56 protein-coding genes (2 of these 56 cut by a window edge) are annotated in these 57,671 nt (G+C 34.1%); 29 read left to right on the top strand and 27 right to left on the bottom strand.

Features of this window, described 5'->3' with window-relative positions; all coding sequences use genetic code 11:
* From thiC to ACWA1F_RS00275, 8 genes are all read left to right on the top strand, one after another.
* Positions 1-406, top strand: the end of a protein-coding gene (gene thiC / locus ACWA1F_RS00240) for a phosphomethylpyrimidine synthase ThiC (protein ID WP_456890687.1). The gene continues 1,415 nt to the left of window position 1, outside the view; 406 of the gene's 1,821 nt are visible here — the last part of the coding sequence; the start codon falls outside the window, past its left edge; the stop codon is at positions 404-406.
* 30 nt (positions 407-436) lie between these two features.
* Positions 437-1,042: a thiamine phosphate synthase gene (locus tag ACWA1F_RS00245; protein ID WP_456890688.1), complete on the top strand. Its 606-nt coding sequence runs from the start codon at positions 437-439 to the stop codon at positions 1,040-1,042.
* Entirely contained in the window at positions 1,000-1,740 is a 741-nt protein-coding gene (locus tag ACWA1F_RS00250) for a hydroxymethylpyrimidine/phosphomethylpyrimidine kinase (protein ID WP_456890690.1), read from the top strand. Before ACWA1F_RS00245 ends, ACWA1F_RS00250 begins: the two co-directional genes overlap by 43 nt.
* Positions 1,733-2,371: a thiamine phosphate synthase gene (locus tag ACWA1F_RS00255; protein ID WP_456890692.1), complete on the top strand. Its 639-nt coding sequence runs from the start codon at positions 1,733-1,735 to the stop codon at positions 2,369-2,371. Before ACWA1F_RS00250 ends, ACWA1F_RS00255 begins: the two co-directional genes overlap by 8 nt.
* Positions 2,352-3,128 (top strand): thiazole synthase, encoded by a 777-nt coding sequence (locus ACWA1F_RS00260; protein ID WP_456890693.1) that lies wholly within the window; start codon positions 2,352-2,354, stop codon positions 3,126-3,128. Before ACWA1F_RS00255 ends, ACWA1F_RS00260 begins: the two co-directional genes overlap by 20 nt.
* Positions 3,129-3,279: 151 nt before the next feature.
* Entirely contained in the window at positions 3,280-3,657 is a 378-nt protein-coding gene (locus tag ACWA1F_RS00265; protein ID WP_456890695.1) for a GxxExxY protein, read from the top strand.
* A 67-nt stretch (positions 3,658-3,724) separates the two neighbouring features.
* Positions 3,725-4,837: a 2-iminoacetate synthase ThiH gene (thiH, locus tag ACWA1F_RS00270; RefSeq protein WP_456890696.1), complete on the top strand. Its 1,113-nt coding sequence runs from the start codon at positions 3,725-3,727 to the stop codon at positions 4,835-4,837.
* Between the two features lie 167 nt (positions 4,838-5,004).
* Entirely contained in the window at positions 5,005-5,715 is a 711-nt protein-coding gene (locus ACWA1F_RS00275) for a HesA/MoeB/ThiF family protein (RefSeq protein WP_456890697.1), read from the top strand.
* Here ACWA1F_RS00275 and ACWA1F_RS00280 read toward each other — a convergent pair.
* The 4 genes from ACWA1F_RS00280 to ACWA1F_RS00295 form a co-directional block, all read right to left on the bottom strand.
* The gene (locus tag ACWA1F_RS00280; protein WP_456890699.1) at positions 5,712-6,506 is read right to left on the bottom strand and encodes an MOSC domain-containing protein; all 795 of its coding nucleotides are present in this window, start codon (positions 6,504-6,506) and stop codon (positions 5,712-5,714) included. The genes ACWA1F_RS00275 and ACWA1F_RS00280 overlap by 4 nt on opposite strands.
* 2 nt (positions 6,507-6,508) lie before the next feature.
* Positions 6,509-7,153, bottom strand: coding sequence for a leucyl/phenylalanyl-tRNA--protein transferase (aat, locus tag ACWA1F_RS00285; RefSeq protein ID WP_456890701.1), 645 nt, complete (start codon positions 7,151-7,153; stop codon positions 6,509-6,511).
* A gap of 163 nt (positions 7,154-7,316) precedes the next feature.
* Positions 7,317-7,688: a DUF3127 domain-containing protein gene (locus ACWA1F_RS00290; RefSeq protein ID WP_306155903.1), complete on the bottom strand. Its 372-nt coding sequence runs from the start codon at positions 7,686-7,688 to the stop codon at positions 7,317-7,319.
* 34 nt (positions 7,689-7,722) lie between these two features.
* A complete protein-coding gene (locus ACWA1F_RS00295) occupies positions 7,723-8,598 on the bottom strand; it encodes a flavin reductase family protein (RefSeq protein WP_306155902.1) in 876 nt (291 codons plus the stop codon).
* A 160-nt stretch (positions 8,599-8,758) separates the two neighbouring features.
* Here ACWA1F_RS00295 and ACWA1F_RS00300 point away from each other — a divergent pair, with 160 nt between their 5' ends.
* Positions 8,759-9,910 carry a sensor histidine kinase gene (locus ACWA1F_RS00300; protein ID WP_306155901.1) on the top strand — a complete coding sequence of 384 codons (1,152 nt, stop codon included), beginning with the start codon at positions 8,759-8,761 and terminating at the stop codon, positions 9,908-9,910.
* A gap of 66 nt (positions 9,911-9,976) precedes the next feature.
* Here ACWA1F_RS00300 and ACWA1F_RS00305 read toward each other — a convergent pair whose 3' ends face one another.
* Both ACWA1F_RS00305 and greA read right to left on the bottom strand, forming a co-directional pair.
* Complete coding sequence (locus tag ACWA1F_RS00305; RefSeq protein WP_456890703.1) at positions 9,977-10,366, bottom strand: HIT family protein; 390 nt, start codon at positions 10,364-10,366, stop codon at positions 9,977-9,979.
* Positions 10,367-10,419: 53 nt separating this feature from the next.
* Entirely contained in the window at positions 10,420-10,896 is a 477-nt protein-coding gene (gene greA, locus ACWA1F_RS00310; RefSeq protein ID WP_111288069.1) for a transcription elongation factor GreA, read from the bottom strand.
* A 157-nt stretch (positions 10,897-11,053) separates the two neighbouring features.
* Between greA and ACWA1F_RS00315 the strand changes: the two genes are divergently transcribed.
* Positions 11,054-11,470, top strand: a complete 417-nt coding sequence (locus ACWA1F_RS00315) for a Rieske (2Fe-2S) protein (protein WP_456890705.1) — start codon at positions 11,054-11,056, stop codon at positions 11,468-11,470.
* 52 nt (positions 11,471-11,522) lie between these two features.
* On the opposite strand, the gene ACWA1F_RS00320 is transcribed toward ACWA1F_RS00315, so the two are convergent.
* The 5 genes from ACWA1F_RS00320 to ACWA1F_RS00340 all read right to left on the bottom strand — a co-directional run bounded on the left by ACWA1F_RS00320 (position 11,523) and on the right by ACWA1F_RS00340 (position 17,867).
* Positions 11,523-13,682 (bottom strand): TonB-dependent receptor, encoded by a 2,160-nt coding sequence (locus ACWA1F_RS00320; RefSeq protein ID WP_456890707.1) that lies wholly within the window; start codon positions 13,680-13,682, stop codon positions 11,523-11,525.
* A 331-nt stretch (positions 13,683-14,013) separates the two neighbouring features.
* Complete coding sequence (arfB, locus tag ACWA1F_RS00325; protein WP_456890709.1) at positions 14,014-14,418, bottom strand: alternative ribosome rescue aminoacyl-tRNA hydrolase ArfB; 405 nt, start codon at positions 14,416-14,418, stop codon at positions 14,014-14,016.
* Position 14,419: 1 nt separating this feature from the next.
* On the bottom strand, positions 14,420-16,534 hold the full coding sequence (locus tag ACWA1F_RS00330; protein ID WP_456890711.1) for a DUF4301 family protein: 2,115 nt from the start codon (positions 16,532-16,534) through the stop codon (positions 14,420-14,422).
* Positions 16,495-17,118, bottom strand: a complete 624-nt coding sequence (gene pnuC / locus ACWA1F_RS00335) for a nicotinamide riboside transporter PnuC (RefSeq protein ID WP_456890712.1) — start codon at positions 17,116-17,118, stop codon at positions 16,495-16,497. Before pnuC ends, ACWA1F_RS00330 begins: the two co-directional genes overlap by 40 nt.
* A gap of 20 nt (positions 17,119-17,138) precedes the next feature.
* Positions 17,139-17,867 (bottom strand): phosphoglycerol geranylgeranyltransferase, encoded by a 729-nt coding sequence (locus ACWA1F_RS00340; protein ID WP_456890713.1) that lies wholly within the window; start codon positions 17,865-17,867, stop codon positions 17,139-17,141.
* Between the two features lie 93 nt (positions 17,868-17,960).
* Between ACWA1F_RS00340 and ACWA1F_RS00345 the strand changes: the two genes are divergently transcribed.
* The 3 genes from ACWA1F_RS00345 to ACWA1F_RS00355 all read left to right on the top strand — a co-directional run bounded on the left by ACWA1F_RS00345 (position 17,961) and on the right by ACWA1F_RS00355 (position 19,321).
* On the top strand, positions 17,961-18,557 hold the full coding sequence (locus ACWA1F_RS00345) for a Crp/Fnr family transcriptional regulator (RefSeq protein ID WP_456890715.1): 597 nt from the start codon (positions 17,961-17,963) through the stop codon (positions 18,555-18,557).
* A gap of 81 nt (positions 18,558-18,638) precedes the next feature.
* A complete protein-coding gene (locus tag ACWA1F_RS00350) occupies positions 18,639-18,926 on the top strand; it encodes a hypothetical protein (RefSeq protein WP_306155892.1) in 288 nt (95 codons plus the stop codon).
* On the top strand, positions 18,923-19,321 hold the full coding sequence (locus ACWA1F_RS00355; protein WP_306155891.1) for a group III truncated hemoglobin: 399 nt from the start codon (positions 18,923-18,925) through the stop codon (positions 19,319-19,321). Before ACWA1F_RS00350 ends, ACWA1F_RS00355 begins: the two co-directional genes overlap by 4 nt.
* An 86-nt stretch (positions 19,322-19,407) precedes the next feature.
* Here ACWA1F_RS00355 and ACWA1F_RS00360 read toward each other — a convergent pair whose 3' ends face one another.
* On the bottom strand, positions 19,408-20,040 hold the full coding sequence (locus tag ACWA1F_RS00360) for a 4'-phosphopantetheinyl transferase family protein (protein WP_456890717.1): 633 nt from the start codon (positions 20,038-20,040) through the stop codon (positions 19,408-19,410).
* A 345-nt stretch (positions 20,041-20,385) separates the two neighbouring features.
* On the opposite strand from ACWA1F_RS00360, the gene ahcY reads away from it, so the two are divergent.
* The 14 genes from ahcY to ACWA1F_RS00430 all read left to right on the top strand — a co-directional run bounded on the left by ahcY (position 20,386) and on the right by ACWA1F_RS00430 (position 32,647).
* Complete coding sequence (gene ahcY, locus ACWA1F_RS00365) at positions 20,386-21,702, top strand: adenosylhomocysteinase (RefSeq protein WP_306155889.1); 1,317 nt, start codon at positions 20,386-20,388, stop codon at positions 21,700-21,702.
* A gap of 386 nt (positions 21,703-22,088) precedes the next feature.
* Complete coding sequence (locus ACWA1F_RS00370) at positions 22,089-24,407, top strand: patatin-like phospholipase family protein (RefSeq protein WP_456890719.1); 2,319 nt, start codon at positions 22,089-22,091, stop codon at positions 24,405-24,407.
* Positions 24,408-24,706: 299 nt separating this feature from the next.
* Positions 24,707-25,297 carry a hypothetical protein gene (locus ACWA1F_RS00375; RefSeq protein ID WP_456890720.1) on the top strand — a complete coding sequence of 197 codons (591 nt, stop codon included), beginning with the start codon at positions 24,707-24,709 and terminating at the stop codon, positions 25,295-25,297.
* Positions 25,298-25,315: 18 nt separating this feature from the next.
* The gene (locus ACWA1F_RS00380; RefSeq protein WP_456890722.1) at positions 25,316-25,654 is read left to right on the top strand and encodes a hypothetical protein; all 339 of its coding nucleotides are present in this window, start codon (positions 25,316-25,318) and stop codon (positions 25,652-25,654) included.
* Positions 25,655-25,685: 31 nt separating this feature from the next.
* A complete protein-coding gene (locus ACWA1F_RS00385; RefSeq protein WP_456890723.1) occupies positions 25,686-25,970 on the top strand; it encodes a hypothetical protein in 285 nt (94 codons plus the stop codon).
* 10 nt (positions 25,971-25,980) lie between these two features.
* Positions 25,981-27,060 carry a WG repeat-containing protein gene (locus tag ACWA1F_RS00390; protein ID WP_456890724.1) on the top strand — a complete coding sequence of 360 codons (1,080 nt, stop codon included), beginning with the start codon at positions 25,981-25,983 and terminating at the stop codon, positions 27,058-27,060.
* 39 nt (positions 27,061-27,099) lie between these two features.
* On the top strand, positions 27,100-27,432 hold the full coding sequence (locus ACWA1F_RS00395) for a DMT family transporter (RefSeq protein ID WP_306155883.1): 333 nt from the start codon (positions 27,100-27,102) through the stop codon (positions 27,430-27,432).
* 99 nt (positions 27,433-27,531) lie between these two features.
* Positions 27,532-28,491 (top strand): Fic family protein, encoded by a 960-nt coding sequence (locus tag ACWA1F_RS00400; protein ID WP_456890726.1) that lies wholly within the window; start codon positions 27,532-27,534, stop codon positions 28,489-28,491.
* 24 nt (positions 28,492-28,515) lie between these two features.
* Positions 28,516-28,980 (top strand): GNAT family N-acetyltransferase, encoded by a 465-nt coding sequence (locus ACWA1F_RS00405; protein ID WP_456890727.1) that lies wholly within the window; start codon positions 28,516-28,518, stop codon positions 28,978-28,980.
* A gap of 164 nt (positions 28,981-29,144) precedes the next feature.
* Complete coding sequence (locus ACWA1F_RS00410) at positions 29,145-29,987, top strand: bifunctional helix-turn-helix domain-containing protein/methylated-DNA--[protein]-cysteine S-methyltransferase (RefSeq protein ID WP_456890729.1); 843 nt, start codon at positions 29,145-29,147, stop codon at positions 29,985-29,987.
* Between the two features lie 227 nt (positions 29,988-30,214).
* Positions 30,215-30,970, top strand: a complete 756-nt coding sequence (locus tag ACWA1F_RS00415; RefSeq protein WP_456890731.1) for an SDR family oxidoreductase — start codon at positions 30,215-30,217, stop codon at positions 30,968-30,970.
* Positions 30,967-31,671 (top strand): 2OG-Fe(II) oxygenase, encoded by a 705-nt coding sequence (locus ACWA1F_RS00420; RefSeq protein WP_456890732.1) that lies wholly within the window; start codon positions 30,967-30,969, stop codon positions 31,669-31,671. Before ACWA1F_RS00415 ends, ACWA1F_RS00420 begins: the two co-directional genes overlap by 4 nt.
* A 135-nt stretch (positions 31,672-31,806) precedes the next feature.
* Positions 31,807-32,052 carry an Ada metal-binding domain-containing protein gene (locus ACWA1F_RS00425; RefSeq protein ID WP_456890734.1) on the top strand — a complete coding sequence of 82 codons (246 nt, stop codon included), beginning with the start codon at positions 31,807-31,809 and terminating at the stop codon, positions 32,050-32,052.
* Positions 32,039-32,647 (top strand): alpha-ketoglutarate-dependent dioxygenase AlkB family protein, encoded by a 609-nt coding sequence (locus tag ACWA1F_RS00430; protein ID WP_456890736.1) that lies wholly within the window; start codon positions 32,039-32,041, stop codon positions 32,645-32,647. The genes ACWA1F_RS00425 and ACWA1F_RS00430 overlap by 14 nt, the downstream gene beginning before the upstream one ends.
* 119 nt (positions 32,648-32,766) lie before the next feature.
* On the opposite strand, the gene ACWA1F_RS00435 is transcribed toward ACWA1F_RS00430, so the two are convergent.
* Together ACWA1F_RS00435 and ACWA1F_RS00440 are read right to left on the bottom strand one after the other, a co-directional pair.
* On the bottom strand, positions 32,767-33,087 hold the full coding sequence (locus ACWA1F_RS00435; protein WP_456890738.1) for an MmcQ/YjbR family DNA-binding protein: 321 nt from the start codon (positions 33,085-33,087) through the stop codon (positions 32,767-32,769).
* Positions 33,088-33,117: 30 nt separating this feature from the next.
* Positions 33,118-33,873, bottom strand: coding sequence for an NUDIX hydrolase (locus ACWA1F_RS00440; protein ID WP_306155874.1), 756 nt, complete (start codon positions 33,871-33,873; stop codon positions 33,118-33,120).
* Positions 33,874-34,145: 272 nt separating this feature from the next.
* Between ACWA1F_RS00440 and ACWA1F_RS00445 the strand changes: the two genes are divergently transcribed.
* A complete protein-coding gene (locus ACWA1F_RS00445; RefSeq protein WP_306155873.1) occupies positions 34,146-34,403 on the top strand; it encodes a hypothetical protein in 258 nt (85 codons plus the stop codon).
* A gap of 94 nt (positions 34,404-34,497) precedes the next feature.
* On the opposite strand, the gene ACWA1F_RS00450 is transcribed toward ACWA1F_RS00445, so the two are convergent.
* From ACWA1F_RS00450 to ACWA1F_RS00510, 13 genes are all read right to left on the bottom strand, one after another.
* Complete coding sequence (locus tag ACWA1F_RS00450; protein ID WP_456890740.1) at positions 34,498-36,726, bottom strand: glycoside hydrolase family 3 N-terminal domain-containing protein; 2,229 nt, start codon at positions 36,724-36,726, stop codon at positions 34,498-34,500.
* An 11-nt stretch (positions 36,727-36,737) separates the two neighbouring features.
* Entirely contained in the window at positions 36,738-38,162 is a 1,425-nt protein-coding gene (locus ACWA1F_RS00455) for a glycoside hydrolase family 30 protein (protein WP_456890742.1), read from the bottom strand.
* 1 nt (position 38,163) lies between these two features.
* Positions 38,164-39,003: an endonuclease/exonuclease/phosphatase family protein gene (locus ACWA1F_RS00460; RefSeq protein ID WP_456890744.1), complete on the bottom strand. Its 840-nt coding sequence runs from the start codon at positions 39,001-39,003 to the stop codon at positions 38,164-38,166.
* Between the two features lie 142 nt (positions 39,004-39,145).
* Positions 39,146-40,219 (bottom strand): glycoside hydrolase family 16 protein, encoded by a 1,074-nt coding sequence (locus ACWA1F_RS00465; protein WP_456890746.1) that lies wholly within the window; start codon positions 40,217-40,219, stop codon positions 39,146-39,148.
* 125 nt (positions 40,220-40,344) lie between these two features.
* Positions 40,345-41,817: a glycoside hydrolase family 30 protein gene (locus ACWA1F_RS00470; protein ID WP_456890747.1), complete on the bottom strand. Its 1,473-nt coding sequence runs from the start codon at positions 41,815-41,817 to the stop codon at positions 40,345-40,347.
* Positions 41,818-41,845: 28 nt separating this feature from the next.
* A complete protein-coding gene (locus ACWA1F_RS00475; RefSeq protein WP_456890749.1) occupies positions 41,846-43,276 on the bottom strand; it encodes a glycoside hydrolase family 30 protein in 1,431 nt (476 codons plus the stop codon).
* A 92-nt stretch (positions 43,277-43,368) separates the two neighbouring features.
* On the bottom strand, positions 43,369-44,823 hold the full coding sequence (locus ACWA1F_RS00480; protein ID WP_456890751.1) for a glycoside hydrolase family 30 protein: 1,455 nt from the start codon (positions 44,821-44,823) through the stop codon (positions 43,369-43,371).
* A gap of 149 nt (positions 44,824-44,972) precedes the next feature.
* Entirely contained in the window at positions 44,973-45,848 is an 876-nt protein-coding gene (locus ACWA1F_RS00485) for a hypothetical protein (RefSeq protein ID WP_456890753.1), read from the bottom strand.
* A gap of 30 nt (positions 45,849-45,878) precedes the next feature.
* A complete protein-coding gene (locus ACWA1F_RS00490) occupies positions 45,879-47,387 on the bottom strand; it encodes a RagB/SusD family nutrient uptake outer membrane protein (protein ID WP_306155864.1) in 1,509 nt (502 codons plus the stop codon).
* Between the two features lie 15 nt (positions 47,388-47,402).
* Complete coding sequence (locus ACWA1F_RS00495) at positions 47,403-50,513, bottom strand: SusC/RagA family TonB-linked outer membrane protein (RefSeq protein WP_306155863.1); 3,111 nt, start codon at positions 50,511-50,513, stop codon at positions 47,403-47,405.
* 1,002 nt (positions 50,514-51,515) lie between these two features.
* Complete coding sequence (locus ACWA1F_RS00500; protein WP_456890755.1) at positions 51,516-52,313, bottom strand: hypothetical protein; 798 nt, start codon at positions 52,311-52,313, stop codon at positions 51,516-51,518.
* 28 nt (positions 52,314-52,341) lie between these two features.
* Complete coding sequence (locus tag ACWA1F_RS00505) at positions 52,342-54,051, bottom strand: RagB/SusD family nutrient uptake outer membrane protein (RefSeq protein WP_456890757.1); 1,710 nt, start codon at positions 54,049-54,051, stop codon at positions 52,342-52,344.
* A 16-nt stretch (positions 54,052-54,067) separates the two neighbouring features.
* A complete protein-coding gene (locus ACWA1F_RS00510; protein WP_456890759.1) occupies positions 54,068-57,298 on the bottom strand; it encodes a SusC/RagA family TonB-linked outer membrane protein in 3,231 nt (1,076 codons plus the stop codon).
* A 344-nt stretch (positions 57,299-57,642) separates the two neighbouring features.
* On the opposite strand from ACWA1F_RS00510, the gene ACWA1F_RS00515 reads away from it, so the two are divergent.
* Positions 57,643-57,671: the beginning of a helix-turn-helix and ligand-binding sensor domain-containing protein gene (locus ACWA1F_RS00515; RefSeq protein WP_456890761.1), read on the top strand. It continues 2,851 nt past the right edge of the window; 29 of the gene's 2,880 nt are visible here — the first part of the coding sequence; the start codon lies at positions 57,643-57,645; its stop codon lies off the right edge, out of view.

Raw genomic sequence — 57,671 nt, forward strand, 5'->3', positions numbered from 1 at the left:
CTGTGCGATGCTGTGCTATGTAACCCCAAAAGAGCATTTGGGTTTACCGAACAAAAAAGACGTAAAAGACGGTGTAATCACGTATAAAATTTCTGCTCATGCTGCCGATTTGGCTAAAGGCCATCCGGGTGCACAATATCGCGATAATGCATTGAGCAAAGCCCGTTTTGAATTCCGTTGGGAAGATCAGTTTAATTTGGCTTTAGATCCAGATACAGCAAGAGAATTTCACGACGAAACGCTTCCAGCTGATGGTGCAAAAGTGGCGCATTTCTGTTCAATGTGTGGACCAAAATTCTGTTCTATGAAAATATCTCAGGAAATTAGAGATGTTGCTGCTGCAGAAAAGGGAATGCAAGAGAAATCAGAAGAATTTATTGAACAGGGGAAAGAGATTTACATCTAGAAAATAGAGATAAGAAGCTAGAAAAAAGATATGATTGTGATTACTGATCCCTTTTTTGTTGAAGATGAAATAGACATTCTTCATTCTTTGTTAGAAGAAGGATTGCCATTGCTTCATATTCGCAAACCTTATTTTTCATCTTTAGAAATGACTCAGTTCCTCCATCAGATGAAATTAGAATTTCGGGATAAAATGGTTCTGCATAATCATCATGAATTAGCTGAAGATTTTGGCATTGACAGCTTTCATTTTTCTGAAAAAGAAAGAAATCAATCTAGCAGCTCTCCTGCAAGGTTTTCAAAACCTTGTAGGTATTCAACATCAACGCATTCTATAGAAGATTTTAACTCTCTAGAAAATTTTGATTACGCCTTTTTAAGTCCCGTTTTTAAAAGCATTTCGAAAGAAAATTATTCTCCAGAGCAAGATCTTTTCGAAGAAATAAAATCAAGAACAAATCATGAAGCAAAAATGATTGCTTTAGGCGGAATTGATTCAGAAAACATTCAAGAAGTTTTAGAAAAAGGCTTTGATGATTTCGCTCTTTTAGGAAGTATTTGGAAAAATGAAAATCCATTAAAACAATTTAAATTATGTCAGCAAATCGCCCTTTCGTACTCACAATCGCAGGTTTAGATCCTTCAAGCGGTGCCGGAATTTTGGCTGATATCAAAACATTTGAACAGCATAAAGTCACTGGTTTTGCTATTTCAACTGCGAATACCATTCAGACTGAAAATCAATTTTATGAAATTCAATGGACCGATTTGAGTTTTGTAATCCGTTCGATTGAAACAATGTTTTTGAATTATAAAATCAGTGTTGTCAAAATTGGAATTGTTTCTTCTTTAAATGACTTAAACCAAATTGTTTCGACTGTAAAAAAGCTTTCTCCTTTGACTAAAATTGTCTGGGATCCTGTTCTTAAATCAACAACAAAATTTGAATTTATGACTATTGAAGATCGTTTAGATTTAAAAAAAATACTTTCAAAAATCGATTTGATTACGCCTAATTATCATGAAGCTGAAATATTATTTCCTGATTTTATTTCGAAAGAAAATGAATTCTCATCGAGCATTTTACTGAAAGGCGGACATAACGAAAAAGCTTTGGGAATAGATCGCTTATTTCTAAAAAATGAAGTTTTAGAATTACTTCCATCAGATAAAAAATGCTTTGAAAAACATGGTTCAGGCTGTGTGCTTTCGTCAGCAATTGCTTCGAATTTAGCTTTAGAACAAACCTTAACCGAAGCCTGTAAAAATGCTAAAATCTATATCGAAAATTACCTGACTTCAACATCAACTTTAATCGGATATCATTATGTATAGCAAACTTCAATATATCTCGCAGGGCGAAACTATAGAAAAACAATTGTATAATATTAATCAGGCACTTGATGCAGGCTGCAATTGGGTACAGATGCGATTTAAAAATCAAACAGCAGCAGATGCTTTTACTTTAGCGGAAGCGGTAAAACCTTTATGCGAAAAATATAATGCAAACTTTATTGTAAACGATGATCTTCACCTCGCCAAAGAAATTGATGCCGATGGCGTTCATTTGGGTTTAACGGATACTAAAATTAATGAAGCGAGAGCTTTTTTAGGAACTTCAAAAGTAATTGGAGGAACCGCAAACACCTTTGAAGATATTCAAAATCACGTTAAAGATGGCTGTGATTATATTGGTTTAGGACCTTTCCGTTTTACAGCTACGAAAGAAAAATTAAGTCCGATTCTGGGATTGTCGGGCTACTTTGACATTCTGCAAAAATTAAAAAAAAATAAAATCGAAATTCCTGTTTATGCCATTGGAGGCATCACATTACGTGATGTTAGTCCGTTAATGGAAACTGGGATTCACGGAATTGCCATTTCTGGAATCATTACGGAAAGTGATGAAAAAGAAAAATTAATTCAACAATTAAACGAAAAATTATATGCAAAAATCATTGTTTAATATAGGAGATAAAACCTTTAAGTCCCGTTTATTTCTCGGAACGGGAAAATTTGGTTCGAATGAAGAAATGGAAAATGCCATTTTAGCTTCAGAAAGCGAATTGGTTACCGTTGCTCTCAAACGCATTGATCTTGAAACGGATACTGATGCTATTTTATCGCATTTAAAACATCCAAATATCAATTTATTACCCAATACTTCAGGTGCAAGAAATGCTAAAGAAGCTGTTTTTGCTGCACAATTGGCACGTGAAGCTTTAGAAACGAATTGGGTAAAACTGGAAATTCATCCTGATCCAAAATATCTAATGCCCGATCCGATTGAAACGTTAAAAGCTACTGAAGAACTGGCTAAATTGGGTTTTATTGTTCTGCCGTATATTCACGCCGATCCTGTGTTATGCAAACATTTAGAAAGTGCTGGAACTGCTGCCGTAATGCCTTTAGGTTCGCCTATTGGCAGTAATAAAGGCTTAAAAACGATTGATTTCTTAGAAATTATAATCGAACAAAGCACTGTTCCTGTTATTGTCGATGCTGGAATTGGCGCACCTTCTGATGCCGCAAAAGCCATGGAAATTGGCGCCGACGCTGTTTTGGTGAATACTGCCATTGCGGTAGCAGGAAATCCAAAATTGATGGCGGAAGCTTTTAAGGAAGCTGTGATTGCGGGAAGAAAGGCGTTTGAAGCGAAAGTTGCCAATCAGCAGAATTATGCTTCGGCTTCTAGCCCATTGACTTCTTTTCTTTACGATTAGTTTTTTTGTTTCACGCAGATTTTACAGATTAAAGCAGATTTGATTTGATTTTTTTTTAATTTCTGCAGATACTCAAAAATGATTGTGAAACGAAATTTAACAATAAAGAAAGAAAATTCTTTAATTTTGTTTCGATTAAAAATTAGGAATTATGACCGAGAATGAATTATCGTATTTGATAAGGGGAGCCATTTTTAAAGTTTATAATAATCTAGGACCTGGATTATTTGAATCTGTGTATGAAAGCGCTTTGTTTTATGAATTAGAAAAATTAAATCTAAAAATTCAAAAGCAAGTTGAAGTAACACTTCCATATGAAGGGATAACATTAGACCCTGCTTTTAGAATTGACATTTTAGTAGAAGATAAAGTGATAATAGAATTAAAATCTATAGAAGATCTGGCTCCGATTCATTATAAACAAGTTGCAACATATTTAAGACTAACAAAGAAAAAATTAGGTTTGCTCGTAAATTTCAATACAACAAACATCCTTGATGATATAAAAAGAATAGCAAATAAAATCTAGTTAGATCAAAAAAAATAAAAATCTAAATAATCCGCTTAAATCTGCAAAATCTGCGTGAAACCAAAAAATGAAAACATTCAAATCTATTTTTGAGCAATATAACTGGGATGAAATCCAATCCAGAATATACAAAACAACTTCAAAAGAGGTCGAGCAGTCTTTGGCTAAAACGAAACGAAATCTCGATGATTTTTTGATTTTGATTTCTCCAAATGCTCAAAACTATCTGGAACAAATGGCACAGAAATGCCATGAAATCACCAAGAAGCGTTTTGGGAAAACGATTCAAATGTATGCGCCTCTTTATTTAAGCAACGAATGCCAAAATATCTGCACCTATTGCGGATTTAGTTTAGACAATAAAATCAAAAGAAAAACACTTTCTGATACCGAAATAAAACTTGAAGTTGAGGCACTAAAAAAAACAGGTTTCAACCATGTTTTACTTGTTACAGGCGAAGCAAATTATACCGTAAATATTAATTATTTCCTGAATGCGATTAATTTAATTAAAGAAGATTTTTCGATTATTTCGGTTGAAGTTCAGCCACTTTCTACAGAAGATTACGAGCGTCTGCACGAAGCTGGAGTTTATTCTGTCTTGGTCTATCAGGAAACCTATCATCAGGAAGTGTATAAAAAGTATCATACAAAAGGCAAAAAATCAAACTTCGTTTATCGGCTTGAAACTCCCGATAGAATTGGAACTGCTGGAATTCATAAAATAGGTTTAGGCGTTTTATTAGGTTTGGAAGACTGGCGAACAGACAGCTTTTTTAACGCGTTGCATCTCGATTATTTACAGAAGAAATATTGGCAGACTAAATATTCGGTTTCATTTCCGCGTCTTCGTCCCGCTGAAGGCATTATCGAACCCAATTTTATTATGGATGATAAAGATTTGACTCAGTTAATCTGCGCTTACAGATTGTTGAATGAAGATTTAGAAATCTCCATTTCAACTCGTGAAAACGAGAAATTCAGAAATAACATAATTCCGATTGGTGTTACGAGTATGAGTGCAGGTTCCAAAACCAATCCTGGCGGTTATGTGGTAGATCCGCAGTCTTTAGAGCAATTCGAAATCAGCGATGAACGTTCTGCTGAAGAAATTTCAAAAATTATAAAAAATAAAGGCTACGAACCGGTTTGGAAAGACTGGAGCAGAAGTTACTTTTAGGAGAAATTCCAATCTTTTAAATCCCAAATTCCAATAGAAAAATTCAAAATTCCAATTGGTACGTGAAACTTTGTCAAAGTTTACTTTGACAAAGTTGCTGTTGGAAGCTAAAATTGCGATTCCAAAAAAATCTAAAATCAACAATCTAAAATCTAAAATTCCCAAAAATGAGCATTATCCAAGAATTTCTTCGTTACAATAGACAAACCATTCTTCCTGAAATTGGTGATGAAGGTCAGGAAAAGTTTAAAAAAGCTAGAGTTTTAGTGATTGGTGCCGGTGGTTTAGGCTGTCCAATTTTACAATATATTGCGACTGCGGGAGTTGGTTTTATCGGAATTATGGATTTTGATACGATTGAAGTTCATAATCTTCACAGACAGATTTTATATACTGAGAATGAAATTGGACAACATAAAGCCATTATGGCGCAAAAAGTCGTTTCAAAACTAAATCCGCTTATTGAAGCTGTTTCAATTAATGAAAAACTAACAGCTGAAAATGCCTCAAAAATTATGGAACAATATGATATTATTGTGGATGGTTCTGATAATTTTTCGACTCGCTATTTGGTTAACGATACTTGTGTTGAGCTTGATAAACCTTTGGTTTACGGAAGTATTTTAAAATTTGAAGGACAAATTGCTGTTTTTAATCATAACGGAAGTAAAAATCTCCGTGATTTATTTCCAGAAATGCCGGATCCAAAAGATGTTCCAAATTGCAATTTAAATGGAGTTTTAGGAACGTTGCCTGGAATTATAGGAAATATGATGGCGCATGAAACTTTAAAATTGATTTTAGAATTACCAACTTTAAACAATGAATTAATCCTTTTTAATACTTTAAATTGGAATTTTACAAAATTGAATTTCTAGAAAATAACCTCATCGCCAACACTGATAATTCCCGAATTCAGACTTACAAGATTAGTTCCGAATAAAACTGAATTATCTACATTTCTGTATTTACTTAAGGTTTTTAAAGGCTCTTTTTTTACAATTCCTTTCTGCGGATCATTATTGACCATAATGCATCTCCCGCAAGGTTTTATATTTTTAAATTGAACTCCGCCAATTGCAAAAGTTTTAAAATTATCTTCTTCGTGAGCTTTTTTTGTACTTACCACAATATTCGGACGGAATCTTTTTATGGTAATTTTTTCTTCCAGTTTAGAATTCAAGAAATCTAGACTTTCTGTTCCGATTAACAAATAGGGATAGCCGTCTGCCAAACTCACATTGTACGTTTCCTGCGTTCTTGAACTTTCGTGTTTACGGGCACCTATTTTATTGATTTTAACCAATCTGCATTCAAAGCCGAGTTTATCGCTAAACCATTTTGAACTGTTTTTATTTACTTCGAAAACTTCACTTTTATCCTCCCAAACCTTTGATTGTATTGAAGTTTCTAAAGATTCATTTATTAAAAATTCATGAGTTTCTCCTTCAAAAGTAATTTGAATTTTATCTCCTGCAATCTGAGGATAAAACTGACTCATTATAGGATATTCCCTTTGGGTAACGTGAACGTTTTCTGAATTAATCAGCATCCATCTTCTATCATTTTCAAAGCCCATTTCTTCTGCATTGGCACTTTCTAAACTTATGCCTGCTAAACTTTTTATCGGATAGATATAAATTTCTTTTACGCTGTAAACTGCACTCATTTCTATTTACTTTTTAAAATGGACATAAACTCTTCACGATCAATTTCTCGACATCCTAAACTCTCCAAATGAGAATTATAAACCTGACAATCCAATAATTTGTATTTTTCTTTCTTCAAATATAAGGCTAAAGCAATAAAAGCTGTTTTTGAAGCATTGGACACTTTAGAAAACATACTTTCTCCGCAAAAGACGTTTCCTTTACCCAAATCAATTCCGTACAAACCGCCCACTAAAACATCATCCTGCCAAACCTCAACAGATTTTGCTATTCCTTCTTCATTTAATTTGCAGTAGGCGTCTATCATTTCATCAGAAATCCAAGTTCCGTTCTGGCCTTCACGCTTTATTTGCTGACAGTTGGAAATTACTTCTCTGAAATTTTTATTATACGTAACCTTAAATATTTTCTTATTGAGGATTTTTTTCATGCTTTTGGATATCACCAATTCATCAAAAAACAATACCATCCTTGGGTCTGGAGCCCACCAAAGAATTGGTTCCCCTTCATTAAACCAAGGAAAAATGCCACTTTTGTATGCCAATTGTAAGCGCTCTGAACTTAGATCGCCTCCAATGGCCAAAACCCCTTCTTCATCAGCTTCTGTTACTGGCGGAAAAAATAAATCGTTGAATAAGTAATACATCTTTAAAAAATTCCAAATAAAAAAAATCCAAATTCCAATCTTTCTTAAGAAGCTTTGTCAAAGTTCAAAACTTTGACAAAGCTATATTGAATATAAAAATTCCAAACTCCAAACACAGTAAAGCTTTGGAATTTGGAATTTATAATTTGAGATTTAAACTTTCTTAGAACGGTAAATCGTCTGGTTCGTCTTCGTTTAAGTTTGTTGCTGGAGCAAAAGTTTCTGCTGCTGGCATTGGTGGTGCTTGTGTAGCTCCTTCTGCAGCTAATCTTTCGATTCTCCAACCTTGAATACTATTGAAATATCTAGTTTCTCCTTGTGGATTAACCCATTCTCTTCCTCTTAAATTGATAGAAACTTTTACTGCATCTCCTTGTTTATAGCTACTCAATAAATCACATTTATCTTGTGTAAATTCGATTAAAATATGTTGTGGATACTGCTCCTCAGTAGTAACAACTAACTCTCTTTTTTTGAATGAGGCACTAACTTGCTGCTCTGGGTTTACCACTTTTACTTTTCCTGTAACTTCCATCTTCGTCTATTTAATTATTGTTTCTATTTCTTTTTTATTTTTTAGCTAAAAGCACTTTCCAAGCCGATTCTACATCGCCATTATCCAGATATTTTTTGGCTTCTAAATGCACTTTTTTCTGATCATCGGAGCTTAAAACTCCTTTGACTGCGAAATTTTCTTTCACAAATATACTAACTTCTTCTTTTGTAGGCAAGGCTTCTATATTTCCTAACTTACCTAAATCATTTCCGTCAAAAACAGCGCTTTCTTTTACAAAATCAGGAATTGCATCTACGCCTACTCCCAATGTTGTCAAGGGTTTTGCTACTTCAAAAAGCCCTTGGTTTGATCTTGAATACCAGTTATTTCCCAATCTCGAAACCAAATCAATTTTATGCTGGTCGATTGCTCCGTTTTCGTCCAAAATAGATTCAGCAATATGAATTTTTACTACTTCGCATAAAATTAAATTTCCAGCTCCGCCTTCAGTTCCTAACGGAATAATCTGCGTAATCTTGCATTCAAACTGAACTGGAGATTCTTTTACGCGAAATGGTTTTACTAAATCTGAAGGAATTTGCGTTAATCCCGCTTTAATGAATTCGTTGACACCATCTCCATATTCTGTACTTGCCAGTGAAGTCTGCTGTACGATATCGTAATTTACGACATTTATTACTACTTCGCGAGTGGCTTCGGCATTAATTAAAGTATGTTTTATTGTATTGTCTCGAACACGGCGTGATGGCGAAAAAACCAAAATCGGCGGATTGGCACTAAACACATTAAAGAAACTAAACGGAGATAAATTAGGAATCCCGGTCTCGCTAATGGTACTCGCAAACGCAATTGGCCTTGGACCGATTGAACTCTGTAGATAGCCTTGCAATTTGGCCGTTGGAATCTCTTTTGGATTAATGCTGATCATACTTTAAAATTTAGACAGAATCTCATTTTAGTACCTGCAAAAGTATTGAAATGGTTTAATTAGAAGAAATAGTTTTGCAGATAAAACGAAAAATCTTTTCAGCATCGGCAAAATATAAAATGTGTATATTTCGTTATATTTATACCACAAAATAACTGATATGTCTTTTTCTGAAAGAACAAATACAACCCGCTGGATTATTATTTCAATTTGCTTTTTAATCATTTCTCTAATTCTTTGGAACACTTATACTTTCTTCCAAATTTTTAAAAATGAGGAACGCTTAAAAATGAATCTTTTTGTAAATGCTCAAATTACTCTAGTTAATGCCGATGAATACACCGATTTAGATTTGCCTCTCCAAATTATCAATAACAACACTTCTATTCCTGGTGTGATCATGCTTTACGACAAAGTTGTGAGTGCTAAAAATGTTTCTGATGATGTTTTGAATGACAAGAAAAAAAGGAAAGCGCTTTTAAATAGGTTGAAAAATGAAAACGAGCCGATTACTTTTGAATATGCTCCAGGAAAATATCAAACGCTATATTATGGGAATTCTGAGCTATTGAACAAACTCAAATATTATCCAATTGCACTGGTTCTCATTATTTTTCTTTGTATTGCTTTGATTTATAATTTCTACAAAAGCACCAAAATGGCAACTCAAAACAAACTTTGGGCGGGAATGGCAAAAGAAACCGCACATCAAATTGGAACACCGCTTTCTTCTTTAATTGGTTGGGTCGAAATATTAAAAACCGAAAATATTGATCAATCCATTAGTACTGAAATTGAAAAAGATATTGATCGATTGCAAACCATTACAGATCGTTTTTCTAAAATTGGTTCGATTCCGGTTTTAGAACTTCATGATATTGTCGAAGAAACAAAAAATGCTTACGAATATTTGCAATCGCGCTTTTCTAAGCAAGTTGCTTTTTCGTTTAAAGCTCCAGATTCTCCGATTTTGGGAATGATAAATCCAACGTTGCACAGCTGGACTATAGAAAATTTGGTTAAAAATGCGATTGATGCCATGAAAGGAAAAGGAACTTTGGATCTTCAGATTGAACAAGATCTGCATCATGTAAAAATTAATGTAAAGGATTCTGGAACAGGTATTTCTAAAAAACAATTTAAAACCATTTTTGAACCTGGATTTACGACTAAAAAACGCGGCTGGGGACTTGGTCTTTCTTTAACTAAAAGAATTGTCGAGGAATACCACAACGGAAAAATTAAAGTGCTTCATTCTGAAATTGGAAAAGGAACTACATTTCAGATTTCACTAAATAAAAAAGTGCAGTAAATAGTTTTACTGCACTTTTGATTTTGTCAGGCTGAGCAAAGTCGAAGCCTTTATTTTATTTAAATCTTATAAATTCGATTGAATATCTTTTGCTAAGGCTTCAAATTCTTCTTTAGAAAGCGAAACTTTATTGATGAAACGCATTTCGTCCATTTCGTTTAACGGAATCAAATGTACGTGCGCATGCGGAACTTCAAGTCCAACAACCGCAATTCCGACTCTTTTGCATGGAACTGTTTTTTCTAAGGCTGCTGCAACTTTTTTAGAAAACTTCATTAAGCCTAAATACAGTTCTTCGTCCATATCAAAAATCTTATCGATTTCTTGTTTTGGAATACAAAGAGTGTGTCCTTTAGCATTTGGATTTACATCTAAAAAAGCAAAATAATTATCGTCTTCAGCAATTTTGTAACATGGAATTTCTCCGTTTACTATTTTGGTGAATATTGAACTCATAGTTTATTTGTTTAAAATATAATAGTGAGATTGCTTCGTTCCTCGTAATGACTTTAGTCTCTTGAGATTTCAAGAATTTCAAATTTCAAAACTCCGTTCGGAACTGTAATTTCAGCTACTTCTCCAACAGATTTTCCTAGCAAACCTTTTCCAATTGGAGAGGTTACAGAAATTTTTCCTGTTTTAAGATCCGCTTCGCTTTCTGCAACAAGCGTATATTTCATCTCCATCCCGTTGCTTTGGTTTTTGATTTTCACATTCGATAAAACCAAAACTTTAGAAACGTCTAATTGAGATTCGTCAATTAATCTTGCATTTGCATATACTTCTTCTAGTTTAGAAATTCTCATTTCTAATAAACCCTGTGCTTCTTTTGCTGCATCATATTCTGCATTTTCAGACAAATCTCCTTTATCTCTTGCATCTGCAATATCTTGAGATGCTTTTGGACGCATTACACTTTTTAAGTGCTCCAATTCATCTTTTAATTTTTTTAATCCTTCTGCTGTATAATAAGATACTTTACTCATAACTTCATCGTTTATATAAATACAAAAAATCCCATCGCGACGGGATTTTCTTACCACAAATATACTATAATTTTTAATAGTACATAATTATATGTTAATCATATAGATTTCAAATCTAAATAAATTATTTTTGTTTTAACTAATTCTTATTCAAATAATGAAAAAAATCTGGTTCTTTATCGCATTTACTGCTGTTTTATTTTCTTGCAGTGACAACAACAGAAGCAACAACAATCCTAATATTCCTAATTATTCTATAAACGCTTATCTCGATACCAATTTGCCAACGTACAACAAACTGTTATATCCGAGCAACCCCGTTTATGTGGCAAATTATGGCGCGAAAGGAATTATTGTGATGAAAACTGGTGAAGGAACTTACACTGCTTTTGATGCTGCGTGTCCAAACCAACCTTTGACTTCTTGCACCGCAATGACAATCGACGGAATTTACGCTGTATGCTCTTGCGATAAAACTCAATATAACTTATTTACAGGATTGGGCGGAAAAGAATATCCGATGAAACAATATCGTGTAGAATCGTCTGGAACTGTAGTTCACGTATACAATTAAAAACAAAAAAGCCTGAAAATAATTTTTCAGGCTTTTTTTGTGTCTTAACTTATTAGAATTTCAAATTCAGACCAATTAAGAAGTTTGTTCCCGCTTGCGGATAGTAGTAGGGATAAACATCCCACATTGCGCCATTTGAAACATATTTTTTATCGAAAATATTATTTACTAAAGCTGTAATCGTAATCGATTTGAAAATCTTGTTTGGTTTTATTTCGTAAGAAGCATTAAAATCGTTTACAAAATAATCTGCCAGTTTTGCTGCCGGCAATTCGATATTATTCATGTATTGCTCTCCAACATATTTTTGCAATAACGAAAGATACAATCCTGAAATAGGTTTATAGACTATAATGTTTCCTGCAATAACTTCTGGAGAATAGGCGATTTTTGTTGTTCCGTAATATTCGCCATCAACAGCCAAATCAACATTTTTGTTGCTGCTTAAAGTAAAGTTTGGTCTTAAAGTAAATTTATCAGAAAGTGCAATTGTTGCATCAAATTCGAAACCTAAACGATAGCTTTTTTCGGTATTAGCACGAATTGGCGCACCAACATCGTCTAATCTTCCCGTTAAAATCAACTGATCTTTGTATCCCATATAATATAGGTTTGAGTTCAATTGAAATTTCTCTGTATTGAATCTCCACCCTAATTCAAAATCATTTAACTTTTCAGGTTTTACATTTCCGCCTTCATAATCGGTTCTGTTTGGCTCACGATTCGCTCTTGCATAAGAAAAATACAAAGTGCTGTTCTGAGTAAAAGCATAATTTAAACCTGCTTTTGGGTTGAAGAAATTAAAATCATCATCAACCAAACCGGTTTCTATGCTATTGGCTTTGTAAGTAACTCTTCTATATTGCAAATCCCCATAAAAACTCAACTTTTCTGTAAACTGATAATTCGCTTTCGCGAAAATATTGCCATCTGTTTTTGCAGAGTAATCATCATAATAATGATCGTCTTTTTCAGATTGAGAAGCATATCTAGCCCAGATTACTTTTCCGAAATGATCTCCTTCATATTTGTTCCAGCCACCGCCTAAAATAACGTCTAATTTCTCTGTTTTATATTTGGCAGAAAAAGTAGTTCCGTAAAAATCATTATCCAACCATTTTTGGCGAATTAAATCTGTTGTTGTAATAGCCCCAACAGGATTTAGATTATAATCAGCCATATCGGCATCTTCTTTATAATTTTCGAAATAACCTTTTCCTTTTGTATAATGCAATGCAAAGTTTGTACTCCATTTATCAGAAATAGATTCGCTCCAATGCAACTGGTAATGATCTTGATTGTAATTATCGGTTTCATTATCATAAAAACGAACATTTCCAGCTTCATCAGTATACATACCTGCCGAATTAAACGTACGGTTCTTATTGAGGGTTTCTCCATCAATTCCGTTCCAAGATTGATACGTTGTTTGAGCGCCTCCAAAAATCAAGGCTTTAATCAAAGTGGTTTTACCCACATAAGTTCCTTGAAGAAAATACGATTTTAAATCTGAGCTTGCACGGTCTACATAACCATCAGATTTCATAGCAGATAAACGACCCGCAATTTCAAAATGATCATTTAATAATCCAGTGCTGAATTTTACCGTATTTTTTAAACTGTTGAATGATCCAGCTGAACTTGAAATTTCACCTGTTGCTTTGCTAGCATAACTGTCTGTAAGCATGTTTAAACTCGCTCCGAAAGCACCTGCACCATTTGTTGATGTCCCAACTCCGCGCTGTAACTGAAGACTTTCTACAGAAGAAGCAAAATCGGGCATGTTTACCCAAAATGTACCTTGGCTTTCAGCATCGTTGTACGGAATTCCGTTTATGGTTACGTTTACACGTGTTGCATCGCTTCCGCGGACACGAATTCCGGTATATCCAAAACCGTTTCCAGCATCAGAAGTCGTTACAACTGAAGGAAGATAATTCATCAGAATCGGAATGTCCTGACCTAAATTTCTGTATTTAATTTCTTTTTTATTCATATTACTAAAACTCACTGGAGTTTTTGAGGTAACACGAACTGCAGAAACCAGAACATCGTCAAGCTGATTGACTTTTGTAGAATCTTGCTGTTGCGCAAAAGAGAATAGAGTAAAGAAAATAGAGAATAGAGTAAAGAAAATAGATTTGGCTCTAAATTTATGAACCTTAGAACCTTTGCAACTTAGCACCTTAGTACCTTTAAATAAATTTTTCATTCGTAAAAAATTACGAATAAAAGGGGGAATTATTCTTTTGTTAAATTAATAAATGTGTTTCACGACAAAATAAAGTGTGCACGCTCAATAGTGTCGTTTTTTCCCTTAGCAACATTACTCGCTCAGGTTCTTTGGGTATGATCTCAGCTCGTTATTTAGAGCACCCCTTTGAGACAGTGCAAATGTAATGTTAAAAATTCCAAAAATCAAATTCCAAATTCCAAAAACGTTTATAGGCAAAATCTCCAAAAAATAAATTCCAAATTCCAAAAACGAATCTTGAATCAGTTTTGGAATTTGGAATTTAAAAATTGGAATTTCTTCTTTGAATTCAATCAATATTTGGTTTTCTACGAGATTGCTTCAAATCAGAAACGTTCTTTTTGTCCTTAATTCTCTTTTTGATCACCGCTTTCGGAACTTTTGTAGCCTTTCTAACTTTCGGAACATAAAGTCCTTTTTTGATGATTTCGAGAAATCGTTTCGTTACAATTTCTTTGTTTTTAAGCTGGCTTCGGTCTTCGTCACAATTTAAAATCAGAATATTTTCTGAAGTTAATCTTGCTGACATGTTTTCTTGTAAAAGCAATTTTTCTTCATCAGATAAAGCTTGAGAAGCATTTAAATCAAAATTCAAAACTACTTTTGACGAAACTTTATTCACGTTTTGCCCGCCCGATCCACTGCTGCGTACGGCCTTAAAGCTTAATTCTGATATAATTTTTTCTGTATCCATATTATTGTGGCTGATGTGCCGCTTTCAATAAATCGTTTACTGTCTTAACAGGATTAAAAGTAATCAGCGGAACCGCTACAAAAATAGTCAGCCAATTGGCCATTGAACCATTCCATAATCCTGGCAGTTCATAGCTTTTTACTATTTTACCATCTACACTTTTCTCTACAATAAAACCAGCTTTTTCATCTACGAATTGATGAAGATCAAATCTTTCTCCTTTGTAATTTTTAATACCGCAAACCAAATCTACGGGATTAAAATGCGTCGATTCAGCTAAGATTTCCTGTTGTTTTTTATTTGATAAATCAACTTGTGAAGTTTCCACAATTTGAAGCGAAGTCACTCCTTTATCATTCATTACCCAAAACGGTCCGCCGCCTGGTTCTCCCTCATTTTTAACCATTCCGCAAACACGAATTGGTCTGTCTAGAAGTTCTTTAATCTTGTCTATTTTATTCTCAAAAGTAAACTTATTGAAGTCATTACTTATCTCAACATTTAGCTTTTCTTTTAAAAATAAAATAATATCTATTAAATGATTTTCTTTGATTTCATTTTGATCAATAGCATATAAATAAGAAAACACTTTTTGCTGTACTTCTATTAAAACTCCTGCTAATGCTTTTTTGTATAATGTAATTTTATCAATATGATTCTGAATTACATTATCTATATTTTTAATAAAAATCACATCAGCATCCAGATTATTCAGATTTTCAATAAGAGCGCCATGTCCACCTGGTCTGAAAATTAAACTTCCATTTTTATCTTTGACCAATTTGTTTTTATCATCAATAGTAATAGAATCGGTACTTTTATTTTGATAAGAATAGCCAATATTGATTTTTACACCAGATGGGTCTTCAATTTTTCGTATAACCTCGTCGACTCCGCTGTAAAATAAGTTTTGGTGAATTTCTGAAACTGTAAAATGCAAATTAGAAACTTTATCTGAAGTAGCATAATGTATGCATTCGTTTAAATGCTCTTCAATTGGAGTTGCAATATGTGTTTCGTACCAATGAAATGGCAATACTGCTTTTGGTTTATTTGCAAAATCGTAATGATCAGGGGACAACAATAATTTTATAAAATAATAATTCTTATAATCTCTTTCAAGAGTTTCAAAATCAGGATAGATTTCTCTTAATTTTTGATCTACCGACTTAAAGAAAGGAAACTTATCCATTCCGATAATAAAAATAGCTAGCTCCTTATCTTTTTTTCTATTAATATAGGCATTGATCGTTTCTTTCTGAATATCGAAATCATTTAAGAAAGCAGTTAAAAATTTAAACATTCTTGTTGCTGCACCAGAAGCCGGAACAAACTTTTTAATCTTTAATTTTTCTTTCTTATTATCAAAAAAAGAAGCTTTCTCCTGGAAATCAGTTTCTGACAAATTTAAAATCCCATTCCCAATTGTGGCAGGGTTTATTAAATTACTCTTTGCAATTCCGTTATTAAAAAACTCTAACTGTTTTAAAACGGTTTCAAAAGAAATTCCTCTATTATATATCTGCACAAAATCTGTAGATGAGAAATCATGTTCTTTGGCAATCGTCAAATTATCAATAATTTCTGTTGCCTTCGCCAATCGCGTTTCTTTATTTCCAGACAAAATTATAAAAGGTTTTTTAGTATCAATTAAAGTTTGTTTAAAGACAGAAAACACGGTTTCTCTACCTTCAGGAGTATCTCGAATATCGTCTTTTTCCCAAGGAACATCAATATCTGTCAAGAAAAATAAATCATACTCGTGTTTCAACGCTGCTTCATTTAAAAGCGGATCGCAAAAGCCATAGTACATTTCAGAAAACACTTTGGTCACCATTAAATTGGTATCGCAGAATAAATATTTATTTGCGCTAGCTAATTTTTCATTTTCTAATGCAGTCTGCCCGTAAGCAATTGGCATCATATCATCAGCTACACAAATATGCTTATTTTCTTCCCATTTTTCTTGTAAGTAGTCGCGTGCAAACTCAGGAACCCATTCGGTTTCGTAGTACTCTGCAAGCTGTTTTGCTAAGGTTGTTTTCCCTGTACTTTCAGGTCCAAACAAAGCAATTTTTATGATAGTTGTTTTTTGCTGTCTAAGATCTTTCTCCATTCTAAATAAGCTGAAATAGCCAAAATTGTAAAAATTATATACTGAAGTGACAGCATCCCTAAGCCGCGATAAGCATAAAGAGGTACAACAATAATATCACCAATAATCCAAAGTGTCCAGTTTTCTATTTTTTTTCTGGCCATATACCACATCCCAGCAAAAAATATTCCTGACGAAATCATATCAACATAGTTGTCAGGATGAATTTCGTAATCAAAATATTTATAAATGCCGAAAACTACAAAAACCGTCACAATAAACAGTAAGATTCCGATTATTTTTTCATTAAAACTTGTACGGGTAATCGGCAGATTATCTTCAACAGTTCCTCCTTTTGCCCAAACATACCAACCGTAAATACTCATTATTGAAAAATAAGCATTAATAATCATATCACCTATATAGCCAGCCACATAAAGCAGATAAACCGATATAACTGTAGCAATTAACCCTGTTGGATACACCCAAATATTTTCTTTTTTCGCAAACCAAACGCTTAAAATTCCACATACGAAAACCAAAAACTCTAAAGCTATATGCCATAGTGGAGCATTTTTATAACTGTCTAAAAAAAAGTCTATCATGAAAATGTGATATTTGGCGTTTATTGATCAAAAAAATGACTGTTGTTTTCAAAAGCTGTTCCAATAACAACCAAATCTGCCCCAGCATTATACGCTTTTTGAATTCCGTGCAAATCTACGATTCCTCCACCAACAATAACAGGAATTTCTATATTTTGAGAAATCAGCTCGATCATTTCCGTTGGCACTGGCTGTTTGGCACCGCTTCCCGCTTCTAAATAAATCAATTGATTGCCTAACATTTCTCCTGCCTGAGCTGTCGCCAAAACCAGATCAAGATTTTCTCGACTTAAAGGTTTCGTTTTGCTTACACGCGCAACGGCCGTTTCATTGCCACTTTCAATTAAAATATATCCTGTAGAAATTACTTCAAGATTTGTTTTTTTCAGAATCGGCGCTGCTTGAACTTGATATTCTATCAGATAATCAGGATTTCGGCCAGACAATAAAGACAAAAACAAAATACCATCTGCTTTTGGCGAAATCTGCGAAGGATCTCCAGGAAACAATATAACAGGCAAACTGGTTTTCTGCTTTAACTGCGAAATCAATTCTTCCAAAATATTGTTCTGAACAATACTTCCGCCCACAAAAATATGAGTAGCAGGAGACTGATTAATTTTCTCAATTAAATGAGCTACATTTTCCAGTACAATTTTGTCAGGATCCAAAAGCACAGCCAATAGTTTCTGACCATTACTTTTAGCCTCTACAATCTGTTGTCTTATAGTGAGTATTTGTTCTTGCATTGCGGGTGTAAAAGTAAAAGTTTTTTAATGTCGAAGAACTATTTTGAATGAATTATATTTGTCTAACGTTTTTGATAACGTAAATGATACATTATGATTACAGTTCAATTATTAGAGAAATATGGCGTCGTGAAGAAATCTTTTGACAAAAACGATATAATTTTCGAAGAAGGAAATCTGCCATTACACTATTATCAGATCATTTCTGGAGAAGTCAAAATGAGTAATTATAATGATGACGGACGTGAATTTATTCAGGGAATATTCTATAACGGACAATCTTTTGGAGAACCTCCTTTATTTCTAAGCCAAAAATATCCAGCAAATGCGATTGCGGTAGAAGATTCGGAGATTTTTATTCTTCCGAAAGAAAACTTCATGAAGCTTTTGGAAGAAAATCCGAAAGTGAGCATTAAAATAATCGAAAATCTTGCTCAAAGATTGTACTACAAATCGGTAATGGCGGCAGAAATTTCGACACACGAACCCGAGCATCGTGTTTTAAAATTAATCGATCACGGAATTGCTTATTTCAATTTTCAGAAAGATGAAAATGGCTATCTCATTAATTTTACTAGGCAACAAATTGGCGATTTAACCGGTTTGCGTGTTGAAACCGTTATTAGAGCCATTAAAGCTTTAGAAAAAAAAGGCGAATTGAAAATTATTAATCGAAAAGTATACAGATAAAAAAGTTCCCGTTTTATGATTTTAATCATAAAATGAACATCGAATGCGAGCGTATCTTTGTCATATAAAAATCTGAATATCATGACACTATATCAAACAACATTCGACATTTTCAATAGAAATTATATGGGTTCTGCTGCAATGGCAGTTATTGGACAAAGCTGTTTAGGAGGCGCTGCTGCAATGTACGTTTTAGCAAACGGAACTTCTATTACACAAATGATTCAGCTGGCTATTATCGTTTTAGCTTGTATATTTGTAAACACTTCAATTTTGGCACAAATGAAACATAAAGTGGTTTTTAATCTTTTAATTCTAAGTTCAATTTTAAGTGTGGCATTTATTCTTATAAACACATTATTTCTGTGAAAAAACAAATAGAAAATAGAGCTGACGTAAATTTTCTCGTCAACCATTTCTACGATAAAATAAGAGCCGATCAAGAAATCGGCTTTTATTTTAATGAAATGATTTCTGATTGGGAGGCGCATCTCGAAAAACTGACAGATTTTTGGGAAACCAATCTGTTCGGTGTTCGCAAATACAAAGGAAATCCGCATGCCGTTCATAATGAAGTCGATGCGCATTTTGACGAAAAAATCACGGCAAACGAATTCGGGATTTGGCTGAATCACTGGTTTCAAACTATTGACGAATATTTTGAAGGCGAAAATGCCGATACTTTAAAAAGACGTGCTAGAAAAATGAGTACTTTTTTGTATATGAGCATGTTTAAACACAGACAAAAAGAAAGCGAAGTTTAAGTGTCATTGCGAGGAACGAAGCAATCACACTATATTGATTTAGCAAAAGGGATTGCTTCGTTCCTCGCTATGACTAGGCTTTGTGGTTATTTCTCAAAAGCATATACCAAAGTGAAATTCTCGATTTCAAGATAATGAACATCAAAATCTTTAATTAAATCATCAAAATACAGACTCGCTGAAGTCTGTTTTTCGTTTAAAGAAAAATCTTCAACGCGAATATGATCTTTAAAACTGATTCCTTTTTCATTTCTAATTTTAAAAATCGCTTCTTTCGCTCCCCAGATAACAGTTAGTTTTTTAATGTATTCTTCGGTAAAATCTGGTTCTAGATAATTGCATTCGTAATCAGTAAATTTATCTGCAATTCTGATGATTTTTTCACGTTGCAATTCCATATCAATCCCAACGGTTTCTTCGCTTATAATGATAGCTGCATAATTGTACGAATGGGTTATCGAAATATAATTATGGCAATCAAAATAAGGTTTTCCAAACTCATCATAATGTAAATCCTTATCGGTAAAACCCATTTCCTGAATCAGCATACGCACACTTAAAAAAGTACGTTGGTGAAGTTCAGATTTCATTCCGTCCAATCTTCGTTGCGTCTTTTCTTTTAAAGTAACCTGACTGTACAATTCATCAAAAGATTCCGTAATCTTCCAAATTAAAATTTTAGTGTTTTCGTTGAATTGAATGGTTTGAAATAGAGGCATTTTTGAAATTGTTTGTTGTTTTGCTTTTAAACCATATAAGTTATGTAAGGAAATATTACTTTGGGTTTAAAAATATGTGTTAAGTAAATTTAAGCATTCTTAATAAATCTGCATAGTTAAGAATCTTTTTTTAAATGAACTTATATAACTTATATGGTTTAAAACGCACTGTCCAGAATCTTTTTTAAATGAACTTATATCTCTTATATGGTTCAAAACGATTCTCAAACTAACATTCTAGAGATTAAGAAATTAAAGATTTCACAAATCTTACAGAAAATAGTAAAATTCAAAAGCTATTCCTTAAATTTGCAAAAAATTTACAATTATACAAATATAATATAAATGAGTACTACAACTACGCCTTATGTGGCTTTCAAAGTAAAAGATATTTCTCTAGCGGCTTGGGGAAGAAAAGAAATTGAATTGGCTGAGGCTGAAATGCCAGGTTTAATGGCGCTTCGTGCTGAATATAAAGATGAGCAGCCTCTTAAAGGTGCTCGTATCGCTGGATGTCTTCACATGACTATTCAAACTGCTGTTTTAATTGAAACTTTAATCGCTCTTGGCGCTGAGGTTACTTGGTCTTCTTGTAACATTTTCTCTACTCAGGATCAAGCTGCTGCTGCTATTGCTGCTGCTGGAATTTCAGTTTACGCTTGGAAAGGTTTAAACGAAGAAGAATTTGACTGGTGTATTGAGCAAACTTTATTCTTTGGTGAAGACAGAAAACCATTGAACATGATTTTGGATGACGGTGGAGATTTAACTAACATGGTTATCGATCGTTTCCCAGAATTGGTTCCTGGAATTAAAGGTCTTTCTGAAGAAACTACAACTGGTGTTCACAGACTTTACGAAAGAGTAAAAGCGGGAACTCTTCCAATGCCTGCAATCAACATTAACGATTCTGTTACTAAATCTAAATTTGATAACAAATACGGATGTAAAGAATCTGCAGTAGACGCTATTCGTCGTGCAACTGACTTAATGTTGGCTGGAAAAAGAGTTATTGTTTGCGGATACGGTGACGTAGGAAAAGGAACTGCAGCTTCTTTTAGAGGTGCTGGTTCTATCGTAACAGTTACTGAAATCGATCCAATTTGTGCTTTACAAGCTGCAATGGACGGTTACGAAGTTAAAAAATTAGATACTGTAATTGCTAATGCTGATATCATCATTACAACTACAGGAAATAAAGATATCGTTGTGGGAAGTCACTTCGAAAAAATGAAAGACAAAACTGTTGTTTGTAACATCGGACACTTTGATAACGAAATCGACATGGCTTGGTTAAACAAAAACCACGGAGCGTCTAAAATCGAAATCAAACCTCAGGTTGACAAATATACTATCGCTGGAAAAGATATCATTATCTTAGCAGAAGGTCGTTTAGTAAACTTAGGTTGCGCTACAGGTCACCCAAGTTTCGTAATGAGTAACTCATTTACAAACCAGACTTTGGCTCAAATCGAATTATGGAACAACGCTGCAGCTTACAAAAACGAAGTTTATATGTTACCAAAACATTTAGATGAAAAAGTTGCTGCTTTACACTTAGCTAAATTAGGAGTTGAATTGGAAACTTTACGTGAAGATCAAGCTGCTTATATTGGTGTTGAAGTTCAAGGTCCATTTAAACCAGAATACTACAGATATTAATCTATTTTAGATTTAAGATTGTAGATTTCTGATTTTTAGAAATATATCTTAAACCCGACAAGTTTTAAAAAACTTGTCGGGTTTTGTTTTTGTTTTAAGCTCTGTTGCGATCTGAAACCTGACAGGTTTTAAAAACCTGTCAGGTTTACTTCCAAAAAAATAACTCCCTTCAAAATTTCAAAATCAATAATAATTAGGGCGTGACAACATCCGGGCTACTTCGGTGGCTTATTCCTGCCCCTCAAGCAAAAAAAGACCTAACAATTTTATTAAACCAATTGTTTTTTGAGAAAACATTTCTCAAAAAATTGCACGTTTATAAATATCTCCTTACTTTTAATTACCAAAAATAAGTTTCTAATTCTCAACGACATAAACAATATACTTTGAAAAAAATATCTTATTTATTCGTCTTCATCTTTTTACTAAGTCTTCCGCATATCATTTTTTCTCAGGAAAAGAAACCGAAAGTCGTACTCGTATTAAGTGGCGGCGGAGCAAAAGGAATTGCCCATATTCCGCTTTTACAAAAACTGGATTCACTGCATATTGTTCCCGACCTTATTGTTGGAAATAGTATGGGAAGCATTATAGGCGGATTGTACGCAATGGGATATTCTGGAGACAGTATCGAAAAAATTACCAAAAATATTTATTGGGATAAACTTCTAGGCGGAGGTCAATCGTTACGATCTGTAAGTGTAGAAGAAAAAAGAGAATTTCAAAGATATTTAGTCGGAATTGGGGTTAAAGACGGAAAACTGAACAGTATTGGCTCCCTTTTAAATGACCAAAATCTAAGAGAGTATCTTTCTGAATTAACCTTTCCTGTATACAATGTAAAAGATTTTGACAGCCTTCCAATACCTTTTCGAGCGATGGCTACGGACTTGGTTGAAGGAAAAGAGGTTATTTTAAGCAAAGGCAGTTTAGCTTATGCTATGAGAGCAAGTATGTCATTGCCTGCTATTTTCAAGCCAATGCCTTATGGGAAATCAATATTGGTAGATGGAGGAGTTTTAAATAATTTCCCGACTGATGTTGCCAAACAAATGGGTGCCGACATTATCATTGGGAGTGATGTTGGAGGCGGAATGGAACCATTGGACAAACTGAATAACATTATGACGGTGTTAATGCAAACCAGTATGTTTCCGAGTAATATTAAGAATCCTGCAAACCGTGATCTTTGTAATATATTAGTAGATCATTTTCCTAATTTGCGATTCTCAACTGCTGATTTTGCAAAAAGTAATGAAATCTACAAAGACGGTAAAATAGCCACAAATCAAAATCTTCCGGCATTAATTTCTTTATCTGAAAAGCTAAAAGCATTTCCGCAACGAACTCACGCATTGCCTGAGATGCCAAAAGAATTTGTGTTTGACACCATAGTTTATAGAAGAATAAGTCCTGAAAACATGCCTTTGGTTGTAGGGAGAGCAAATCTTAAAACACATGTAAAATATACTACCAAAGATTTAATAGCAGGAATTAACCGAGCTATGGGAACTAATCTATTTGAAGAGATTACGTACAGCTATTTCATAGAAGACAAAGACAAACTCGGCATCAACTTATTTGGGTTTGAGCGTGCCAAAAATCAGCTTAGCACTTCTGTACATTACGACACTTACAGAGGAGTCGGTATCATTTTTAATTACACCGGAAGAAACATTCTGGCAGATGCTTCCCGCCTTCTTATAACTGCCGATATTGCAGAACAGCCAAAAGTGAGAATCAATTATCAGAAAAACTTTGGAGGACGCAGAGAATGGTGGTGGGCAACAGAAGGTTACGGAGCTTTTCTGAGACAAGAAATCTACATCAATGGCAAGGCTTCAGACAATATATTGTACAATGCTCTTGAATTCAATAATGAAGTAAACCGAAATTTAAACTCCCTGAAAAGCTATGTAGGTTTTGGGCTAAACTATAGCTACACTACTCTAAAGCCAAAATATGACCGAGAATATAATCCCAACTCCCTCTCAATAAACAACTACAGTTTTAACAACATCGAATTTAATTTGCACTATTCCTACAATGATATGGATAAGGTTTTCTTTGCTACAGAAGGAACCATTATAAAATCAAATGTAGCGCGATCATTCCTTACCGATATCGAAACCTCATTTTCCGATCCAGATTTAACCAGCATTTCTGGTTCAACAAATGGTTACACTAAGTTTGGTTTTACTTTTGAAAAGAGATTACCTATAAAAAAGAAAATTACAGGAATCGTAGGATTTGATTCTTATTTTATTTTTCAAGATAAACTCAAAGAAGATGATATTCCATTTTCAGGATTTGGCTATGCTGCAAAATATTTCGTAGGTGGCATTATACCAAGTTCTGGCAGTAATCGTTTTTCATTTCCTGGCCTTCACGAAGACGAACTCAATGTCACACAATACATGGGTGTTAAATTGGCATCTCAAATTAATATTACAGGAAAAATTTATCTGACACCTCATTTTAAAGTTGCAACTGTTGGCTTTGACACTTTTAACGAATATCTAGATCACGCCTTTAATCCAAAAGGAAAATGGGATGACAACATGGATACTAGTCTTGTATTATCAGGGGGAGCCGCAATCTCCTACCAATCCATTTTAGGGCCAATCATTTTTGATACCTCATGGATAAATAATATCGAAAAAGTAAGACTGTTTTTTAGCGTCGGATTATCGTTTAATCCATAAAGATCATTTTTAAAAAACCCAAATTTCAAAACCCAAATTCCAAAATCTAAAATCTAAAATCTAAAATCTAAAATCTAAAATAATAAGGGCGTGCCACCATCCCGATAAAAAGGGTAATTCACTTTGCGCACATGCCCCTTTTTATCGGGTTGCTGTCGGGCTATCCGCGCTACTTCGGTAGCCAACTCCTATCCCTCACGCATACGGGACATCAAGAAACGATCAAATTAATCAGATTATTATTATTTTATTAAAATATAAATTTACATTTGGATGGAATAACTAACCGAAATCCAACTATGAAAAAACATTTACTTTTAATCTTATTAATTCTCTTTCCTTTTTTTGCTTCTGCCCAAAGTAGCAACTTTAACTCTCATATACAGCAAGCGCGAAACATGAATATGCAAATGCAGAGGCAAAATCAACAATGGGCAAGTGAACGCAGCAGAGCCGACCAGCAATGGTTCATGCAAACTATGATGAATCGTCAGTCAATGTCTAAAATTCAGCTAACAGAAAAAAAGATTGCCAAAGAAGAGAAAAACAAAAAGAAACTCGAAGAAAAAAATGCAAAGCTAAATTCTGAATTGGAGCAACAGAAAAAACAATTAGAAACACTTGAGAATTCAGATAAAAATTTAAATGAAGACACGCAAAAAAGCATTGAAAAAGCCAAACAAAAAATAGCAAAATCTGAAGAAAAACTAACCAAGTCAAAAGGTGAATTGGAGACAAGCTCTAAGAAAATTGATGATTTGAAAAATGAAAATACAATCTTATTAACTAAGAAATCTGAACTTGAAAAAAAGGAACAAGAAGAAAAAGCCAGAAAACAAAGTCAAGAAGATATAAACAAAGCTCTTTTGCAAAATTTAAAAACAAACTGATTACTTAAAATCATTTAAATGACCAACGAAAACATAATTCAAACCGCATTCGACCTTAACGTTCAATTCGTTGCCAATATAAATACAATGAATTTCGAAAATCTAAATAGTAAGTTCGAAATCAATCAAGCTGTTTTTGAAGAAATAAAAGAAGAATTATTCGACTACTTTGGAACTGATAATTTACCCAAACTAAAAATTCTCATAACCGATTTCATTGTCTTTAAATACAATTCTGGTGAAAAACTTGGCATCGAAGCAAAACTTTTTACAGAAGATAATAAGGAAACTGAATTAACTTTACATACCGAATTCTACAATAATAGCTTAAGATTTAAGTTAATTGAAGTAATGTAGGATTACTTTTTAAAATTCAAAATAGCATAAAATGATCGAGAAAATTATATGTGATTTGCACGGCTCAAAAGAAATGTCTTTCGCTTGTATTCATATCACAACAGCAATAGATTCAAAAAACCAAGTTGGATTTTTCTATTCAGAAGCCGAAGGAGATCTTCCGCAAATTGCGTGGTGCAATTCCTGCGAGCAATATCTTCTCGATAATGGTGAAGAATGGACCGAAAAATTTCAAACTCTAGCCGATTTTAAAATGCTTTGCTCCGATTGTTTTGATGAAGCAAAAAGTAATGAATTAGAGAGCCATCTCAGATAAATACGATTATATGAGAAAGATTATTACGTTTTTTGCATTCGTTATCCTAAATTGCTCTGTTTTCGCGCAAAGCAATGACATCTGGACTTCATTCCCAAATAAAGACACCACCCTTATTGGTTTTAAAGATAAAAACGGAATCATTAAAATAGAACCAAAATTTACAGGTTTCACAACTGCTCAAAAATTCGAAAATATTATAGCGGTTTCTGAAGAAGAAAACGGAAAATGGAAAAGCTACTATCTAACCAAACAAGGAAAAATAGTTGGTCGTGACAGTTTGTATGTTTTTGACAATGGCCCTGATTGTGAAAATGAAGGCTTTATTAGATTCACAAATCATAAAACAGATAAAATGGGAATCTTTAACAGTGAAGGAAAAATTGTAATCCCAGCGCAATACAGCGCTTTAACCAAAGTTAGAAATGGCCTAATCGTTGTCTTAAAAGACGCAGAGAAACAGCAAGATGGAGAACATTTTTTCTGGAAAGGCGGAACTGAATTTCTAATTGACATTCATAACAAAATCCTAATAGAAAATTTTCCTTACAACGATAATTTGAATTACTATTCCTTAGAAAAAACAAAAGAACCAAGCAAAGATGAAACTAAGGAAAGCTTTCTTGGAGTCGACGGCCAATATTATTCTTTTATTAATTATGAAAAAGAATTCACACATTGGTTGAAAAATACTTTTCTTCCCAATTTAACCAAAGCCAATTTAGAAAAATATTCTTTCGATAAAATCACGTATTGGAAAGAGCCCGACGGCTGGATTAGCAAATCTAAAACTAAATTTATTGAACAGAATTATACGCTTTTAAAACTAAAATTACAGCAGTTAAATTCTAAAAACACAGACTACTTTATCTCTTCTGATGGATTAAATCAATTCATTTACGAATCTGAGGAGTACGACATTTATTTCAACAATTGCAACGAATCTAAAGACTGGCAATATCCTACTATGGATATTATAATTAATTCAAAAAACAAAACGGATTTCGGACAAGATCACTTTGAATTTTTGAGAACACAAAATGGCTATAGATTAATTAGTGTTTCGCTTAAAAAAGAAGCTCTTAAATAAGATTCTAGATTAAAGTTTAACTTTGTAAAAAAGTGAACTATGAAGAATTTTCTATTTTTATTCTTGGCGATAGTATTCGAAATCATCGCAACCTCAGCATTAAAAAAATCAGAAGAATTTACAAAATCGATTCCCAGTATCATTACTATAATTGGGTATTGCGGTGCTTTTTATTGTTTGAGTTTTGCAATCAGAACAATTCCAGTTGGTTTTGCGTATGCCATTTGGTCGGGAGTTGGTATTGTTTTAATCACTATTATTGGTGCTGTTTTCTTCAAAGAAATTCCAGATTTGCCTGCTATTATTGGCTTAGCATTAATCGTAATTGGCGTGATTGTAATTAATGTTTTTTCTAAGACTGTGGCGCATTAGAAAAATGCCACGAAGCCACAAAGACGTGAAGTTTTTTAAGTTTTAACCGCTCAATTCAAAACTTATGCTCTATCTTTGATAGTATCAAATGATACTATCATGAAGCCGCCTTATGACATTACTCCTACTATATTAAAGCTAATTAGTTTAATTTCTGAACAGATTGGTGCTTTAAATGCCACTTATCTTGACAAACATTCTCCACAGTTAAGAAAACAAAACAGAATTAAAACCATTCACTCTTCTCTAAAAATTGAAGGAAATACTCTAACTGAAGATCAGATAACTGCTTTAATAGAAAACAAAAGGGTTATAGGACCACAAAAAGATGTTTTAGAAGTTTTAAATGCTATTAGAGTGTATGACGGTTTATCAAAATACAAAGCTTCTTCATCAAAAAGTTTTTTATTAGCCCACCAACAATTAATGAAAGATCTTGTATTAGATGCCGGAAATTATAGAAAACAAGGCGTTGGTATAGTTAAAGGTACAAAGGTCGCGCATATAGCTCCTCCACATGAAAATGTACCTTTTTTGATGAATGATTTATTTGATTACTTAAAAAATAAAGAGGAATTAACTTTAATTAAAAGCTGCGTCTTTCATTATGAAATGGAATTTATTCATCCATTTCTAGACGGAAATGGAAGAATGGGACGATTATGGCAAACCGTTATTTTAATGGAGAAGTATCCTGTATTTGAATTTTTACCTTTTGAAACCTTGATAAGTAAAACACAAGACAATTATTATAAAGCATTAGCCATTAGCGATAATATCGGAAAATCTACTCCCTTTATTGAATATATGCTTGATGTAATTCATAAATCTTTAGAGAGTCTATTGGACTATGACAATAGAATAATCAAAGATATTGATCGATTAGAGTATTTTTATTCGTTAGGTATTAAAGAGTTTACTCGCAAAGATTATATGCATGTATTTAAAGATATTTCAGCCGCAACAGCCAGTAGAGATTTAAAGAAAGGAGTAGCGCTAAAACTTTTCAATATAACAGGAAATCACAATACGAGTAAATATACTTTAAATGCAGAGTGATTTTTTTAAAATAATATATTTTCTATGATTTTAAAAAAAGCTACAATTTCAGATCTTGAAGAAATGCAACAATTGTATGTCCAAACTATCCAAGTGGTTTGTAAAAACGATTATAATGAAGAGCAAAGAAAAGTTTGGTGTTCAGGTGCAAACAATACAGAACGCTGGCTTGAAGTCATTAAAACACAATTTGTTTTATTAGCAATAATAGAAAATCAAATTGCAGGTTTCGGAACTTTAAAAGATGGTAATTATATTGATTTCTTTTACATTCATAAAGATTTTCAACGACAAGGAATTGCAGATAAAATCCTAAACGAATTAGAACTCGAAGCTAGAAAACATAACTCAAAAATTATAACGTCTGATATCAGCATCACTGCAAAACCATTCTTCGAAAAGAAAGGATTCGTTGCTAAAGCCGAACAAAAAAATATTCGCGAAAACGTTGAATTGATTAATTATAAAATGGAGAAGAAATTATCGTGATTTTTTTTATGCCACAAAGGCGCGAAGGCACAAAGTTTAATTATTAATCTTTGTAATACTTAAAAAAATAGCGCCTTTGCGCCTTTGCGGCAAAAAGAACAGCAAGTTTCGGATTTTATACCTTTAAAAACCAATCGATATTTGTATTATAAAATTGAATGAAGATGAACACACAGGAAAACATCAATTATAATCGTATCGCCGAAGCTATAGATTATATCAAAGCAAATTTTAAAGACCAGCCCAATCTTGATGAAGTGGCAGAAAAAGTACATTTGAGTCCGTTTCACTTTCAGAGACTTTTTAGCGAATGGGCAGGCACGAGTCCGAAGAAGTTTTTGCAATATACCAGCATCGAACACGCCAAAAAATTACTGAAAGAAAATCAGGCAACTATTTCTGAAACGGCTTTTGAAACAGGCCTTTCAGGAACAAGCCGTCTCCATGATTTGTTTGTAAATATCGAAGGAATGACTCCTGCCGAATACAAAAATGGCGGAAAAAATCTATTCATTAATTACAGTTTTGCCGAAAGTCCGTTTGGAAACATCATTGTGGCTTCTACCCAAAAAGGCGTTTGTTTTATGGCTTTCGCCGAAGACGAAACAAAAGGCTTTATAGTTCTGAAAGATAAATTTCCGAATGCTCAATTTTCTAAAAAACTGGATTTAGCACAGCAAAATGCGCTATTTATTTTTCAAAACGACTGGAGCAAATTATCTGAAATTAAACTCCATTTAAAAGGAACCGATTTTCAATTGAAAGTCTGGGAAGCTTTGCTGAAAATCCCAATGGGACAGCTTTCTACTTACGGTTCTATTGCACATCAAATTCAGAAACCAAATGCATCACGCGCAGTTGGAACAGCTATTGGCAGTAATCCTGTTGCGTTTCTCATTCCCTGCCACCGCGTAATTCAGTCTTCTGGAATATTCGGGGGTTATATGTGGGGGAATACGCGAAAAACAGCCATTATCGGCTGGGAAGGCGCGCAAATTAATCTATAAATTTTTCTGCCACGACTCGAGCGATAGCGAACAGGCGAAGCAATTCACGAATTTTTCTTTTTAAATACGTTACCTGATATTATTCGAATTAATTCGAAAAAATAATCTCAAAGATTTTAAAAATAATTCGTGAATTCGTGGCGGAAAAACTTAACCCAAAACACCGCAAGTTTCGGATTTTTTAGCTTTTCCGATTTTAGAAACTTTGCATTCTAAAATCATAGAAAATGGAAAAATTAAAAAACAAAATTGCTTTTATTACAGGCGGAACCAACGGAATGGGATTTGCAACAGCGCAAGAATTCATTAACAACGGCGCAAAAGTAATTATAACCGGACGTAGTGAAAAAACCGTACATAAAGCCGTTGAAGAATTAGGCAAAAATGCCATCGGAATTGTTTCTAATGCAGGACAATTATCTGATATTTTCGAACTGCAAAATCAAATTAAGAAACATACCGATAAAATTGATGTTTTGTTTGTAAACGCAGGATATGGCAAATTTAATCCTATTGAAAATGTAACAATCCAAGAGTTTGATGAGGTTTTTAATATGCTGGTAAAAGGAACATTTTTTACTGTACAGCAAATTTTACCGTTAATGCAAGAAGGAAGTTCGATTATTTTAAACACTACTTTCTTAACTGACATCGGGCAATCTAATATGTCAATTTACACTGCTTCAAAAGCAGCGGTTCAATCCTTTATCAAAACTTTTGCTGCCGAATGTAATCCAAAGAAAATCAGGGTAAACGGAATAAGTCCGGGTTATATCGCAACTAATATTTTCAACAATACTGGTTTAAGCGAAGAAAACATTAAAAATACAATCAATGCCGTTACACCCACTCTCCCATTTAAGCGTTTTGGGGAACCTAGCGAAATTGCAAAAACGGCTTTATTCTTAGCCTCAGATGATGCTTCTTATATTCACGGAATCGAATTAAGAGTTGACGGAGGTTTATCAAAAACAAAATCATGAAAACAAAAATAGAATCTCTAAACTGGGAAAGCATCACCGAATCTATGCACGAAAATGGTTTTGCCATTATTCCAAATATTCTTAACAACGAACAATGTGAAGATTTAAAATTTGATTACGACAATCCTAATTTATATCGGAAAACAGTTGTGATGGAACGTTATCGATTTGGTTTGGGCGAATACAAATATTTCAATTATCCGCTGCCAGATTTAATTCAGAATCTTCGAACTTCGATTTATCCAAAACTTGCACCAATTGCTAATGCTTGGATGAAAGCCTTAAATATCAATACAATTTTCCCTGAAATTCATTCTGAATTATTGCAGCAATGTCATGAAAACGATCAATTAAAAGCGACTGTTTTAATTCTAAAATACGGAAAAAGCGGATTCAATACTTTGCATCAGGATTTATATGGCGATGTTTATTTTCCGATTCAGATTGTTTTATTTTTAAACGAACCTGACAAAGATTTTACTGGAGGTGAATTCGTTTTGACGCAACAGACGCCTAGAGCGCAATCTAAAGCCGTAGTTCTAAAACCTAAGAAAGGAGATGTTCTTGTTTTTACAACCAATTTCAGACCTGTAAAAGGAACAAAAGGTTATTATAGAGTAAATATGAAACATGGTGTAAGCGAAGTTCATTCTGGTGAAAGATATACGCTCGGGATTATTTTTCACGATGCGCTATCTTAAATATTTTTCCGCCACGAATTCACGAATTTTCTTTCTAAAATCTTTGCGATTATTTTTTCGAATTAATTCGAATAATATCAGATAAGATATTTAAAAAAAATTCGTGAATTCGTGGCGAAAAAAAAACGAAACAATATGATTCAACACAATAAAATTTCAGATTCTTATCTTCGAAATAAAATTAAAAATGGCGAAATTTGTTTTGGCGGCAACCAAAAACTCAAAATTTACGGAACGCTGAAATGTTCTTCTGGAAAAAGAATGAAACGCGAGAATCGGGTTTTCTTTTCTTCTGAAAATGAAGCCAAACAAAACGGCTTTAGACCTTGCGGACATTGCATGAAAACCGAATATCAAAAATGGAAAAATGGACTTATTTAATCCTCAAATAGACGAAACTACGAATCTGCTTCCGAAAGATGGAACGGTAAATTATTATGGAAAATTATTCTCCAGACAAGATGCAGATTTCTACCGAGATATTTTACTCAATTCTATTGAATGGAAAAATGATGAAGCCGTTATTTTCGGAAAATTAATTCTAACCAAACGAAAAGTAGCTTGGTACGGCGATCAGGAATTTGAATATACGTATTCGAATACCACAAAAAAAGCGCTTCCTTGGACTCCTGAACTTTTACAATTAAAAAAAATCATTGAAGAAAAAACAGGAGAAACGTTCAATTCTTGTCTTTTGAATTTATATCACACAGGCGAAGAAGGAATGGCGTGGCACAGTGATGCCGAAAAAGATTTGAAGAAAAATGGAGCTATCGGATCGGTAAGTTTTGGTGCCGAACGCAAATTTGCTTTCAAACATAAAGAATCAAAAGAAACCGTTTCTTTGATTTTGGAACATGGAAGTTTGTTGGTTATGAAAGATGAAACTCAAACACATTGGCTGCATCGATTGCCGCCAACAAAAACAACTCAAAAGCCTAGAGTTAATTTGACCTTCAGGACTATTGTGAGATAACGTAAAAAAATATTTTCACCATTAAGAGATTAAGAAAATTAAGTGTAATTCTTAATTCTTAATTCTTAATTCTTAATTCTTAATTCTTAATTCTTAATTCTTAATTCTTAATTCTATAATCATTTCTTTTTTGTGGCGACATTTTCATACGAACGTATCAAAGCGTCTTCAAACATTTCGAGTCTTACTCTGGCAAGCTCAACAATTGTCCAGCCTTGTTTTCCCCATTTGTTTGGAACTTCATAAAAAATCTTTTCGCTCGACGCACAAAAAACCGACTGATCAATTTCGTTTAATTTTAAAACAGCGTGATTGTTTTTCTCATCAAAAGTGGCAAAAATTTTCTTTTTGATTCGAAAAGAAGTTTTCTCAAAATGAGGCTCTTCAGTTGCATCTGGAAATGATAGCGCTAATTTTCTAAATTCTTCAATTGAAACCATAATCATCATTTTTAAGATTAAAAGTTTACTTTACCAGCCTTGATTCAGTCCATTTTTAAGAACCTCATCGTATTTTTCTTTATCAAAAGAATATAAGTTTGGAGCTTTGTGTGCGACGTTGCTTTTCTTTTCGTCGAGTTTGTTAAGGATTCCGATATTGGTAATTTTTCTAAGAAAGTTTCGTCTGTCCAGTGTTTTATCCAAAATGGTTTCATATAACTTTTGCAGTTCCGGAATCGTAAATTTCTCGGGCAATAAATTGTAACCAATAGGCATTAAATTCAATTCTGTTCTTAAAGTGTCCAACGCTTTATCCAAAATTTCTCTATGATCTAAGATAAGCTCAGGAACTTCTTTATGATCAATCCATTCTACAACTTCAAATCTGCCTTCTGGATTTGGAAGAATTTGAGAAAAATCGACCAAAGCATAATAGCCAATTGTTACAAAACGTCGCGTGAGCCATTTTCCCTTTTCTTCTTCAATCTGCAGGTATTCGAGTGTTTTTTTATCAAAATGCTGATGGTTACGATTTACTTTTCCAAAGGTTGCAAATTGTCTTAAAAATACGCCATCAACACCTGTTCTGCCATTTAATATTGTAATCGCGGCGGTATCAATATCCTGATCTACAGGAATAAATCCGCCGGGCAGGGACCATTTATTGGCGCGTTCCACTTTAATCAATAAAACTTTTAACTGATTATCATGAAAACCAAAAATGACACAATCTATTGACAGTCCTGGCTGGTAGTTTTCGTTATTATCTAAAATGTCTTTTAACATCTGTTTTGTATAAACTTTCTTTTAATAACCCTGCAATTTACTTCATTTTTATAGAACTAAAATCTTTTCGTAAAACAAAGGGATGATTTTCATTAAAAATAGAAGTGTTGAAATCACAATTTTAACGAAAATTTAAAATCAAATTTAAAAAAAATAAGTACATTGCGTCATAATAACACATTAATGATTTTAATTGTTAGAAAACAAAGAAAAATAATACAAGCTGTTTCCATTTTTCTCAAAGTGAGTGTAGAAATTTAAATACAGAAGCTATGAATGCCAATCCTTTAAAAAACATCAATAAAAAAATCAGGACTTCGATATGGTCGTCTTTTGGTTTTGTTTCGAAAACCTATCTTTTGGAAGCATCTCTAAAATATAGTGAAGAACAGGAAAGAATTTTCAACGAAATGATTGTTGAAACTGATGTAAAAGATAAGAAAGCGAAGAGAGAAGCTTATGAGAAAGCTTTGTATGCATCTTATAAAGGAATTGGCGCAATGGATTTTATTAATACCGTTTTAAAGTAAGTCCTTTACACATTTATAATAATTTATATTGATTGCCTCACTTCGGTGAGTTTATTTATTCCAAAAAAAATGGGGTCTTAAAGACCCCATTTTTTTATTCTGCTAATTCAAAATCAGCTTTTAGTTTTATATCTGCTGATGAAGCTCCGATCATTACTTCAAAATCTCCAAGTTCAGTACCCCATTCTAATTTATTATTATAGAAAGAAAGCTTTTCTTTGTCAATTGTAAATTCGATTGTTTTAGTTTCCCCAGCGTTTAATTTCACTTTTTGGAAATCTTTTAATTCTAAAACTGGACGAACTACAGATCCGAATTTATCTTTTAAATATAATTGAACTACTTCTTCTCCAGCTACTTTTCCAGTATTTTTCAATTGGAAAGAAACTTTGATTGTTTCGTTGCTTTTGATTTTAGTTGAAGATAATTTCAAGCCAGAATAATCAAATGTTGTGTAGCTTAAACCGTATCCAAAAGGAAATTTTGGAGAGTTTTTCAAGTCAATATATGCCGAAACATAGTTGGTTGAATTCTCATCTTTAGCAGGTCTTCCTGTACTAAAGTGGTTGTAATAAATTGGCACCTGTCCTACTTCTCTCGGGAAAGTCATAGGCAGTTTCCCAGACGGATTGTAATCTCCAAACAATACATTTGCGATTGCATTTCCTGCTTCTGTTCCTAACCACCAAGTGTAAACAATTGCTGGAACATTATCTGCAGTCCAGTTAAAAACTAAAGGTCTTCCAGCGTTTATTAAAACTATAACCGGTTTTCCTGTTGCCATAACTGCTTTTACTAAATCTTCCTGAACACCTGGCAAATGCAAATCGCTGCGGCTTTTTGCCTCACCGCTCATATCGCGTCTTTCGCCAATACTTAAAATGACAACATCGGCTTGTTTTGCCGTTGCTACCGCTTCTGCAAAGCCGTCTTTATTATTTCCTTCTATTTCGCATCCTTTTGCATAAAGCAATTTGGTGTTTTTCCCTACTTTATTCTGCAAACCATCCCATTGCGAAACGATCCATTTGTTATAGTCAACTTCTGGAAGTTCAACAGCCCAGAATCCCATATTTTCTTTGTACTCTTTTACCATCGGCCCAATAAAGGCGATTGTTTTTGCATTTTTAGAAATTGGTAAAGTCTGGTTTTCATTCTTTAACAAAACGATACTTTTCTCTGCCATTTCACGTGCTGCCTTTCTGTGCTCTGGATTGTTTAACGCTTTCTCTTCGCGTTTTGCATCAGAATATCTGTAAGGATCATCAAATAATCCCATCTCGAATTTCTTGCGAAGAATACGTCTTACCGCATCGTCAACCAAATCAATAGAAACTCTTCCTTCTTTTACTAACTCTGCTAAATTCTTACGGTATGCATTACTTTCCATATCCATGTCGCTTCCTGCAGTAATCGCAGCATAAGCGGCTTCTTTAAGATCTTTAGAATAACCGTGAGCAACCATTTCTCCAATTGATCCCCAATCTGAAACTACGAAACCTTGGAAGTTCCATTTTCCTTTTAAGATATCTCTCTGCAAATGCGCATTTCCAGTTGCCGGAATTCCGTTAATATCATTAAATGAATTCATGAAAGTTGCTGCTCCAGCGTCTAAAGCGGCTTTAAATGGAGGCAAATACGTTTCTAAAAGCATTCTTTCACTCATATCAACCGAGTTATAATCTCTTCCTCCAACTCCGGCACCATATGCAGCAAAGTGTTTTACGCAAGCCATTACAGAGTTTAATTCTCCTAGTTTATTTCCTTGAAAACCTTTTACTCTTGCATAAGCGATTTTAGAACCTAAATAAGTATCTTCTCCTGCACCTTCCATTACACGTCCCCAACGCGGATCACGTCCGATATCTACCATTGGAGCAAATGTCCAGTGGATTCCGCTTGCTGCTGCTTCAATTGCCGCAACTCTTGCTCCTAATTCTATAGCTTCTAAATCCCAACTTGCTGCTTCTGCTAACGGAAGAGGGAAAGTGGTTTTGTAGCCATGAATAACGTCTTGTCCAAACAGCAACGGAATTTTAAGTCTTGACTGCATTGCCAATTCCTGATATTGTCTCGTATATTTTGATCCGATAACATTCAGCATCGAACCGATTAAACCTTGTTTGATTTCGGCTTGTTTGTTCGGGTTGATTGTAATTGGCCCAGTTGCCTGATTATCGCCAGTGTACTGATTCAGCTGGCCGACTTTTTCTTCAATTGTCATTTTTTTCAACAGATCATTGACTTTCTGATCTATTGACTGCTGCTGTGCCGACGCCATAAGCGAAAGCATAAACAGCGTAATTGTTGTTACTTTTTTCATAGTTTAAGTTTTTACCAAACGTAAGTCGCTACTGCGCCAGCGTTTAGCGTGGTTGAGGTTTGTTTTTGGTTGTATTTAATATTAAATGTTTCTGCCGAAGCTCCGTCATTTTCTACAATTAAAACAGTTTGTCCTGATGGAGTTTTGAAAGCCACATTATATAAGTTTCCTGCAATATTACTTCCAATTCTTACTGAACCCTCTGGAACAAATTTAGAAGCGTGTCCTATAATATAATATCCTACTTCTCTTTTGATATTTTGATTTTGATCAATCATCAAAGCTCCTTTACAAGTTGAACATCCTCCTGGTGTAAAAGGTTTGTAGAATTCATCATTTGCTAATCCCCAAGAAAGTGCATTTTTACTCCAGTTTCTCATCGAACCGATTACTACATTTTTTACACTCCATTTTAGATCGTTTTCAAAATTGCTTCCAGATCCTGTATATTGTTCGGTAAAATACAAATCTTTATTCGGAAATGCATTATGAACCGTTGTTAAAGCACTAATATCTCCTTCATACAAATGAAAAGCTGATCCTGTTACAAACGGATTTGCTTTTGGATCTTTTAAAATCGTTAAAGGATATTCCGGTTTATTGCAGTTGTGATCGTAAACAATGATTTTTGTTTTGATTCCTGCTTTCGCGAAAGCGGGACCTAAATGATTTCCAATAAAATCTGCCTGCTGCTCTGCCAACATCAATAAACTCGGATTGTTTCCTGGATGCAAAGGTTCATTTTGTGGTGTAATCGCATCAATCACAATTCCGTGAGATTTCATTGCCTGAATGTATTTCACAAAATACTGCGCGTATACTTCATAATATTTTGGCTGTAAACTTCCACCTTTTGAACTTCCGTTATCTTTCATCCAAACTGGAGGCGACCACGGAGAACCCATTATTTTTATTTTAGGATTTATAGCTAAAATCTCTTTTAAAACCGGAATTACATCTTCTAAATCTGGTCCTAAATTAAAATGTTTTAGTTCTAAATCGGTTTGCCCTTCTGGCATATCATCATACGAAAAAACTTTTTCATTCAAATCTGATGCTCCAATACTTAGTCTTAAATAACTTAAACCAATTGCGTCGTCTTTTCTAGAAAATAATTCCTGAAGTAAAGCTTCTCTTTTTGGTTTATCCAATTTTTTGATAGCCTGAGCGCTTCCTCCTGTTAACGAAAATCCGAAACCTTCTATGGTTTGAAATTTCTCTGCTGGATTTACTTCAATTGTTGGATTTGAATTTGTTTCTGAAGCAAAAGTCAAATCGGTTTGTTTTTTAAGTTTTGACGTTTCATCTGTGGTCGTAATCCAAGAAGAAACTTTTCCAGTATTTTTTACAGCATTTGTTGAAGATCCACAGTTGAACTGCATTGCAATTAAGGGCAGCAAAACTAGAATTTGAAGTTTTTTGTTGATGTTTTTCATTTTAATCTATTTCTATTAAGACAGGCAAATGATCTGACGGATATTTTAAATCTTTAGAATCACTTAGCACTGCGTGTTTTTTAACGGTTAAACCACTATTTTTTGAAATAAAAATGTAGTCTAATAATAAGGTTACGGGTTCATTATGTTTGAAATCGTTGAAAGTTCCTGAAGGTCCGAAAGGCTTTTCTTTTGAAACGTCTCTAGTATCGTTCATCACTTTTTTGATTTCGCCAATTTGTGGTGTACTTGGTTCCGAATTAAAATCTCCCATTAAAAAAGCAGGATAATTTTTAGTGTTCAGTTCTTTCATTTTTGAAAGAACAAGCTGTACGCCTTTCACTCTTGCTTCTTCACCCATGTGATCCAAATGCAAATTGAAAACCCAGAATGTTTTTTTAGTTTTTAAATCTTTAAAAAGTCCATAAGTACAAACTCTGTTGCAGGCCGCATCCCAACCTCTTGAAACTACATTTGGAGTTTCTGATAGCCAGAAAGTATTGGATTGTTCTACCTTGAAACGATCTTTTTTATAGTAAATCGTACAAGCTTCTCCCAAGCCTCCTTCTTCTCTTCCTACTCCAAACTTGTTATAATTGGTCTGCGCATTTGCAATATCTATTACCTGTTTTGGTGTCGCTTCCTGAACTCCAAAAATGTCTGGACTGTAAAAACCGATTTGAGCATTAAAATAATCTTTTCGGTTTGGCCAGGCATTTTCTCCATCTGATGCAACATCGAGACGAACATTGTAAGTCATAATTTTTAAATTCTGACCATAAAATGAGTTCACGGTTAAAAGCAGCATTACTGCAAAAACAAGGTTTTTTATCTTTTTCATGTTAAAAAATTTTAATCCCGTAAAGCTAGGTTTTCCGAGGCTTTGGAGAAAAATATTAACTTAAAAAATATGTTAATTATGTCTTATTTGTATAATAACATTTTAAAAGTGCATAAAAATTAGAACGCTGATAAAACAGGTTTTAATTATAAACTCTTACGTAGTCAACTTCATAAGTTGCACTTTTAAAGTTTGGATCTACTGCGCCTCCAAAATTTCCTCCCATCGCAAAATTCAGAATAACAAAGAATTTTTCGTTAAAAGGAGTTGAACTTGAATTTTTGAACGTATAGAATAAAGTATCGTCTACATAGAATTTGATACTTTCTGCGCTCCATTCTGCCGCATAAATATGAAATTCTGTTGCTGTGTTTGCAATTTTTATGGTTTTAGTATCAGGCGTATTTCCAGAACGTCCCGGAGAATGAAGAGAAGAATGAATTACATCTGGATTATTCCCAACCGATTCTAAAATATCAATTTCTCCGCAAGCAGGCCAAGGCACCGTATCGATATTATCTCCTAAAAGCCAGAAAGCTGGCCATGTTCCACCACCAACAGGCAGTTTTGCGCGAACTTCGGCTCTTCCGTATTTGAACGAAAATTTACCTTTTGTCAGCATTCTTGTTGAAGTGTATTTACTTCCTTGATAATCTTCTCTAATTGCTGTGATTTTTAAAATTCCGTTATCAATTCTAACGTTTTCTGTCCTGTTAGTATAGTATTGCAATTCGTTATTTCCAAAGCCATTGCCAGTTCCTAAATCATACCCCCATTTTGAAGAGTCTGGAGCTCCGTCTGTATTAAACTCATCTGACCAGATTAATTTTCTAGCAACAAAAATGTTTACTGTTGCTGTAGTATGAGTGTATTTTATGCCGTTAAATGCTGTAACATCAATAGTATAGGTTTTGGTTCCTGGCTCAGTAAATTCATAAGCAAAAGTGTTGGCTGTAATTTCTTTTGTTTCATTGTTGACCACAATTTTATACGACTTTGCATTGGCAGCTTCTATTTTTAAACTAATTTTTCCGCTTCCATCACCATTTGGCATTTCGGCCGTTTTGCCCACTACATCAACTTGCAGAGAAATTTTATCGGGTGCTACCACCACAGGATCTTCAGTCGAATCATTATTGCTGCTGCACGATTGAAATACAAACAGCAGGATTAAAGTAAATACCCCTGCCTTATTTATGAAATTGATTATTTTCATCTTTTTATTATTTAATGGTTTAGTTAATAAATTGACTTTCAATATAAATATTATTTCTTCTACTTTTTTGTTTTGTTAATAACAAAGTCTAAAATTGAAGAAAATTACTATTTTTAGAATCTATTTTATTTCCAAGTATAAGTTCCAACTGATCCCGCTTCTAACGAAGTTGTTACCCATTTTCCGTTAAATTTAATATTGAAAGTTTCTGTTGCAGCACCATCATTTTCAACAATCAATACTTTCGTGTCTGAAGGCGTAATAAAAGCAACATTTTGCAAGCTTCCGCCCGAATTACTTTCAATTCGAGTTGATCCCATCGGAACAAATTTTGAAGCGTGGGCAATAATATAATAAGCTACATTACGCTGAAAACTATCGCTTGACATTATGGTTATAGCACCTTTGCACATGGTGCAGCCGCCATCTGTATTTGGACCAAAATTTTGATTGTTGGCTACATTCCATTCTAATGCATTTTTACTGTAGTTTCTCATCGATCCGATAATTACATTTCGAAGATGCCATTTCAAATCGCCATCAAAACTACCGTCTGAAGAAGTCCATTGTTCTGTAAAATATACATTTTTAGTCGGATACGAATTATAAACGTTTGTCAATGCACTGATATCTCCTGCGTATAAATGAAAAGCCGATCCGTCTACAAATGGAAAAGCTTCTGCATCTGCCAAAATTGCTTTTGGATAATTTGGGTTATCACAATTGTGATCATAAGCAATAATTTTTACATTTAGATTTGCTGCTTTAAATGCAGGCCCTAAACTTTTTTTAATGAAGTTTGCCTGATCTGCTGCAGACATATACATACTTGGATTATTTCCATCATGCAAAGGTTCGTTTTGAGGAGTTACTGCGTCTATTGTAATTCCTTCTGCTTTCATCTGCTGAATGTATTTTACAAAATATTTAGCGTAAACATCATAATATTCTGTTTTCAGTTTGCCTCCTTTAAAACTAGCACCATCTTTCATCCAAATCGGTGCAGACCAAGGTGTTCCCAAGATTAAAATTTTCGGATTAATTGCCAGAATTTCTTTTAGCATAGCAATAAGATTTTTGTCTTTTTCTAAACTAAATTTATCAAGATTTAAATCTGTTTCTCCTGCCGCAAGATCATTATATGTAAAAGGTGCCGCATTTAAATCTGATGCTCCAATACTGATTCTGATATAACTTACTCCGATTGAATTTTCGCCAGAACCAAATAATTCCTGTAAAAGAGCCGTTCTTTTTGCTGGATTTAACTGGTTTATAACGTCTACACTTCCGCCTGTCAAAGTATATCCAAAACCATCAATAGTCTGGTATTTTTGGGTTGCGTTTACTTCGATATTGGCATAAGCATTTGCTGTTGTGCCAAATCCTAATACTCCTGATTGTTTTGCCAATAAAACGCTTTGATTACCTTTTGTCAGCCAGAAATCTACATCGTTGGTGACCACAACCGGCGGATTTACCACTGGCGGATCTACAGGCGGATTCTCTACTGGATCACTTGAAGAGGAGCATTTTACTTGAGCCAAAACTGCGGCCATGAAGAAAAATGCTTTTATGGTATTTTTCAAATTAAATTTCATTTTCTGTGGTTATTTAGTTAGTTGACAATTAGTATACAATTGTCTGTATCGCATGCGCTGGAATTGTGATTGTCGATTTCTCTTTTTTATTTTCTAAAGAATACACAATTTCTTTTTCAGATTGATTCATTACGACTGTAATCAATTGTCCGTCAGTATTTTTGAAAGAAGTACTTACTAATGATTTGTCACCTGTCGTTTCAAGCACTCTTTTTGCATTTGGTCTAATAAATTTTGAGAAATGTCCAATGTAATAGTACATTGGCGTATAAATTAATTCATCTTTTGTGGTGTCTGCATGAATGGGCGCAAAACAGAAATTTCCAACATGATTAGGCCCCCCTTTTTGATCTAGAAGAATATTCCAGTCTGTCCAGGCTACAGTTCCGTTATTAAAATCATTAATCATATTGATTCCGTAACGTTCTGCATTTCCCCAAAACTGATATTTAGACGCGTCAAATTTTTCGATGCAGCCTTCTGTAAAAATCAGGTTTTTATTTGGAAAAGCTTTGTGAACTTCTGCTACAGATTCAAATTGCGGTGGGCCTCCGTTCCAAGTTTCATACCAGTGAAATCCAATTCCCCAAGCATATTTCGAAACTTCAGGATCTGAGAAAACGAGATTGGCTCTTTTAGTTAGCATATCTCCTCGATTATGATCCCAAATAATAACGTTTTTAGAACCTAATCCTTCTTTTTCTAAAGTTGGCCCCAAATGATTTTTAAGAAAATCTCTTTCTGCTTCTGGAGTATAAATACAAGATTCCCAACTTTGTCTGGCCATTGGCTCGTTCTGAACCGATAATCCCCAGATTGGAATTCCTTCTTTTTCGTATTCTTTTATAAATTTAGCATAGTACAATGCCCAAGCTGGAGCATATTCAGGCAATAAAACGCCGCCGTGCAAAATGTCATTATTGTCTTTCATAAAAGCTGGGGGACTCCATGGGCTGACAAATAAAGTTAGTTTCCCGCCGGCTGTTTCAATTGCTTTTTTGATTAAAGGAATTCTATATTTTCGATCGTGATCTATATTAAAAGTTTTCAGCTCCTTGTCTCCTTCAGCAATGTAAGTATAGCTGTCACTGCTGAAATCGCAACTGTGAATGTTTGTTCTAGCTAAAGAATAACCAATGCCATTTCTTTTGTCGTAATAAGCATTTAGAAATTCCTTCTGCTTTTTTGGAGATAATTTTGCAAAAACTTCTGCACTTGCATCTGTAATGGCACCTCCAATTCCAAGAAAGGTCTGGTCTGTTTTTTCAGTATCTACAGTAATAGAAACCGTTGCTATTTTTTGTGTGTTGTTAGAAATTAAATCATTTGATAATGACAATTTTCTGTTTGTGTTTTCGGCAGTAGTAAATACCTTTATTTTAGTTTTTTGCTGAGAGAAAGCACTCAACTGTGTGAAGATTATAAAGGCTGATATAAATATTTTAGTTTGAACATTCATCTCTTTAAAAAATAGTTTTTGAATTAAAAGAAAAGAGAAGACTAATGTGGATGATTCAAATTAGTCCTCGTCTTTTACTTTACTACAAAATATTAATAAACAAGCGTTTGTATAGCATGTGGCGGAATTTTTACTTCTGCCTTTTTATCACCAATAATTAAATTGTATGTAAGATCATTTGCCGATTGGTTCATTACAATAGTTACCATTGTACCATCAGCATTTAAAAAAGAGGTACTTAATAAAGCGCTTTTGCTTGCTGCCGTACTTACACGAACCGCATTTAAACGAATGAATTTTGAAAAGTGTCCAATATAATAATACGACGGAGTGTAAATTAATTCTCCTGTTGTAGTATCAGCATGGATTGGCGCAAAACAGAAATTTCCAACATGATTAGGGCCTCCGTTTTGGTCTAAAAGAATATTCCAGTCTGTCCAGGCAACCGTTCCGTTATTAAAATCGTTAATCATATTCATTCCGTAACGTTCTGCATTACCCCAAAATTGATATTTTGACGCATCAAATTTTTCGATGCAGCCTTCTGTAAACATCAGTTTTTTATCTGGATAAGCTTCATTTACTTTACCAACATTATCAAACATCGGCGCTCCGCCAGACCAAGTTTCGTACCAGTGAAATCCCATTCCCCAAACATATTTTGATGCTTCAGGATCTGAGTAAATTACGTTGGCACGATAATTCATTAAATCACGGTTATGATCCCAAACGACAATTTTTTTATCGCCAAGATTTTCTTTTTTTAAGGTTGGCCCAAGATAATTTTTGATAAAATCTCTTTCTGCTTCAGCTGTATAAATACAAGATTCCCAAGTCTGCACCGCCATTGGCTCATTTTGAGTAGAAGTTCCCCAAATCGGAATGCCTTCTTTTTCGTAAGCTTTAATGAATTTTACGTAAAAGTTTGCCCAAGTCTGGTAGTATTCAGGAAGAAGAGTTCCTCCTTTTAAGACATTTTTATTGCTTTTCATAAAAGCGTTAGGCGACCAAGGTGCTACATAAGTTGTAAGCTTTCCTCCCGCTTTCTGAATGGCTTGTTTGATTAAAGGAATACGATATTTTCTGTCGTGATCAATAGAAAAAGTCTTCAAATCTTTATCTCCTTCTTCGATATAAGAATAGGTTCCACTGCTAAAATCAGAACTTTGAATCGTTGTTCTTAGCAAAGAATAGCCTATACCTTTTTGCTGATCGTAGTAAGCATTTAAAAATTCTGCTTGTTTTTCTTTTGAAAGCGTAGCAAATATTTCGGCACTCGCATCTGTAATCGCGCCTCCGATTCCCATAAAAGTCTGGAACTTTTTAGCTGGTTCTACAAAAATAGAACTTTCAATTTCTAGAGGCTGTTTTGCTGCAGAAAATGTCAGATTATCTGTAGTGGTTAATCGTAACTTAGAGTTCTCTGCTGTAGTATAAACGGTTATTTTTTTTCCGTTGGTTGTAAACTCTTTTTTTGTTTTTGGCTGTTGTGCAAAAGCTGCAGCAGAAAACAAAAGGCATATAATTTTTAGGCTATTTTTTTTCATTCGCTTTCAATTATTATGGTTTCAAATTGAAGTTTAGAAGAAATCAAAAAATCGAGTTCTACCCTTTTGAGGATTTAAAAAATAGCCCATACTCATAATGATTATGGGCTATTTACAACCAAACTTAAACTTAAACTTAACTTAACTTTTTATTTTCCTCTGAATTCAACTTTTGTAATACTAATTGGTTCATTACCAGTTGCATTGCTTCCTGATCTTATTAAAAGATATATTGTACCGCTTTCTGGGAATTTAACTACGTTAGAAACATTACCTGTAGCAGCATTTTTCACGCATCCAACTCCAGATAATTTTCCAGCAAATTTAGAGGTTCCGCAACCGTCCCAAGTGCTTAATCCCATCACTTTGTTGTCTTTATACTCAACACCTGGCTGTGGTACAGATTTACCTGCGTATACTTCAAAGAAAGTTTCCTTTAAACCGCTAGGGCAAGAAATCGTCATATCGATAGTATATTCTCTATCTTTTACAACCTCAATTGCCTGATAAATTCCTTCTTGAGCCCATCCACCTGGCGAATAAATTGTCGCGCTGTTATTAGCAAAAGACCAAAATGCTGCTCCTGATGGGCTTAATTTTGCACTAGTCCATTTTGCTATATCGGCAGGTGTTTCAAATTTTCCTCCTTGAACTAAGTTTCCTTTTGCAGGATCTGTTTGTGCCACAATGATCTGCTGAGAAGAAGTTCCCATTGCTGCACCAGCTCCAATAGCGGTATGCGTAACAGTATACGTTCCAGCATCAGGTAAAGAAATCACTTGATTCATTTTTCCCGGACTAGCACCGTCTCCTGTATCCCATTTTGAAGAGATAACTCCAACAGGCTGTGCTGTTAGAAGATACGTATTCATAGCTCCCGCAACAGGAGTTATTGTAAACGAAGCATCAACATTTTCAGCTACAAGCGGGTTTTCATTAACTTCTTCGCTACAGCTATTTAGTGTTCCTAATGCTAAAGCTAGCATTAGGTATACACTTTTTCTAAAATATATATTTAGGTTCATTTCTTTTTGTTTTGGTTAATTAGTAAAATACTATTGGTAATTAGGATTTTGTTTCAATTTAGTACCGTTAAGTTCTGTGTACGGAATTGGTAAAATCTCATCTGTTCCAGCATCAAAACCTCTATCAGATAATGCAGCTGATGCATCTCCCCATCTTACTAAATCGAAGAATCTGTGTCCTTCACCCGCTAATTCCATTCTTCTTTCATGCTTAATAGCAGCTAATGTTACAGGAACTGAACCTAATCCAGCTCTTTTTCTAACTGCATCAAGTAATGCTTGTGCTCTTGCGCCAGATCCTAAAGCTTCTGCTTCCATTAAGTAAGTATCTGCAAGTCTGATTACATAAGAGTTTTGTTTGTAATTCAACTCTGAGTTACCTCCACCTGTACTAACATCTGACTGTCTTGGAAGATATTTGTTTAAGAAATACCCAGTATCTTGGTAAGCTGGAATATAATCTGCTTTACCTGCTGCTTTTAATGCTTTTAAGTCCAAAATTGTAGCATCTTTACGTGGATCACCTTGCATTGCATCGTATAATTTTTGAGTAGCAACGTTGAAAGCCCATCCTGCAGGAAGGTTTGGTGCATCAGAACCCTCTGGTCTAGAATATCCTCTAGGTCCAACCATAATGTTTAATGAGTTTCCTTCGTCTCTACCATTACCCCAAAATGTCCAATCTGAGTTACCTGCACTACTGTGAGATACTTCAATTAATGATTCTGCGTTGAATTTGTTTGATGTAACCCATAAATCGCTAAAGTTATCCAGCAATTTATTACCGTATTGGTTTGTCGCTCCTGGAGTTCCGTTTACTTCTGCTAAAACAGCTGCTGCCTCAGGTTTTTTACCTTCAAACAAATATACTTTTCCTAAAAGTGCTTGAGCCGCTCCTTTGTTAAATCTTCCAGCTTCAGTTTTTGCAACAACCGTATTTGGTAAAACTGCAATAGCTTCAGTTAAATCTTTTTCGATTTGAGCATAAATCACTTCTGGCGCAACTTGCTCAGGAGTATAGATTGTTTCTGTTGTTAACGGTTCTAAAACTAATGCAATGTTTTTGAACATTCTTACTAAGTTAAAATAGTAAAGCGCACGTAATGTTTTAGCTTCTGCAGCAAATCTGTTTCTAACTGCATCATTCATAGAAGCTGCTGGCAACTTAGACAATAAAATATTTGCTCTAGAAATACCTTGATAGTGATCGTTCCAATAGCTTCCTGGAATTGTAATTGAAGAAAGCGAGTGTGTAGAGAAATTTTGAATTCCAGTTCCGTCTGTAGAACTACCTCCACCAGCATAAAAATCGTCTGAACCAGCATTCATCATGGCTACCCAGTTTTCAAAACCTCCAGTGTTTTTTCTCATCGGATCGTAAACTCCAACTAAAGCCGCATAACATTGCTGTTCATTAGAAAAGTAGGTACTTGTATCAAATTTTCCTTCTGGATCAATGGTCACGAAATCTTCAGAACAAGATCCTAAAAGTGCCATTGCTACAGCTACATATATATATTTAAATTTTATCGTTTTCATGATTCTTTAATTTTATTAAAATTGAACGTTAGCTCCAAACAAAATAGATCTTGCTTGTGGATAAACTCCTTTGTCTACACCATAAACTTGGCCTCCAATTTCTGGATCAAATCCAGTATATTTTGTAAAAGTGATTAAGTTTTCTCCTGTTAGGTAAAAACGAACTTTATCTGCACCAATTTTAGAAGATAAATTAGTTGGCATTGTGTATCCAAGAGTTACTACTTTTAAACGTAGGTAATTTCCATCTTCAAGATAAAAATCAGACATATTAGTGTAGTTTTTATTTGGATCGTTATTTGTCAATCTTGGGTAATCGTTTGAAGTTCCTTCTCCAACCCAACGCTCTAAAGCTTTAGTCTGGTAGTTTGCATTCAATACATCTAGTCTTCTTAAACCTTGGAAAATTTTGCTTCCCGCAGCTCCTTGAGTAAATGCCATAAAGTCAAAGTTTTTGTAATCTAAGTTTACTGTAAAACCAAAAGTATATTTAGGCACGTTTGTTCCTAAGAATTGTTTATCGTCATCTGTAATAGATCCGTCACCATTTGAATCTACCCAACGGAAATCCCCAGGTCTAGCATTTGGCTGAATTAAACCTCCGTTTGTGTTTTTGTATGCAGCAACTTCAGCTTCGTTTTGGAAAATTCCAGCTGTTTTAAATCCGTAGAATTCATTAAATGAATGTCCAACTTGTGTTCTTGTTACAGGTCCCATAGATTGGAAAGTAGCATCTCCAACGATGAAGTTTGTAGATGATCCTACATAAGTAATTTCGTTTTTCAAGTAAGCCATGTTTGCATTAACACCTAAGTTAAATTCTCCAAGTCTTTTCTTATAACCTAATTCAACCTCAAAACCGCTGTTGTCCATATCTGCAATGTTTGCAGAAGGCGCATCAACTACTCCAACATATCCAGGAATTACAATGTTTCTTAAGATTCCTTTCGTTGTTTTTTTGTAGTAATCAAGAGTAAGAGAAAAATCATTGAATAATTTTGCATCAAGACCAACAGTAGTTTGAGATGTTTCTTCCCATCCTAAGTTAGCATTTGGAAGCGTAGAGTTTCCGTATCCTGTTGTAATATCTCCTGAAGTTCCAACTGCATAATTATAACCTCCAACAACCAAAGCTCTATATTTGAAATCATCGATGTTATCATTACCTACAACTCCATAACCTCCACGTAGTTTTAAAGTATTCACTACATTGTTGTCTTTCCAGAAACCTTCTTTAGAAAGTACCCATCCTAAAGAGAATGACGGGAAAACTCCCCATTTTTTGTTTTCACCAAAACGAGTTGATCCATCACGACGAACAATTCCTGTGAAAAGGTATTTCTCCATGTAATCGTAGTTAGCACGTAAGAACAATGAAGATAATTTGTGCTCTGTAAAATCACTTGCTCTGTTAACTCTGTCTGATTGTGGAATGTCAAAGTTGAAAGAAGCATCTTTGTAACTTGTAATTGGCAATCCGTACATTGTTACTCCGATAGTACCACCAATGTTTTCAACATAAGCACCTTGTCCTGCTAAAACACTTACGTTATGATCTCCAAATTTATTAGCATAGCTTAAAGTGTTCTCCAATGTCCAAGCTAATGATTTGTTATTGTTCTGGCTGTAGTTATTTCTATCAGCTTTCATGTTTGGGTTTAAGTAGAAAGTTGGAGTAAACATTTCATCTCCCCAATATGCTAATTTACCACCAAGTGTAGTTCTTAATTTTAAATGGCTTGTAATGTTAGCCTCTAAATAAGCGTTTCCAACAAAATCATCTGACCAGTTGTAACCTCCTAATCTTGTTTGGATATATCCTAGTGGGTTTGTCATCTCTTGTTGTACTAAAGAAGAAATTCCGTAAGGATTACCGTTTGCGTCTCTAACAACGTTTGGGTTTGTATAAAAACCTGTATTAGCTACAGCTGGATCAGTCACCACAAGTGGAGTAAGCGGATCTAAATTGATTGCAGAGCTTAAAGGTCCACCGAACTCACTGTTTACGTTTCCAATTCCTTTTGATTTTTGGTGTGTGTATCCAAAAGTTTGTCCGAAAGTAAAGTAATCAGAAATTTTGTGTGTTGAGTTTAATCGGAAGTTTTTCTTTGTGTAGTTAGAAATATCTGTTACAACGATACCTTCCTGATCTTGAATTCCGAAAGAAGCATAGAAAGTAGATTTTTCACCACCACCGCTAATACTTAATTCATGTGTGTATCTGAAAGCAGAATCATTGAAGATTGCATCCTGCCAATCTGTACCTTTTCCAAATGATGAAGGATTTGCATATTTAATAGCACCACCGTCGTTTAAAGATTTTTCATTCATTAAAGTTGCATACTGAGTAGCATTCAACATATCTAATCTTTTAGCTGGAGCCGAAATACCTGCAAAACCGTTATAGTTTACAGAAATTTTACCAGATTTTCCTTTTTTAGTAGTTACTAAAATTACCCCTGTAGCCGCACGAGTACCGTAGATTGCAGCAGAAGCAGCATCTTTAAGCACCTCGATAGATTCGATATCAGATTGATTAATAAAACCAATAGCATTTGCATCTACAGCAATACCATCAACAACCCATAAAGGATCATTTCCACCTTCTCTAAAAGTAGTGATACCTCTAACACGAACTTTTGAAGCTGCACCAGGCTGTCCAGAAGTAGCTGCAACAGAAACCCCTGCTACTCTACCTTGTAAAGTCTGTTCAACACGTCCGTTTGGCACTTTTTCAAGATCGGCTGCTTTTACACTAGAAATTGCACCTGTTACAACAGATTTCTTTTGAGTACCGTATCCAACCACTACAACCTCATTTAAAGATTGTGATTCTGGCTTTAATTGAATATTAATCTTTGTTCTTCCGTTTACCGCTTCTGTTACTGTAGAGTAACCAATAAAAGTAATTATTAATGATCCGTTTGAAGGTACCTGCATCTGGAATTTACCGTCAAAGTCTGAGGCAGTAGATTTTGTAGTACCTTTTAATAAAATTGTCGCACCTGGAACAGGCATACCAGTTTCATCTTTAATCATTCCATTTACTGTGACATCTTGAGCCACAGCTATAACCGAGAATAACAAAGATGAAATACAAAAAACAAGTAATTTTGTTAATTTCATTTTTCTAAAAATTTTGGTTAATTAATTAGTAATTTGATGCAATACTAAAACTAAAATTTTACTTTTCATATCTAAAAGTCATTACAAAAACACATCAAAAACAAAAAAATAATATTATAAAAACACATCAAAAAAAACGTAATAACTTAATATTTAACGTTTTACGAAATAAAAAAATAGTACTAAAGAAAAGTTAATTTTAAAAAATAACACTACACATTATTTTTTGAATAAATAATTGCTAAAAGTTGTTAAAACTACAACGTGATAGTACCTATCGGCAACCGTAAATAGCTACTATATAAAGAATTACAAATGAAAAACCATCTTTTTTTATAAAGTCAAAAAAATAAAGAATATGATATTTTTACCCAACTTTTTTTACATTATTGACAATAATTTTTATTGAAAGAAAAAACTTATTTTTAAAAATATAGTACGATTTTACTTTCTTTTCAACTTTGTTAAGGAGGCTTTTTTAGAGAAAATGACATCATGAAAAATCAAAAAATCGCCATTTATAAGACATAATCACGAAATCGTTCTTTTGAAGCCTAATTTTTAGCTCAAAACTTAGCCATGATTAAAGAAATGTTTTTGAAAATTCTTACTGATGGAGATAAATGGAAAAAGAAAGGCTTAAAAGACTCATAAAGAGCTCAATAATCGTTTAAAAACTGGCTTTAAACCTAACAATACTAGTCTAAATGAATACATTCGGGTAATCTTTCAAAATATGGCCAGCAAATCAAATAAAAAGAAGCGTTTATTAGTTATTTAATTCATTTTCTCTTTTATAATTCTAGCTCAAGCTAGTATAAAACATAAAGCAAAAAAAATAGCCCATAATCGAAATTATGGGCTACCCAGGCAATAAACTTAACTTAAACTAACCATAGTTTAACTCTTAAAATATACTTCACAAGAATGAAGCATCAAAATGTTTGAATTCGAAAAAGGAATTTTTTAGTCTTCCTTTTTCGAAATAACTAACACAAAATATTATTGAGGTTTGTACACAAATGTCCATCCAGTTCCTTTATCTTTTAAACTTCTTGGCACATATAACACTAATTTGTCTTCTGTAAGCGTAATAACATTATATTCATTCGCTTCATTTCCTGCTTCGTATCCTAAAATTTTTGAATTTTTAATGATTAGCTTTTTATTAGCGATATCCAATACAAAACTTCCTTTTTCAGCTGCAGAAGAAGCAGTTTGATAATGATTATAATTTGCAGCACCATCTAGATCAAAATGCATTTTACCGGCAACATCTGCAGGTACACTATCTCCAGAACCTCCTGCATTCCACCATGCTGACATTGCACTGTCTGGATTATCTGGAGGAGACATAAACCACCAGAATCCACCATCGCCTCCGACACCATCAAATACCCACGTTTTTCCTGCTACGGTGTTACTGCTAACTAAATCATACCAATCCTGTTCTAGAGGAGTATCCAATCTGTCCACTTGGACATCAATTGTTTTGGTAAAAAATTCACCGCCTAAAGTCCCTACGAATGTAAAAGTCGACTTACCCGGAATTGGATAAACTACCGTTACTTCATTAGTCAGTGCTTTTCCTAAATTATAGTCCCAATAACCTGTAACGCCAGGAGTATTCATACTTAAAGTAATTTTATTTCCTCCCGCTGGGCTTTGCGACGATTTTAATTCAACTCCCGCAACATCTGTAGAATTTTCTAAATGCTGTTCGTCTACAATTGGATCACATGCTGAAACGACCAGCATGAAGGCAGCAATTAGTAAATATTTTATATTATGAATTTTCATCTTTCTAATTATTAATGGTTATTAAATATTACCAACCTGGATTTTGATTGTAAACTCCATTTAAAAGTCTAATTTCAGTTTCAGGAATCGGAACTAAACCTTTAGTTTCAGTTCTGTATTTCACACTATAATTAGCGTCAACACCTGAGTTTCTAACTTGAATTACATCATTAAACGCTGTATCAACATCCCCCCAACGTACTAAATCGAACCAGTGTAACCCTTCGAAGGCTAATTCGTGCAGACGCTCTGCTTTAATATTTTCAAGTGAATAGGCTACAGGTGGCAAATTCCCAGCTCTTCTTCTTACTGCATTCATCCCGTCTGCAGTTTTAGTAATTTCAGAATGCATTAATAATACATCTGCAAAACGCATGAAAATAAAATCTTGAGCATGCATTAACTGCATATCTGTAATTGACCAAGCATACATTTGAACAAACATACCAACATTTGATCCTTTGCCATTATCGTGCTGCAATGAAACATATTTTTTATTAAAATATCCTGTTTCATGATCTCCTTTATCTGCGGCGTAACTACCTGTGCCTTGTTCTGCTTTACCCACCTCAAGTATAGAACCTCTCTTTCTTGGATCAGCATCATCCCAACCACTAAATAATTTTGGATTTACAGTACACCATCCCCATCCCTCTCCAAAAGGAACTAATGAATTACCTCGCAATGAATTAAACAAAGCAAGTCTGTTGGTGTAACTTTGTCCATTTGTCCAGTCCCAATTACCAAAAGAATATCTTTGCATAAACATGGTTTCAAAGTTTCCTGTTCCAAATGTTGGGGTAATACCATCTTGACCTACCCATGATAAACCTTCTGCTGCAGCCCAAGGAAGTACATTATTTTTTGCACTTTTATTTACGTAAGAATATGGCCAAAGATTTCTAAAATCAGATGCTAATTTGTATCCACTATTGTTGATGCAATCATCTAAATAAGTCGCAACTTGAGCTCCTGTCAAAGAACCGCCTCCTGCAAGAGGCAAATCTGTAGTTGCCTGCTTTTCCATATTGCTCATGTATCCAGTGTAAAACAAAAATACACGGCCTAGATAAGCTTCTGCAACCCATTTATTAGCATGACCATATCTAGAAGTCGGAATACTTGTAAATGGTGTAGAAGGCATCGTTTCAATAGCCAATTTTAAGTCAGCACCTATTTGTGCAAATGTTTCTGTATAAGTTGATCTTGCTACTAATCTGTCACCGCCATAAGTTGTGATCAATGGCACTCCTCCAAAAAACTTAGCTAATCTAAAGTAAAAGAAAGCTCTCATGAACAAAGCTTCACCAAGTGCTTGCTTTTTAAACTCTTCTGCTTCTTGCGGCGTATTAAAATCCTTAGAAAAATCCGCAGTTGGAACTTTTTCGATAATGGCATTTGCTCTCGAAATTCCGTTATACGATTGTCTCCACATGTCGCGATAGGTATCTTCAGCAGGGTCTTCAAAATTATCTACCCACTTAGCTGACTTATCATCAGGACCTCCGCCGCCTAACATCATATTATCCATCAAGTTGGCCGCAACTTGCTCTTCACTATGAACATTCGGTGTATAGATCGCATTATAAATACCCGCCATTGCTTCGTTTATATCAGTAGGACTTTTGTAAAAATTATCCAAACTCTTTTCTGATAGATTCTCCGTATCCAGTTCGTCATCACAGCTATACACTGCAAAAATTGCTGAAATTGCTATTATATATCTTAATTTTTTCATTGTCTCTATTTTAATATTAAAAATCTGCACTTAATCCAAACATAACTGTTCTAGATTGCGGGTATAAACCTAAATCTATTCCCGAAGCCCATGGAGCTGTATTATTATCTCCTGACCAACGTACCTCCGGATCCATACCATCATATTTTGTAAATGTGTATAAGTTATTTACAGCTACATAGAATTTAAGATTCGAGATAAACTTAATATCTTTTAATAATTCATTAAAATTATATCCTAGAGTTAAATTGTTAATTCTTAAATAATCAGCATTTTGCATATAGATATCCGAGACATAATTTGTGTTTCTGTTTGATACAGAACTTAAACGAGGCATTTTGTTTGAAGTGCCTTCTCCATGCCAGCGATCAAAAACATCTGAAGTATAGTTTTGTTTTGGGCTATCTGCAAATGATCTGTATGACTGCATTACCTGCATTCCATATTTACCTGCCAATGTAGAATTTAGATATACATTTTTGTATTCGAAGTTTAACTGAATCCCTAATTGGAAATTTGCATTCGGGTCTCCTAAAATAACCTTGTCTTTTTCATCAATAACACCATCGTTATTTTGATCTACAAAACGAACATCTCCAGGACGCTGATCGTTAAAATAGGGCTGACCATTTGGACCTACATAAGCATCAACTTCTTGCTGATTCTGCAAAATTCCAGCAGTTTTAAAACCATAGAAAGCTCCAATTGGATAACCTACTTGCGCTCTAGAAATTTCAGACGTTCCTTGTGACAGCACATGAGCAGGTCCATTGATTATACCGTTACCATTGTCAATTCTAGTAATTTCATTTTTGTTAAAAGCACCACTTACGGTTACTCCATATTTAAAGTCACCTACTTTGTCTTTCCAAGATAAAGAAACTTCAAAACCTTTATTTTCAATATCTCCTCCATTCTTGTAAGGACTATCAGCACCGGCAGTTCCTGGCAATTCTGCTTTAACCAACCAATCTCTAGTTGTTTTCTTATACCAGTCGAATGTTAGTCCTAATCTTGAATCAAAAAAACTTGCATCTAATCCTAAATCCAACTGTTCAGATGTTTCCCAACTAACCTCTGGATTTGGTACTGTAGAAGGATACGCTGTCTGACCAGAAACTGGTTTGGTATCTCCAAAAAAGTAACCAGGAAAAGCATATTTTATACTAGATGTATAATAGAAAGCATAATCAGTATATTGATTACCATTTTGCCCCCAGCTTGCTCTTAACTTCAAGAAATTAATGTATTTTGAAGTGCTTGCCATAAAATCTTCTTTAGTAATAACCCAACCTGCAGCCACAGAAGGGAAATTCCCATATTTGTAACCATCTCCAAAGTTTGAAGATCCGTCACGACGAATAACCGCAGAAAGAAGATATTTCTCTTTATAATCATACTGTGCACGTGCAAAATAGGACATAATTGCGCCACCACCAGCTGCTTTATCAAATCCTGTTGTGTTTATATCTGCAACAGTTCCCGGGCTTTTTGTATTATTTAAATACGCATACTTTGGATCATTTGGAAACAACAGACCGTTTCTAGAACCATAAACGTCATTTTCAACGATTTTTTCCCATAACTCTGTACCAATTACAGCGTTAATATTGTGATTACCGATTTGCTTTTGATAAGCAAGAGTGTTAGTCCAAGTTGAGTTCGCTCCAAAATACTGAGATTGTGTTGCACCATCAATAGCATCATTGTAAAGTACTCCTAAATGGTATGTTGGGTTCATAGTTCTGTTATAACCAAACCATGAATCAATTCCGTAAACCGTTTTAAATCTTAAGTTAGAAATTGGCTCTACCTCTAAAAATACATTCCCAATAATTTTATGATCTTTCGGATAATTGTAATTACTTCTGTAATACATTACCGCCAAAGGATTTGTTTGGTTTGTATTTAAACCATCTAAAGTTGGAGTAAATCCATATTCATTAATATTTCTATCAATTGCTGTTTGCCAATACGCAGGCTGTAATGGGTTTTGCGTAAGAGCGTTATGCAAGTCATTCCCATAAATATTGCCCGAAGAAACATCTCTTTTTTGAATATTGGTATACGTTAAATTTTCTCCAATTGTTATAATGTTGTGGCTTTCATTTTTCTTTAAAACCATCTGCGTATTCAGTCTTGTAGTCAATCTTTTAAATCCGGCATCTACGATATTACCACCAATTATACCATCTTGATCAAAATAAGAAACCCCAAATGAATACGTAATATCTTCGCTTCCTCCGGTAATATTAATCGAATGATTTACAATAGGAGCATCTTTTTTAGACATTTCATTTATCCAATTCGTTCCTGTCCATCCTTTTTGCAGTTTGTCCCAGATTTCGTTACCAAGCTGTGTTCCTGCTCCTGGATAATTTCTCTCTAACCAGTCATTACTAGTTAACATTGTTTTCCAGTCGTTTGGGGCAAGTCCATCATTAACTCTTCCTTCATCCATGATATACATGTACTCTTGAGCGTTAAGAGGATCAAGGTTTTTATAAATATTCTGAATTCCAAAATACGAATCATACGAAATTCTTGCCGGTTTACCTTTACGACCTTTAACGGTAGTTACTAAAACAACTCCGTTTGCAGCTCTAGAACCATAAATTGCTGCCGAAGCCGCATCTTTAAGAACATCAATAGATTCGATATCTGAAGGGCTCAAATAATCTATATCTCCAACAGCAACTCCATCAACGATATACAATGGATTTGAAGATCCGATGGTACCGATTCCACGGATAACAACTTTTGTACCCGCACCTGGTGCACCGCTGTTTCTTGTAATACTAATCCCTGGTGCAATTCCTTGAAGCGCCTCCATTGCAGAACCTGTATTCAATTCTTGTAGCGTCTCTCCTTTTAAGTTTGTAGAAGCACCAGTAATCAAAGCTTTCTTTTGTGTACCGTAACCGATAACCACAACCTCATTCAAACTTTGAGATACTGCTTTAAGAGCAATAGTAAGCTTGGTTCTTCCGCCTATTACCTCATTTACAGTTTCAAAACCAACGAAACTGATTACTAAAGTTCCATTAGAAGGAGCACTAATCTGAAATTTCCCATCAAAGTCAGATGCAGTTGCTTTATTGGTCCCCTTTACTAAAACCGTCGCGCCTGGGACGGGTAATCCACTGTCGTCATTAATGATTCCGTTTATGGTCACATCCTGAGCAAATGCGACTACAGAAAACAGTAAAGACGAAACACAAAAAATAAATAATTTTGTCAATTTCATTTTTCTAAAAATTTTGGTTAATTAATTAGTAATTTAATGCAATGATAATGTTAAATTTCAATAATATGAGATTAAAATTCTTTACAAAAACACTTCAAACTAAATCTTAACACACTACAAAACCACAACATTTATTTTTTAATTAATTGATTTAATGACATTTAACTTTTAGAAAATTTTGTTATAAAAATGTTAATTAAAAAAAACGTATATTACATTCGCATAACAAGAACTATTACGTTATAATTTTAAAAAAATTCAAAAAATAAGTTTTATAACGATTAAAAAATCAACAATATAAAGTCAAAATAACGCATTTATAATAAAAATATATTTAAAATTTTATGAAATCCATAGTTAGATCTATACCATT

Source organism: Flavobacterium erigeronis, from assembly GCF_054075165.1.

Excerpts from the sequence above, each read along its gene's own strand:
- ACWA1F_RS00245 (WP_456890688.1), top strand. The coding sequence starts at position 437 with ATGATTGTGATTACTGATCCCTTTTTTGTTGAAGATGAAATAGACATT.
- ACWA1F_RS00250 (WP_456890690.1), top strand. The coding sequence starts at position 1,000 with ATGTCAGCAAATCGCCCTTTCGTACTCACAATCGCAGGTTTAGATCCT.
- ACWA1F_RS00255 (WP_456890692.1), top strand. The coding sequence starts at position 1,733 with ATGTATAGCAAACTTCAATATATCTCGCAGGGCGAAACTATAGAAAAA.
- ACWA1F_RS00260 (WP_456890693.1), top strand. The coding sequence starts at position 2,352 with ATGCAAAAATCATTGTTTAATATAGGAGATAAAACCTTTAAGTCCCGT.
- ACWA1F_RS00265 (WP_456890695.1), top strand. The coding sequence starts at position 3,280 with ATGACCGAGAATGAATTATCGTATTTGATAAGGGGAGCCATTTTTAAA.
- thiH (WP_456890696.1), top strand. The coding sequence starts at position 3,725 with ATGAAAACATTCAAATCTATTTTTGAGCAATATAACTGGGATGAAATC.
- ACWA1F_RS00275 (WP_456890697.1), top strand. The coding sequence starts at position 5,005 with ATGAGCATTATCCAAGAATTTCTTCGTTACAATAGACAAACCATTCTT.
- ACWA1F_RS00280 (WP_456890699.1), bottom strand. The coding sequence starts at position 6,506 with ATGAGTGCAGTTTACAGCGTAAAAGAAATTTATATCTATCCGATAAAA.
- aat (WP_456890701.1), bottom strand. The coding sequence starts at position 7,153 with ATGTATTACTTATTCAACGATTTATTTTTTCCGCCAGTAACAGAAGCT.
- ACWA1F_RS00290 (WP_306155903.1), bottom strand. The coding sequence starts at position 7,688 with ATGGAAGTTACAGGAAAAGTAAAAGTGGTAAACCCAGAGCAGCAAGTT.
- ACWA1F_RS00295 (WP_306155902.1), bottom strand. The coding sequence starts at position 8,598 with ATGATCAGCATTAATCCAAAAGAGATTCCAACGGCCAAATTGCAAGGC.
- ACWA1F_RS00300 (WP_306155901.1), top strand. The coding sequence starts at position 8,759 with ATGTCTTTTTCTGAAAGAACAAATACAACCCGCTGGATTATTATTTCA.
- ACWA1F_RS00305 (WP_456890703.1), bottom strand. The coding sequence starts at position 10,366 with ATGAGTTCAATATTCACCAAAATAGTAAACGGAGAAATTCCATGTTAC.
- greA (WP_111288069.1), bottom strand. The coding sequence starts at position 10,896 with ATGAGTAAAGTATCTTATTATACAGCAGAAGGATTAAAAAAATTAAAA.
- ACWA1F_RS00315 (WP_456890705.1), top strand. The coding sequence starts at position 11,054 with ATGAAAAAAATCTGGTTCTTTATCGCATTTACTGCTGTTTTATTTTCT.
- ACWA1F_RS00320 (WP_456890707.1), bottom strand. The coding sequence starts at position 13,682 with ATGAAAAATTTATTTAAAGGTACTAAGGTGCTAAGTTGCAAAGGTTCT.
- arfB (WP_456890709.1), bottom strand. The coding sequence starts at position 14,418 with ATGGATACAGAAAAAATTATATCAGAATTAAGCTTTAAGGCCGTACGC.
- ACWA1F_RS00330 (WP_456890711.1), bottom strand. The coding sequence starts at position 16,534 with ATGGAGAAAGATCTTAGACAGCAAAAAACAACTATCATAAAAATTGCT.
- pnuC (WP_456890712.1), bottom strand. The coding sequence starts at position 17,118 with ATGATAGACTTTTTTTTAGACAGTTATAAAAATGCTCCACTATGGCAT.
- ACWA1F_RS00340 (WP_456890713.1), bottom strand. The coding sequence starts at position 17,867 with ATGCAAGAACAAATACTCACTATAAGACAACAGATTGTAGAGGCTAAA.
- ACWA1F_RS00345 (WP_456890715.1), top strand. The coding sequence starts at position 17,961 with ATGATTACAGTTCAATTATTAGAGAAATATGGCGTCGTGAAGAAATCT.
- ACWA1F_RS00350 (WP_306155892.1), top strand. The coding sequence starts at position 18,639 with ATGACACTATATCAAACAACATTCGACATTTTCAATAGAAATTATATG.
- ACWA1F_RS00360 (WP_456890717.1), bottom strand. The coding sequence starts at position 20,040 with ATGCCTCTATTTCAAACCATTCAATTCAACGAAAACACTAAAATTTTA.
- ahcY (WP_306155889.1), top strand. The coding sequence starts at position 20,386 with ATGAGTACTACAACTACGCCTTATGTGGCTTTCAAAGTAAAAGATATT.
- ACWA1F_RS00375 (WP_456890720.1), top strand. The coding sequence starts at position 24,707 with ATGAAAAAACATTTACTTTTAATCTTATTAATTCTCTTTCCTTTTTTT.
- ACWA1F_RS00380 (WP_456890722.1), top strand. The coding sequence starts at position 25,316 with ATGACCAACGAAAACATAATTCAAACCGCATTCGACCTTAACGTTCAA.
- ACWA1F_RS00385 (WP_456890723.1), top strand. The coding sequence starts at position 25,686 with ATGATCGAGAAAATTATATGTGATTTGCACGGCTCAAAAGAAATGTCT.
- ACWA1F_RS00390 (WP_456890724.1), top strand. The coding sequence starts at position 25,981 with ATGAGAAAGATTATTACGTTTTTTGCATTCGTTATCCTAAATTGCTCT.
- ACWA1F_RS00395 (WP_306155883.1), top strand. The coding sequence starts at position 27,100 with ATGAAGAATTTTCTATTTTTATTCTTGGCGATAGTATTCGAAATCATC.
- ACWA1F_RS00400 (WP_456890726.1), top strand. The coding sequence starts at position 27,532 with ATGAAGCCGCCTTATGACATTACTCCTACTATATTAAAGCTAATTAGT.
- ACWA1F_RS00405 (WP_456890727.1), top strand. The coding sequence starts at position 28,516 with ATGATTTTAAAAAAAGCTACAATTTCAGATCTTGAAGAAATGCAACAA.
- ACWA1F_RS00410 (WP_456890729.1), top strand. The coding sequence starts at position 29,145 with ATGAACACACAGGAAAACATCAATTATAATCGTATCGCCGAAGCTATA.
- ACWA1F_RS00415 (WP_456890731.1), top strand. The coding sequence starts at position 30,215 with ATGGAAAAATTAAAAAACAAAATTGCTTTTATTACAGGCGGAACCAAC.
- ACWA1F_RS00420 (WP_456890732.1), top strand. The coding sequence starts at position 30,967 with ATGAAAACAAAAATAGAATCTCTAAACTGGGAAAGCATCACCGAATCT.
- ACWA1F_RS00425 (WP_456890734.1), top strand. The coding sequence starts at position 31,807 with ATGATTCAACACAATAAAATTTCAGATTCTTATCTTCGAAATAAAATT.
- ACWA1F_RS00430 (WP_456890736.1), top strand. The coding sequence starts at position 32,039 with ATGGACTTATTTAATCCTCAAATAGACGAAACTACGAATCTGCTTCCG.
- ACWA1F_RS00435 (WP_456890738.1), bottom strand. The coding sequence starts at position 33,087 with ATGGTTTCAATTGAAGAATTTAGAAAATTAGCGCTATCATTTCCAGAT.
- ACWA1F_RS00440 (WP_306155874.1), bottom strand. The coding sequence starts at position 33,873 with ATGTTAAAAGACATTTTAGATAATAACGAAAACTACCAGCCAGGACTG.
- ACWA1F_RS00445 (WP_306155873.1), top strand. The coding sequence starts at position 34,146 with ATGAATGCCAATCCTTTAAAAAACATCAATAAAAAAATCAGGACTTCG.
- ACWA1F_RS00450 (WP_456890740.1), bottom strand. The coding sequence starts at position 36,726 with ATGAAAAAAGTAACAACAATTACGCTGTTTATGCTTTCGCTTATGGCG.
- ACWA1F_RS00455 (WP_456890742.1), bottom strand. The coding sequence starts at position 38,162 with ATGAAAAACATCAACAAAAAACTTCAAATTCTAGTTTTGCTGCCCTTA.
- ACWA1F_RS00460 (WP_456890744.1), bottom strand. The coding sequence starts at position 39,003 with ATGAAAAAGATAAAAAACCTTGTTTTTGCAGTAATGCTGCTTTTAACC.
- ACWA1F_RS00465 (WP_456890746.1), bottom strand. The coding sequence starts at position 40,219 with ATGAAAATAATCAATTTCATAAATAAGGCAGGGGTATTTACTTTAATC.
- ACWA1F_RS00470 (WP_456890747.1), bottom strand. The coding sequence starts at position 41,817 with ATGAAATTTAATTTGAAAAATACCATAAAAGCATTTTTCTTCATGGCC.
- ACWA1F_RS00475 (WP_456890749.1), bottom strand. The coding sequence starts at position 43,276 with ATGAATGTTCAAACTAAAATATTTATATCAGCCTTTATAATCTTCACA.
- ACWA1F_RS00480 (WP_456890751.1), bottom strand. The coding sequence starts at position 44,823 with ATGAAAAAAAATAGCCTAAAAATTATATGCCTTTTGTTTTCTGCTGCA.
- ACWA1F_RS00485 (WP_456890753.1), bottom strand. The coding sequence starts at position 45,848 with ATGAACCTAAATATATATTTTAGAAAAAGTGTATACCTAATGCTAGCT.
- ACWA1F_RS00490 (WP_306155864.1), bottom strand. The coding sequence starts at position 47,387 with ATGAAAACGATAAAATTTAAATATATATATGTAGCTGTAGCAATGGCA.
- ACWA1F_RS00495 (WP_306155863.1), bottom strand. The coding sequence starts at position 50,513 with ATGAAATTAACAAAATTACTTGTTTTTTGTATTTCATCTTTGTTATTC.
- ACWA1F_RS00500 (WP_456890755.1), bottom strand. The coding sequence starts at position 52,313 with ATGAAAATTCATAATATAAAATATTTACTAATTGCTGCCTTCATGCTG.
- ACWA1F_RS00505 (WP_456890757.1), bottom strand. The coding sequence starts at position 54,051 with ATGAAAAAATTAAGATATATAATAGCAATTTCAGCAATTTTTGCAGTG.
- ACWA1F_RS00510 (WP_456890759.1), bottom strand. The coding sequence starts at position 57,298 with ATGAAATTGACAAAATTATTTATTTTTTGTGTTTCGTCTTTACTGTTT.